The organism is Caldimonas tepidiphila (genome assembly GCF_003569765.1).
In the GTDB taxonomy this organism is placed as follows: Bacteria; Pseudomonadota; Gammaproteobacteria; order Burkholderiales; family Burkholderiaceae_C; genus Caldimonas; species Caldimonas tepidiphila.
The window spans coordinates 2,144-57,244 of record NZ_KZ983961.1; the positions used below are offsets into that span (position 1 = coordinate 2,144).

52 protein-coding genes, 1 tRNA gene and 3 pseudogenes (1 of these 56 running past the window's edge) are annotated in these 55,101 nt (G+C 67.7%); 37 read left to right on the forward strand and 19 right to left on the reverse strand.

Annotated features, from left to right (window positions below):
* Window positions 1-24 precede the first annotated feature (24 nt).
* Window positions 25-823 (forward strand): IS5 family transposase gene (locus D3A59_RS02030; protein WP_419187226.1). Its coding sequence is split into 2 segments (ribosomal slippage): window positions 25-348 and window positions 350-823, totalling 798 coding nucleotides; the frame shifts between segments, so codons are not numbered across the junction.
* Window positions 824-827: 4 nt separating this feature from the next.
* On the opposite strand, the gene cysQ is transcribed toward D3A59_RS02030, so the two are convergent.
* Window positions 828-1,589 (reverse strand): 3'(2'),5'-bisphosphate nucleotidase CysQ, encoded by a 762-nt coding sequence (gene cysQ, locus D3A59_RS02035; protein ID WP_240635892.1) that lies wholly within the window; start codon window positions 1,587-1,589, stop codon window positions 828-830.
* 947 nt (window positions 1,590-2,536) lie between these two features.
* Here cysQ and cysD point away from each other — a divergent pair.
* From cysD to D3A59_RS02075, 8 genes are all read left to right on the forward strand, one after another.
* A complete protein-coding gene (cysD, locus tag D3A59_RS26120) occupies window positions 2,537-3,436 on the forward strand; it encodes a sulfate adenylyltransferase subunit CysD (RefSeq protein ID WP_272868039.1) in 900 nt (299 codons plus the stop codon).
* Window positions 3,437-3,497: 61 nt separating this feature from the next.
* Window positions 3,498-5,411, forward strand: a complete 1,914-nt coding sequence (cysN, locus tag D3A59_RS02045) for a sulfate adenylyltransferase subunit CysN (RefSeq protein ID WP_119153272.1) — start codon at window positions 3,498-3,500, stop codon at window positions 5,409-5,411.
* A 67-nt stretch (window positions 5,412-5,478) separates the two neighbouring features.
* Window positions 5,479-6,477, forward strand: coding sequence for a glycosyltransferase family protein (locus D3A59_RS02050; protein WP_119153273.1), 999 nt, complete (start codon window positions 5,479-5,481; stop codon window positions 6,475-6,477).
* A 20-nt stretch (window positions 6,478-6,497) separates the two neighbouring features.
* Complete coding sequence (locus D3A59_RS02055; protein WP_119153274.1) at window positions 6,498-8,510, forward strand: capsular polysaccharide biosynthesis protein; 2,013 nt, start codon at window positions 6,498-6,500, stop codon at window positions 8,508-8,510.
* Between the two features lie 170 nt (window positions 8,511-8,680).
* Window positions 8,681-9,985, forward strand: a complete 1,305-nt coding sequence (locus tag D3A59_RS02060; RefSeq protein WP_119153275.1) for a capsule biosynthesis protein — start codon at window positions 8,681-8,683, stop codon at window positions 9,983-9,985.
* A gap of 49 nt (window positions 9,986-10,034) precedes the next feature.
* Entirely contained in the window at window positions 10,035-10,820 is a 786-nt protein-coding gene (locus tag D3A59_RS02065) for an exodeoxyribonuclease III (RefSeq protein WP_119153276.1), read from the forward strand.
* A gap of 129 nt (window positions 10,821-10,949) precedes the next feature.
* Entirely contained in the window at window positions 10,950-11,594 is a 645-nt protein-coding gene (locus tag D3A59_RS02070; RefSeq protein WP_119153277.1) for a CRISPR-associated endonuclease Cas1, read from the forward strand.
* A gap of 91 nt (window positions 11,595-11,685) precedes the next feature.
* Window positions 11,686-12,324: an MBL fold metallo-hydrolase gene (locus tag D3A59_RS02075; RefSeq protein ID WP_119153278.1), complete on the forward strand. Its 639-nt coding sequence runs from the start codon at window positions 11,686-11,688 to the stop codon at window positions 12,322-12,324.
* Window positions 12,325-12,357: 33 nt separating this feature from the next.
* Here D3A59_RS02075 and D3A59_RS02080 read toward each other — a convergent pair whose 3' ends face one another.
* Both D3A59_RS02080 and D3A59_RS02085 read right to left on the reverse strand, forming a co-directional pair.
* Window positions 12,358-13,179 carry a M48 family metallopeptidase gene (locus D3A59_RS02080; protein WP_119153279.1) on the reverse strand — a complete coding sequence of 274 codons (822 nt, stop codon included), beginning with the start codon at window positions 13,177-13,179 and terminating at the stop codon, window positions 12,358-12,360.
* A gap of 35 nt (window positions 13,180-13,214) precedes the next feature.
* On the reverse strand, window positions 13,215-14,780 hold the full coding sequence (locus D3A59_RS02085; RefSeq protein ID WP_119153280.1) for an MFS transporter: 1,566 nt from the start codon (window positions 14,778-14,780) through the stop codon (window positions 13,215-13,217).
* A 142-nt stretch (window positions 14,781-14,922) separates the two neighbouring features.
* Between D3A59_RS02085 and D3A59_RS02090 the strand changes: the two genes are divergently transcribed.
* Window positions 14,923-15,462, forward strand: coding sequence for a flavin reductase family protein (locus tag D3A59_RS02090; protein ID WP_119153281.1), 540 nt, complete (start codon window positions 14,923-14,925; stop codon window positions 15,460-15,462).
* A 78-nt stretch (window positions 15,463-15,540) separates the two neighbouring features.
* Here the strand turns inward: D3A59_RS02090 and D3A59_RS02095 are convergent, their stop codons facing one another.
* Both D3A59_RS02095 and D3A59_RS25775 read right to left on the reverse strand, forming a co-directional pair.
* Complete coding sequence (locus tag D3A59_RS02095; protein ID WP_205665078.1) at window positions 15,541-15,981, reverse strand: tautomerase family protein; 441 nt, start codon at window positions 15,979-15,981, stop codon at window positions 15,541-15,543.
* Window positions 15,982-16,046: 65 nt separating this feature from the next.
* Window positions 16,047-16,262, reverse strand: coding sequence for a hypothetical protein (locus D3A59_RS25775; RefSeq protein ID WP_170162274.1), 216 nt, complete (start codon window positions 16,260-16,262; stop codon window positions 16,047-16,049).
* A 101-nt stretch (window positions 16,263-16,363) separates the two neighbouring features.
* Between D3A59_RS25775 and D3A59_RS02100 the strand changes: the two genes are divergently transcribed.
* Both D3A59_RS02100 and trxC read left to right on the forward strand, forming a co-directional pair.
* Window positions 16,364-17,296: a LysR family transcriptional regulator gene (locus tag D3A59_RS02100; RefSeq protein ID WP_170162275.1), complete on the forward strand. Its 933-nt coding sequence runs from the start codon at window positions 16,364-16,366 to the stop codon at window positions 17,294-17,296.
* A 50-nt stretch (window positions 17,297-17,346) separates the two neighbouring features.
* Complete coding sequence (trxC, locus tag D3A59_RS02105) at window positions 17,347-17,766, forward strand: thioredoxin TrxC (protein ID WP_119153283.1); 420 nt, start codon at window positions 17,347-17,349, stop codon at window positions 17,764-17,766.
* Window positions 17,767-17,790: 24 nt separating this feature from the next.
* On the opposite strand, the gene rfbC is transcribed toward trxC, so the two are convergent.
* From rfbC to rfbB, 4 genes are read right to left on the reverse strand one after another with little or no spacing between them, the layout of a single operon-like run.
* Complete coding sequence (rfbC, locus tag D3A59_RS02110) at window positions 17,791-18,342, reverse strand: dTDP-4-dehydrorhamnose 3,5-epimerase (RefSeq protein ID WP_119153284.1); 552 nt, start codon at window positions 18,340-18,342, stop codon at window positions 17,791-17,793.
* Between the two features lies 1 nt (window position 18,343).
* Window positions 18,344-19,234, reverse strand: coding sequence for a glucose-1-phosphate thymidylyltransferase RfbA (rfbA, locus tag D3A59_RS02115; RefSeq protein WP_119153285.1), 891 nt, complete (start codon window positions 19,232-19,234; stop codon window positions 18,344-18,346).
* 19 nt (window positions 19,235-19,253) lie between these two features.
* A complete protein-coding gene (gene rfbD / locus D3A59_RS02120; protein WP_119153286.1) occupies window positions 19,254-20,153 on the reverse strand; it encodes a dTDP-4-dehydrorhamnose reductase in 900 nt (299 codons plus the stop codon).
* A complete protein-coding gene (gene rfbB, locus D3A59_RS02125) occupies window positions 20,150-21,223 on the reverse strand; it encodes a dTDP-glucose 4,6-dehydratase (RefSeq protein WP_119153287.1) in 1,074 nt (357 codons plus the stop codon). The genes rfbD and rfbB overlap by 4 nt, the downstream gene beginning before the upstream one ends.
* Window positions 21,224-21,495: 272 nt before the next feature.
* On the opposite strand from rfbB, the gene D3A59_RS02130 reads away from it, so the two are divergent.
* Complete coding sequence (locus D3A59_RS02130; protein WP_240635893.1) at window positions 21,496-22,428, forward strand: DMT family transporter; 933 nt, start codon at window positions 21,496-21,498, stop codon at window positions 22,426-22,428.
* 10 nt (window positions 22,429-22,438) lie between these two features.
* On the opposite strand, the gene D3A59_RS02135 is transcribed toward D3A59_RS02130, so the two are convergent.
* Entirely contained in the window at window positions 22,439-22,726 is a 288-nt protein-coding gene (locus D3A59_RS02135) for a putative quinol monooxygenase (RefSeq protein ID WP_119153288.1), read from the reverse strand.
* 23 nt (window positions 22,727-22,749) lie between these two features.
* The gene (locus D3A59_RS02140) at window positions 22,750-23,088 is read right to left on the reverse strand and encodes a YdhR family protein (protein ID WP_119153289.1); all 339 of its coding nucleotides are present in this window, start codon (window positions 23,086-23,088) and stop codon (window positions 22,750-22,752) included.
* Between the two features lie 173 nt (window positions 23,089-23,261).
* Between D3A59_RS02140 and D3A59_RS02145 the strand changes: the two genes are divergently transcribed.
* On the forward strand, window positions 23,262-24,179 hold the full coding sequence (locus D3A59_RS02145; protein ID WP_119153290.1) for a LysR family transcriptional regulator: 918 nt from the start codon (window positions 23,262-23,264) through the stop codon (window positions 24,177-24,179).
* 18 nt (window positions 24,180-24,197) lie between these two features.
* Here D3A59_RS02145 and D3A59_RS02150 read toward each other — a convergent pair whose 3' ends face one another.
* Both D3A59_RS02150 and D3A59_RS02155 read right to left on the reverse strand, forming a co-directional pair.
* Complete coding sequence (locus tag D3A59_RS02150; RefSeq protein WP_240635894.1) at window positions 24,198-26,027, reverse strand: ABC transporter substrate-binding protein; 1,830 nt, start codon at window positions 26,025-26,027, stop codon at window positions 24,198-24,200.
* The gene (locus D3A59_RS02155; RefSeq protein WP_119153291.1) at window positions 26,024-27,859 is read right to left on the reverse strand and encodes an ABC transporter substrate-binding protein; all 1,836 of its coding nucleotides are present in this window, start codon (window positions 27,857-27,859) and stop codon (window positions 26,024-26,026) included. Before D3A59_RS02155 ends, D3A59_RS02150 begins: the two co-directional genes overlap by 4 nt.
* Window positions 27,860-28,020: 161 nt before the next feature.
* Between D3A59_RS02155 and D3A59_RS02160 the strand changes: the two genes are divergently transcribed.
* Both D3A59_RS02160 and D3A59_RS02165 read left to right on the forward strand, forming a co-directional pair.
* On the forward strand, window positions 28,021-28,536 hold the full coding sequence (locus D3A59_RS02160; RefSeq protein ID WP_119153292.1) for a hypothetical protein: 516 nt from the start codon (window positions 28,021-28,023) through the stop codon (window positions 28,534-28,536).
* Between the two features lie 78 nt (window positions 28,537-28,614).
* Window positions 28,615-28,699: transfer RNA gene (locus tag D3A59_RS02165), tRNA-Leu, on the forward strand.
* Window positions 28,700-28,831: 132 nt separating this feature from the next.
* Here D3A59_RS02165 and acuI read toward each other — a convergent pair.
* On the reverse strand, window positions 28,832-29,824 hold the full coding sequence (acuI, locus tag D3A59_RS02170) for an acrylyl-CoA reductase (NADPH) (protein WP_119153293.1): 993 nt from the start codon (window positions 29,822-29,824) through the stop codon (window positions 28,832-28,834).
* 216 nt (window positions 29,825-30,040) lie between these two features.
* Here acuI and D3A59_RS02175 point away from each other — a divergent pair, with 216 nt between their 5' ends.
* The 3 genes from D3A59_RS02175 to D3A59_RS02185 are packed head-to-tail and all read left to right on the forward strand — an operon-like array spanning window position 30,041 to window position 33,788.
* Window positions 30,041-30,979, forward strand: a complete 939-nt coding sequence (locus tag D3A59_RS02175) for an ABC transporter permease (RefSeq protein WP_119153294.1) — start codon at window positions 30,041-30,043, stop codon at window positions 30,977-30,979.
* Window positions 30,976-32,028 carry an ABC transporter permease gene (locus D3A59_RS02180; protein WP_170162276.1) on the forward strand — a complete coding sequence of 351 codons (1,053 nt, stop codon included), beginning with the start codon at window positions 30,976-30,978 and terminating at the stop codon, window positions 32,026-32,028. The genes D3A59_RS02175 and D3A59_RS02180 overlap by 4 nt, the downstream gene beginning before the upstream one ends.
* Window positions 32,029-32,048: 20 nt before the next feature.
* The gene (locus D3A59_RS02185; protein WP_240635895.1) at window positions 32,049-33,788 is read left to right on the forward strand and encodes an ABC transporter ATP-binding protein; all 1,740 of its coding nucleotides are present in this window, start codon (window positions 32,049-32,051) and stop codon (window positions 33,786-33,788) included.
* Here the strand turns inward: D3A59_RS02185 and D3A59_RS02190 are convergent.
* The gene (locus tag D3A59_RS02190) at window positions 33,776-34,288 is read right to left on the reverse strand and encodes a DUF456 domain-containing protein (protein WP_119153296.1); all 513 of its coding nucleotides are present in this window, start codon (window positions 34,286-34,288) and stop codon (window positions 33,776-33,778) included. The two genes, D3A59_RS02185 and D3A59_RS02190, sit on opposite strands and share 13 nt — an antisense overlap.
* A gap of 159 nt (window positions 34,289-34,447) precedes the next feature.
* On the opposite strand from D3A59_RS02190, the gene D3A59_RS02195 reads away from it, so the two are divergent.
* From D3A59_RS02195 to D3A59_RS02205, 3 genes are all read left to right on the forward strand, one after another.
* Window positions 34,448-35,722, forward strand: a complete 1,275-nt coding sequence (locus tag D3A59_RS02195) for a solute carrier family 23 protein (protein WP_119153297.1) — start codon at window positions 34,448-34,450, stop codon at window positions 35,720-35,722.
* 124 nt (window positions 35,723-35,846) lie between these two features.
* On the forward strand, window positions 35,847-36,455 hold the full coding sequence (gstA, locus tag D3A59_RS02200; protein ID WP_119153298.1) for a glutathione transferase GstA: 609 nt from the start codon (window positions 35,847-35,849) through the stop codon (window positions 36,453-36,455).
* Window positions 36,456-36,585: 130 nt separating this feature from the next.
* Window positions 36,586-37,671, forward strand: a complete 1,086-nt coding sequence (locus D3A59_RS02205; RefSeq protein ID WP_119153299.1) for an alkene reductase — start codon at window positions 36,586-36,588, stop codon at window positions 37,669-37,671.
* 24 nt (window positions 37,672-37,695) lie between these two features.
* On the opposite strand, the gene D3A59_RS02210 is transcribed toward D3A59_RS02205, so the two are convergent.
* Window positions 37,696-37,881 carry a CsbD family protein gene (locus D3A59_RS02210; protein WP_119153300.1) on the reverse strand — a complete coding sequence of 62 codons (186 nt, stop codon included), beginning with the start codon at window positions 37,879-37,881 and terminating at the stop codon, window positions 37,696-37,698.
* 223 nt (window positions 37,882-38,104) lie between these two features.
* Here D3A59_RS02210 and D3A59_RS02215 point away from each other — a divergent pair, with 223 nt between their 5' ends.
* From D3A59_RS02215 to D3A59_RS02255, 9 genes and pseudogenes are all read left to right on the forward strand, one after another.
* Window positions 38,105-38,698, forward strand: a complete 594-nt coding sequence (locus D3A59_RS02215) for a DUF2889 domain-containing protein (RefSeq protein ID WP_119153301.1) — start codon at window positions 38,105-38,107, stop codon at window positions 38,696-38,698.
* A 25-nt stretch (window positions 38,699-38,723) separates the two neighbouring features.
* Entirely contained in the window at window positions 38,724-39,884 is a 1,161-nt protein-coding gene (sucC, locus tag D3A59_RS02220; RefSeq protein WP_119153302.1) for an ADP-forming succinate--CoA ligase subunit beta, read from the forward strand.
* A 23-nt stretch (window positions 39,885-39,907) separates the two neighbouring features.
* Entirely contained in the window at window positions 39,908-40,801 is an 894-nt protein-coding gene (gene sucD / locus D3A59_RS02225; RefSeq protein ID WP_119153303.1) for a succinate--CoA ligase subunit alpha, read from the forward strand.
* Window positions 40,802-41,158: 357 nt separating this feature from the next.
* Entirely contained in the window at window positions 41,159-41,866 is a 708-nt protein-coding gene (locus D3A59_RS02230) for a TerC family protein (RefSeq protein WP_119153304.1), read from the forward strand.
* A 139-nt stretch (window positions 41,867-42,005) separates the two neighbouring features.
* A complete protein-coding gene (locus D3A59_RS02235; protein WP_240635897.1) occupies window positions 42,006-42,788 on the forward strand; it encodes a Stp1/IreP family PP2C-type Ser/Thr phosphatase in 783 nt (260 codons plus the stop codon).
* A gap of 58 nt (window positions 42,789-42,846) precedes the next feature.
* Window positions 42,847-43,512, forward strand: coding sequence for an FHA domain-containing protein (locus D3A59_RS02240; protein WP_119153306.1), 666 nt, complete (start codon window positions 42,847-42,849; stop codon window positions 43,510-43,512).
* Window positions 43,513-43,679: 167 nt separating this feature from the next.
* Entirely contained in the window at window positions 43,680-44,450 is a 771-nt protein-coding gene (locus D3A59_RS02245) for an MBL fold metallo-hydrolase (RefSeq protein WP_119153307.1), read from the forward strand.
* 188 nt (window positions 44,451-44,638) lie between these two features.
* Window positions 44,639-45,154, forward strand: a complete 516-nt coding sequence (locus D3A59_RS02250; protein WP_119153308.1) for a pilin — start codon at window positions 44,639-44,641, stop codon at window positions 45,152-45,154.
* Between the two features lie 128 nt (window positions 45,155-45,282).
* A pseudogene (locus tag D3A59_RS02255) lies at window positions 45,283-45,982 on the forward strand (IS5 family transposase); the annotation flags it as partial.
* Here D3A59_RS02255 and D3A59_RS02260 read toward each other — a convergent pair.
* Window positions 45,874-46,338, reverse strand: a complete 465-nt coding sequence (locus tag D3A59_RS02260; protein ID WP_119153309.1) for a transposase — start codon at window positions 46,336-46,338, stop codon at window positions 45,874-45,876. The pseudogene D3A59_RS02255 and the gene D3A59_RS02260 sit on opposite strands and share 109 nt — an antisense overlap.
* Before the next feature lie 208 nt (window positions 46,339-46,546).
* Here D3A59_RS02260 and D3A59_RS25170 point away from each other — a divergent pair, with 208 nt between their 5' ends.
* On the forward strand, window positions 46,547-48,379 hold the full coding sequence (locus D3A59_RS25170) for a hypothetical protein (protein ID WP_157991364.1): 1,833 nt from the start codon (window positions 46,547-46,549) through the stop codon (window positions 48,377-48,379).
* A 489-nt stretch (window positions 48,380-48,868) separates the two neighbouring features.
* Window positions 48,869-50,479: an NAD(P)/FAD-dependent oxidoreductase gene (locus D3A59_RS02265; protein WP_240635899.1), complete on the forward strand. Its 1,611-nt coding sequence runs from the start codon at window positions 48,869-48,871 to the stop codon at window positions 50,477-50,479.
* 302 nt (window positions 50,480-50,781) lie between these two features.
* Here the strand turns inward: D3A59_RS02265 and D3A59_RS26130 are convergent.
* Window positions 50,782-50,964 (reverse strand): annotated as a pseudogene (locus D3A59_RS26130) (hypothetical protein); the annotation flags it as partial.
* A 485-nt stretch (window positions 50,965-51,449) separates the two neighbouring features.
* On the opposite strand from D3A59_RS26130, the gene D3A59_RS02270 reads away from it, so the two are divergent.
* Window positions 51,450-52,922, forward strand: a complete 1,473-nt coding sequence (locus D3A59_RS02270; protein WP_170162278.1) for a PglL family O-oligosaccharyltransferase — start codon at window positions 51,450-51,452, stop codon at window positions 52,920-52,922.
* On the opposite strand, the pseudogene D3A59_RS02275 reads toward D3A59_RS02270, so the two are convergent.
* Window positions 52,904-53,032 (reverse strand): annotated as a pseudogene (locus tag D3A59_RS02275) (cyclic pyranopterin monophosphate synthase MoaC); the annotation flags it as partial. The gene D3A59_RS02270 and the pseudogene D3A59_RS02275 sit on opposite strands and share 19 nt — an antisense overlap.
* A 107-nt stretch (window positions 53,033-53,139) precedes the next feature.
* Between D3A59_RS02275 and D3A59_RS02280 the strand changes: the two are divergent.
* The 3 genes from D3A59_RS02280 to D3A59_RS02290 form a co-directional block, all read left to right on the forward strand.
* Window positions 53,140-54,207 carry a tyrosine-type recombinase/integrase gene (locus D3A59_RS02280; RefSeq protein ID WP_119153311.1) on the forward strand — a complete coding sequence of 356 codons (1,068 nt, stop codon included), beginning with the start codon at window positions 53,140-53,142 and terminating at the stop codon, window positions 54,205-54,207.
* 83 nt (window positions 54,208-54,290) lie between these two features.
* Window positions 54,291-54,677 (forward strand): hypothetical protein, encoded by a 387-nt coding sequence (locus D3A59_RS02285; RefSeq protein WP_119153312.1) that lies wholly within the window; start codon window positions 54,291-54,293, stop codon window positions 54,675-54,677.
* A 368-nt stretch (window positions 54,678-55,045) separates the two neighbouring features.
* On the forward strand, window positions 55,046-55,101 hold the 5' portion of the coding sequence (locus tag D3A59_RS02290) for a helix-turn-helix transcriptional regulator (RefSeq protein WP_119153313.1). It continues 148 nt past the right edge of the window; only the first 56 of its 204 coding nucleotides appear in the window; its start codon is at window positions 55,046-55,048; its stop codon lies beyond the right edge, outside the window.

The following is a 55,101-nucleotide window of genomic DNA, read 5'->3' on the forward strand; positions in this document are numbered from 1 at the left end:
GTGAGCAAGGACGATGGCTGGCGCATCCCGGAAGAGCTGTGGGCCCAGATGGAGCCACTGCTGCTGCCCCGTCCCCAGCATCCACTGGGGTGCCACAACCCGCGCGTGTCGGATCGTGCAGCCATGAACGCCATCTTGCTGGTGCTGCGCACGGGCATGCAGTGGAACGCCTTGAAGGCCACCGGGGTGTGCTCGAGCAGCTCGGCCTACCGGCGCTTTCGCGAGTGGTGCGACGCCGGGGTGTTCCTGGAGTTCTGGCAGCAGGGCCTGTTGGCCTACGATGCGTTGAAGGGCATCGACTGGAGCTGGCTGGCAATGGACGGCGCAATGACGAAGGCGCCGCTGGGTGGGGGGGAAAACGGGCCCCAACCCTACGGATCGCGGCAAAGGGGGCACCAAGCGCAGCACGCTCACGGACGCAGCCGGCATCCCGCTGGCCATTGAGGTGGCGGGTGCCAACCGGCACGACATGAAGCTCACCGCTGCCACCTTGGCCGGCATCGTGGTCAAGCGGCCCGATCTGCGGCGCGAGGCCCCTCAGGGACTGTGCCTGGACAAGGGCTATGACTACGACGAGGTCCGAGCGCTTGTGGCCGCGTTCGGCTTCACCGCCCACATCCGGACCCGCGGCGAAGAGGCCGCGGCCATCAAGCGCGAGGCGGGCGACAAGGCGCGACGCTGGGTGGTAGAGCGCACGCACAGCTGGCTCAACCGCTGCCGTCGCATCCTCGTACGCTGGGAAAAGCGCGCTGATACCTATCTCGCCATGCTGCACCTGGCTTGTGGGCTCATCACTTGGCGCGCTACTGGCCTACTGGAATAGGCTCTTAGCTGCTGAACTGCCAGTCGAAGCCGGCGGCGACGAAGTGCGGGTTCTCGAAGCCCGCCTTGCCGTAGCGCAGCGCCTGCCCTTCGCGCGTCAGCACCCGACCGCCGGCGGCGAGCAGCACCGCGTGTCCGGCCGCAGTGTCCCACTCCATCGTGCGGCCGAGGCGCGGGTACAGGTCGGCCTCGGCGGCAGCCACGAGGCAGAACTTCAGCGATGAGCCCGCACCGCGCAGCGCCGCGACCCGGGTGCCCCCAAGGAAGGCGTCCATCGCCGCGGCGTCGCCGTGCGAGCGGCTGCCGACCACGACCAAGCCGTCGGCGCCTGGCTCGCGCACGCGAATCGAGCGGCACCCCGCGGCGTCTTCCAGGGTTGCACCCGCCCCGGCCATGCCGGCGAACAGCCGGCCGAGCGCCGGCGCGAGGACGACGCCGAGGACCGGCACGCCTTGCCGCACCAGCGCGATGTTCACGGTGAACTCCCCGTTGCGGTTGATGAACTCCTTGGTGCCGTCGAGCGGGTCCACGAGCCAGAAGCTGTCCCCCACCGCAGGGATGCGGCCCTGTGACACGCTTTCCTCGGCGACCACCGGCACGCCCGGCAACAGGGCGCCGAGCGCTTCCAGGATCAGCGCCTCGGCGCGCGCGTCGGCCTCAGTGACCGGGGAGGCGTCCTGCTTGTGCTGCACGACGATCTCCCGCCCGTAGATCTCCAGGATCGCGCGCCCGGCAATACGGGCGATGTCGCAGACGGGGGCCAGCAAGGCTTGCAACTCGGCGGCTGCCGTGGCATCGAGGCTTTCAGGATGCAAAGGAATTCTCCGAAACGGGAGTTGCTGGAGTGAGCGGTGGGTTCACCAGTGTATCGCCCCATTACACTTGCCAACCCCATATGTGGGTGTAAACAATTTTGTTGCCAAAGATTTCCACCCTTGCAGAAGCCGCTTCCGAGCGCCGCCGGCTCGCCGTACAGCTGCGCCTGCAGGGCCTGACCCTGGCACAGGTGCGCGAGCGCACAGGGCTGAGCTCGCCGACGATCGTCGCGGCGTTCCGGGCATTCCAGCAGGGGGGGTGGAACGCGGTGGCGGCCCGGCCCGCAGGTCGGCCTGCGGGCTTCGGACGGCGTCTGGACAGCGAGCAGGAAATGCAGCTCGCCGCCATCGTATGGCGGGAGTGGCCCGAGGACCACGGTCTGCCGGCCGAGGCCTGGACCCCGGCGCTGGTGCAGCGGCTGGCCGAGCAGCGCTTCGGCATGCAGATTTCCAGGCAGGCCTTGGCTCGCTATCTGAAGCGCTGGGGTTGCGTGGCGAACGCCGTGCCGCGGGCGTCGGCGGCTGCGCACCGCCTTGCCTGGTGCGGCGAGGTGGCCGGCGGCCCCTCGACGCAGTGCCGAGGCCGGGCGCTGTTTCTCGTCACCGCGCGCGGCCGGCTGCACTGGCTGCCGGTGCGCAGCGGCGAGAACGCCCGGGCGCTGCACGCGCTGCTGCGCCGCGGCTGGAGCCGCGGGACCACGCTGCTGCTGCACGGCATGCGGGTCGAGCAGGCTGTCGAAGCCGACAAGGGCCTCGCCGCGTGGCTGGCCGCATGTCCGGGGCTCGCCGTCGAGCCCACCGACATGCAATGGATTCACCCGGTCGGGCCGGCTGCCCCCCTCCGACACCGAGAGACTCGGGCGGCGACGCCCGTTCCGAAACCGCAGGAAGAGATTTCCATGAACCTGACCCATCTGCAGCGGCTCGAGGCCGAAAGCATCCACATCATGCGAGAAGTGGTGGCCGAGAGCGACAACCCGGTGATGCTGTATTCGATCGGCAAGGACAGCGCGGTGATGCTGCACCTGGCGCGCAAGGCCTTCTTCCCGGCGGTACCGCCCTTCCCGCTGCTGCACGTGGACACGACGTGGAAGTTCCGCGACATGTACGCGATGCGCGAGCGCATGGCCCGCGAGTCGGGGATGGAACTGCTGGTGCACGTCAACGAGGAGGGCGTCGCGCGCGGCATCAACCCGTTCACGCACGGCTCGCAGATCCACACCGACGTGATGAAGACCCAGGCGCTGAAGCAGGCGCTGGACAAGCACGGTTTCGATGTCGCCTTCGGCGGCGCGCGGCGCGACGAGGAGAAGTCGCGCGCGAAGGAGCGCATCTTCTCCTTCCGCACCGCGCAGCACCGCTGGGATCCGAAGAGCCAGCGGCCGGAGCTCTGGCGGCTCTACAACGCGCGCAAGCACAAGGGCGAGTCGATCCGCGTCTTCCCGCTGTCGAACTGGACCGAGCTCGACATCTGGCAGTACATCCTGCTGGAGAACATCCCGATCGTGCCGCTGTACTTCGCCAAGGAGCGCCCCGTGGTCGAGCGCGACGGCACGCTGATCATGGTGGACGACGAGCGCATGCCGCTGCGCCCCGGCGAAGTACCGGTGATGCGCAGGGTGCGCTTCCGCACCCTGGGCTGCTACCCGCTGTCGGGAGCGGTGGAGTCCGAAGCGCAGAGCCTCACCGCGGTGATCCAGGAGATGCTGCTGACGCGCACCTCGGAGCGCCAGGGCCGGATGATCGATCACGACTCGGCCGCGTCGATGGAGAAGAAGAAGCAGGAAGGCTATTTCTGAGCGCGCAGCCGCGCCTGCCTTCCCGACTTTCCGCCGCCTCCCACTGAAAAGACTGACTTCCATGGCCCACCAATCCGACCTGATCGCCAGCGACATCGAAGAGTACCTGCGCCGGCACGAGCGCAAGAGCCTGCTGCGCTTCATCACCTGCGGCAGCGTCGACGACGGCAAGAGCACGCTGATCGGCCGCCTGCTGTACGAGTCGAAGATGCTGTTCGAGGACCAGCTCGCCGCTGTTGCCGCGGACTCCCGCAAGTGGGGCACGCAAGGCGGCGAGATCGACTTCGCCCTGCTGGTTGACGGCCTGGCCGCCGAGCGCGAGCAGGGCATCACCATCGACGTCGCCTACCGCTTCTTCTCGACCGAGCGGCGCAAGTTCATCGTCGCCGACACGCCCGGTCACGAGCAGTACACCCGCAACATGATCACGGGCGCGTCCACCGCCGACGTCGCGGTGATCCTGATCGATGCGCGCAAGGGCGTGCTGACGCAGACCCGCCGCCACAGCTACCTCGCATCGCTGGTGGGCATCCGCCACGTCGTGCTCGCCGTCAACAAGATGGACGCCGTGGACTACGCGGAGCCGGTGTTCCGGCGCATCGTCGACGACTACCTGACCTTCGCCCGGCAGGTCGGCCTCGAGCAGGTGACCGCCATCCCGATGTCGGCGCTCAAGGGCGACAACATCCTGGAGCGCAGCACGCGCATGCCCTGGTACCGCGGCACGACGCTGATGGGCTACCTGGAGGCGGTGGAGATCGACGCCACGCACCTGCAGAAGCAGCCGCTGCGCATGCCGGTGCAGTGGGTGAACCGGCCGGACATGCATTTCCGCGGCTTCGCCGGCACGCTCGCCAGCGGCGTCGCGCGGCGCGGCGAGCGCATCCGGGTGCAGCCTTCCGGCAAGGAGGCCCGCATCGAGCGCATCGTCACTGCCGATGGCGACCTGGAGCAGGCCGTCGCAGGCCAGTCGGTGACGCTGACGCTGAGCGAGGAGATCGACATCTCGCGCGGCGACATGATCTCGACCGCCGAGGCGCCGGCCGAGGTGGCCGACCAGTTCGAGGTCACGCTGGTCTGGATGCACGACGAGCCGATGCTGCCGGGCCGGCCCTACCTGCTCAAACTCGGCGCCTGCACCGTCTCTGCCACAGTCACCGAGATCAAGTACCAGGTCAACGTGAACACGCTCGAGCACCTCGCGGCGAAGAAGCTGGAGCTCAACGCGATCGCGGTGTGCAACCTGAGCGTGGACCGGCCTCTGGCCTTCGACGCGTACCGCGACAACCGCGACACGGGCGGCTTCATCCTGATGGACCGCCTCGGCAACAACACCGTCGGTGCCGGGATGCTGCATTTCGCGCTGCGGCGCTCGCACAACATCCATCTGCAGCACCTCGACGTGGACAAGGCGTCGCGTTCGGCGATGAAGAACCAGCAGTCCTGCGTTCTCTGGTTCACCGGTCTGTCGGGGGCTGGCAAGTCCTCGATCGCCAACCTGGTCGAGAAGAAGCTCTGCGCGCTGGGCCGCCACACCTATCTGCTCGATGGCGACAACGTGCGGCACGGGCTGAACAAGGACCTCGGCTTCACCGACGAGGACCGGGTGGAGAACATCCGCCGCGTCGGCGAGGTCGCGCGCCTGATGGTGGACGCGGGGCTGATCGTGCTGACCGCCTTCATCTCGCCCTTCCGCGCCGAGCGCCAGATGGCGCGCGGGCTGGTCGACGAGGGCGAGTTCCTCGAGGTCTTCGTCGACACGCCGCTGGAGGTCGCGGAACACCGCGACCCGAAGGGCCTGTACCGCAAGGCGCGCCGCGGCGAGCTGCGCAACTTCACCGGCATCGACTCGCCGTACGAGCCGCCCGAGAACCCTGAGATCCGCGTCGACACGACCCGGCTTTCCGCCGAGGAGGCGGCCGCCCAGATCGTCGCCGTGCTGGCCGCGCGCGGGCTGCTCGGCCTGCTGCGATGAGTCGTCCGCATCGCGGCAGCGCACAGGCAGGACGGGGAGCGCGCGCCGCAACGCGCGTGGCGCGTCGATGACGGGCCGCGGGGACTGGCGTTCGCCGCCGCAGCGCATCGTCGTGCTGTCGCAGGGCGACAACGCGTCCTGGGCCTACCTGCTCCAGCAGCGCCTGGCGTGCCAGGGGCTGCCGGTCGTCCACGCCGACCCGCGGCTGCCGCCTCGCGGCGCGGCAGCGGTCCCGCGTCCCGGCGACGCAGTAGTGATCTGCCGCTACCTGTCGCTGCCGTGGCGGACGCTGCTCGGGCGGCTGCGGTCGCAACTCGCGGGCGTGGTCTATTTCATGGACGACGACCTGCTCGACGCGGGCGTTCTGCGGGAGCTGCCCTGGCGCTACGCGCTCAAGGTCTTTCGCGGCGCTACGATGCACCGGCGCTGGCTGGAGCGCCATTGCGACGCCTTCTGGGTCTCGACGCCTGCGCTGGCGCGGCGCTACGCGGCGCTGCGACCGGAGGTGCTGCCCCTGCGTCCCGCACAGGAACTGCTGCAGGCCGCGCCCGCACCAGTGCGCATCTGCTACCACGGCAGCCTGCCCACCCACCGGCGTGAGCTGGAGTGGCTGCGGCCGGTGATCGAGGCGGTGCAGCGACGCTGTGCCCACACTCATGTGGAACTCTTCGGCGACGTCTCCGTGCAGCGGCTCTACCGAGGCCTGCCCCGGGTTTCGGTGGTGCACCAGCTGTCCTGGCCCGGCTACCTCGACTACAGCGCCGCGTGCCCGCGCGACATCGGGCTTGCTCCGCTGCGCCCGAGCCGCTTCAACGCGGCCCGCGGCGCGGTGAAGTTCTTCGATTTCGCCCGCATGGGAGCCGTCGGCCTGTATGCCGACGGCGAGCCCTACGCGGGCTGGGTGCGGCACGAGGAGGACGGACTGCTGCTCGACCACGAGCCGCAGACCTGGGTGCGGCACATCGTCGCGCTGGTCGAGGACGCGCCGCGCCGCGAGCGCATGGCGGCCGCGGCACGCCGCCGGGCTCTCGAGGCGGCCCGGCCTGTGCCGGAGCCGGGCCTGTGAGTCCCGTGGAAGCGAGCGCGATGTCTGCCGAGAAGCGGCCGCGCTACGGCGTCTTCACGCTGGGCCTGAGCCGGCTGCAGACGCTGCCGCGCCTGCTCGACGACCTGCAGGTCGTGGACATGCCCGCCGCGCTGTGGGATCCGCTCGATGGCGTACTGGCCTGGGGGCGCAAGCCGGTCGCGCGCCGCGCCGAGCGGGCGGCGCGGCGGCGCGGACTGCCGCTGCTCCGCATCGAGGACGGCTTCCTGCGCTCCGTCGGACTGGGCGCTTGCGAGCCGCCCTGGTCGCTGGTGGTCGACGACCAGGGCATCTATTACGACGCGACCGGCCCGAGCCGCCTCGAATCCCGGATCGCCGCCGGGCTGGACGAGGCACAGCGGCAGCGGGCCGACCGGCTGCGCGCGATGTGGCAGGCCGCCCGCCTCTCCAAGTACAACCATGCGCGCGAGTCGGCTGCGCTGCCGGCGGGCGCGTTCGTGCTGGCGGTGGACCAGACCTTCGGTGACGCCTCGATCCGATGCGGGCTGGCCGACGCCCGCAGCTTCGCGCGCATGCTGGAGGCCGCCCTCGACGAGAACCCGGGCGTGCCGGTCGTGCTGAAGGTGCATCCGGACGTGATTGCCGGCCGCAAGCGCGGGCACTTCGAGTCCCTCACGGCCGGTCAGGCCGGGCGGGTCGTGCTGCTGGCCGATGACATGCACCCGCCCGCACTGCTCGCGTCGTCCCGGGCGGTGTACGCGGTGACCTCGCAGATGGGCTTCGAGGCCCTGCTGTGGGGCAAGCCGGTGCGCACCTTCGGCATGCCCTTCTACGCCGGCTGGGGCCTGACGCAGGACGAGCTGCCGGCACCCGAGCGCCGGCGCCCCGTGCCGTTCGAGAACCTGGTGCACGCGGCACTGGTCGACTACCCGCGCTACATCGACCCCGAAACGATGCAGCGCTGCGAGCCCGAACGCCTCATCGAGTGGATGGCGCTGCAGCGCCGCATGCGCGAGCGCTTTCCGCCCCGGGTGCACGCGCTCGGCTTCTCGCGCTGGAAGAAGCCGATCGTGCATGCCTTCTTCTCCGGCAGCGAAGTGGATTTCCTCAAGCGGGCGGAATCGGCGCCGCCCGGCGCCACGCTGGCCGTCTGGGGCCGCCGCGAACCCGGAGGCGGCACGCCTGCCGTCCGGGGCCCGGCCGCTGCCGCGTCCGTCGTCCGCCTCGAGGACGGCTTCCTGCGCTCGGTCGGCCTCGGCGCGGATCTGGTGCGGCCGCTGTCCTGGGTGATGGACCGCAGCGGCATCTACTACGACGCGACGCGGCCCTCCGACCTGGAGACGCTGCTGCAGACGGCCGAGTTCGACGCCGCGCTGCTCGCTCGCGCACGCGCGCTGCGCGAGCGCATCGTCGCCACCGGCCTCACGAAGTACAACGTCGGGCAGGGCGGCTGGTCGCGGCCGGCACAGGACGTGCGCGTGGTGCTGGTGCCCGGACAGGTCGAGAGCGACGCCTCGCTCGCCTACGGTGCCCCGGGGCTGCGCACCAACTTCGGGCTGCTGCGTGCGGCGCGCGAGGCGGCGCCGCAGGCACACCTGATCTACAAGCCCCACCCGGACGTGGTGGCCCGGCTGCGCCAGCCGGGACGCGGCGAGGGCGAGGCGCGGCGCTTCTGCGACGAGCTGGTGGTCGACGCGCCGATGCACGCGATGCTCGACGCCGCCGACGAGGTGCACGTGCTCACCTCGCTGGCCGGCTTCGAGGCGCTGCTGCGCGGCAAGCGCGTCGTCTGCCACGGCCAGCCCTTCTACGCCGGCTGGGGCCTGACGCAGGATGCGCAGCCGCATCCCCGGCGCACCCGGCGCCTGACGCTCGACGAGCTGGTGGCGGGGGTGCTGATCCTCTACCCGGCCTACGTCAGCCGCAGCAGCGGCGCCTTCACCACCCCGGAGCGAGCCCTCGACGAGTTGCTGGCCTGGCGAGCCCAGGGTGCGTCGAGGCTATCGTGGCGGCGGCGGTTGCTGCGATGGGTCCTGGGCTGGCGCAAGCGCTGAGCCTGGGCGCCGAGGTGTCGTGAATACGTCACATAAATGGGAAAAAAGAGCAGAAATTCCGCTCTTGTAGGCAAAAAGCGGCAGTAGGCCGCTGGCGACGATAGGTTGCAACGACAACAATCAGGGAACAGTTGTTCCTTTTTGTCGCCTCTCGTTCGCCACGCCTTCCCATGACCGGCTCGTTTCGCACCGACTCCCTGCCGGCCATCCCGCCGCCGCCGGAATCGTTTCGCGCGCTGCTCGGCCATCAGCGCCCGCTCCTGCTGCAGGGGCCGATGGGCCCCTTCTTCGACCAGCTCGCCCGCTTCCTGCTGGCGCAGGGCAAGCAGGTGCGCAAGGTGCATTTCAACGGCGGCGACGAGCTGTTCTATTCGGCCACACCCGCCGAGCCCTACACCGGCACGCTGAAGGACTGGCCGCACTGGCTGCGGCAGTACCTGCGCTCGCACGCCGTCGATGCGCTGGTGCTGTTCGGGCAGACGCGCTCGCTGCACCTGCGCGCGCGCGCGGTGGCGCGCGAGCTGGGCGTGCCGGTCTACGTGTTCGAGGAAGGCTACTTCCGGCCGCACTACGTGACGCTGGAGCGCGGCGGCGTGAACGCGGACTCGCCGCTGCCGCGCAACCCGCAGGCCTACCGGGGCCGGTCGTCGCAGGAACCCGCATCGCCGCGCGCCACGAACCAGCGCTTCGGCCGCATGGCCTGGCAGGCGGTGTCCTACTACATGGCCACGGTCGCCAGGAGCCGCCGCTACGCCCACTACAGCCACCACCGTCCGATCAGTCCTGTCGCCGAGGGCCTGCGCTGGGTGCGCGGGGGCTGGCGCAAGCTGTGGTTCCGCTTGAAGGAGCGCGGCCACGCGAGCCTGTGCGAGGCGCCGCTGAGCGGGCGCTGGTTCCTCGTGCCGCTGCAGGTGCACAACGACAGCCAGGTGACGCACCACTCGCCGTTCGGCAGGGTCGAGAATTTCATCGAGCAGGTGCTCGCGTCCTTCGCCGCGCATGCGCCGCAGGACACGCTGCTGGTGATCAAGCACCATCCGATGGACCGGGCCTACCGCGACTACGGCCGCCTGATCGCCCGCGCGGCCGACGCGCTCGGCATCGGTGCGCGGGTGCGCTACCTTCACGACGCGCACCTGCCGACGCTGCTGCAGCATGCGCGCGGCGTGGTGACGATCAACTCCACCGTGGGGCTGCAGGCGCTCTACCATCGCTGCCCGGTGGTCACGCTCGGCGAGGCCTTCTACGCGGTGCGCGGCCTCGTGCATCCAGGGCCGCTGCAGAGCTTCTGGACGCAGCCGGGCGAGGTCGATGCGGCGCTGTTCAGCCGCTTCAAGGCTCACGTGATCGCGCAGAGCCAGCTCAATGCCAGCTTCTACGGCGAGGTGCCGGCGCTCGAGCTCGATACGGAGGGCAGCCCGGCGCTCGAGGCGCTCGAGGCGCTGGAGGCCCCCGAGCCGCTGCAGCGCGCCTGAGGCGTCGGCGCCCTGCGGGCCGCGGGCGGCCCCGCTACCATCGCGCCCCATGCGCATCATCTCCCTCAACGCCAACGGCATCCGCTCGGCCGCCACCAAGGGCTGGCCGGCATGGCTCGAACAGCAGCGCGCCGATTTCTGCTGCCTCCAGGAACTGAAGTGCCAGGCGCCCGACGTGATCGGGCGCTTCGAGCAGGTGGCGGGACTGCGAGGCCATTTCCACCACGCCGAGAAGAAGGGCTACTCGGGCGTCGGCGTCTACTCGCGGCACGAGCCGAGCGACGTGCGGGTCGGCTTCGGCTGCGCCGAATTCGACGCCGAGGGCCGCTACGTGGAGGCCCGCTTCGACACGCCGTCGCGGCGCTTCAGCGTCATCAGCTGCTACTTCCCGAGCGGCTCGAGCTCCGAGGAGCGCCAGCAGGCCAAGTTCCGCTTCCTCGCGGAGTTCATGCCGCAGCTCGAGCACCTGAAGGCCGGGCGCGAGTTCGTGCTGTGCGGCGACATCAACATCGCGCACCAGGCGCTCGACCTGAAGAACTGGAAGGGCAACCTCAAGAACAGCGGCTTCCTGCCCGAGGAGCGCGACTGGTTCACGCGCATGCTCGGCCTCGGGCTCGTCGACGTGCACCGCACGCTGCGCCCCGCCGACGGCGGCGAGGCCTACACCTGGTGGAGCAACCGCGGCCAGGCCTGGGCGAAGAACGTCGGCTGGCGCATCGACTACCAGATCGCCACGCCCGCCGTCGCCGCCACCGCGCATGCCGTGGCGGTCTACAAGGACCAGCGCTTCAGTGACCATGCGCCGCTGACGATCGACTACGACTACCCGATGTGAGGCGGATGTCGCGTCGCTCCCACAAAGGTTGCCAACGCGGAACTTCTTCCTTGTTGCAATAAAACGTTACCCCTAGACTGCGCCGCGCAGCCGCCCCACGGGAGGCGCGGCGTTTTCCGGAGAACAGGCATGAAGAAATCCCTCGCGGCGCTCGGCGCGCTGTGCGTCCTCAGCGTCGGTGCACAGGCCGGCGAGATCTATGGCAACGTCGGCCTGCCCGGCGTGATGCTGGGCTATGCGCAGCCCCTGAGCAGCAGCCTCACGGTTCGCGCCGACGTCGCCACGCTCGGCAGCCACGAGAAGTCGGGCAAGGAGGAGGGCGTGGACTACACCGGCAAGATCAAGGTGCAGCGCACCGGCGTGTTCGCCGACTGGTTCCCGTTCCAGGGCGGTTTCCGTCTCACCGGCGGCATGACCTTCAACGACATCAAGGCCAGTCTGAGCGCCCGGGGCGACGGCAGCTTCCAGCGCATCGGCGACACCGACTACCGGCTGGATGCCGACGACCGCTTCGACGTCGAGATCAGCTTCCCGCGCACCACGCCGTATCTCGGCATTGGCTACGGGCACCAGCTCGCCAAGGGCCTGGGCTTCGTGTTCGACCTGGGCGCCTCGCTCGGCAAGGCCAAGGTGAGCGTCAGCACCAGCGGCGACTGGGACGACAGTGCCGAGGCCCAGCGCGACATCGAGCGCGAGCGCCAGGAGCTGAGCGACGGCGTGGGCAAGATCAGGGTCATTCCCCAGATCAGCATCGGCCTGAACTACCGCTTCTGAGAGGGCGGGGGCGCCCGGCGCCCCCGCAGCACGAAGGGCGCCGCCATGCACAATGGCAGGCGCCTTTTTTCATGGATTTCCGACGACAACGATGCTGCGCTACGAAACCGTCCCCGTCACGCCCTTCCAGCAGAACTGCTCCATCGTCTGGTGCGACGAGACGATGGAGGGCGCGGTGATCGACCCCGGCGGCGAGCTGCCGCGGCTGCTCGAGGCGGCCGACCGTCTCGGCGTGACGCTGCGCCAGATCCTGCTCACGCACGCGCACATCGACCATGCGGGCGGCGCCGGCCGGCTCGCGCGCGAGCGGGACCTGCCAATCGTCGGCCCGCACGAGGGCGACCGGTTCTGGATCGAGGGGCTGGCGCAGCAGAGCCGCATGTTCGGCTTTCCCGAGGCCGAGCCCTTCGAGCCGGCGCGCTGGCTGCGCGACGGCGACACGGTGGCGGTGGGGCGCAGCCAGCTCGAGGTGCGCCACACGCCCGGCCACACGCCGGGTCACGTGGTGTTCTTCGCGCCCGACGCGCGGCGCTGCTTCGTCGGCGACGTGCTGTTCGCCGGCAGCATCGGCCGCACCGACTTCCCCGGCGGCGACCACGCGACGCTGATCGATTCGATCGCGCAGCGGCTGTGGCCGATGGGCGACGACGTGGTGTTCATCCCCGGTCACGGTCCGGAGAGCCGCTTCGGCGAGGAACGGCGCAGCAATCCCTACGTGCGGGGAACCTGAGGCCTCCCGGGGGCGGTCGTCCCGGAGCGGGACTCAGCCGCGCCGCGCCCGCTCGTACAGGGGCATCACCTTCGGCAGGTTAGCCTCGATCTGCTGGATGCGCGCCGTGCCCGCCGGGTGCGTGGACAGCCACTGCGGCGGCGCGCCCTTGTTCGCCGCGCCCATCTTCTGCCACAGCGTGACGCCGGCACGCGGGTCGTAGCCGGCGCGCGCGGCGAGCTCCATGCCGACGAGGTCGGACTCGCTCTCGTCCTCGCGGCTGAAGCGCATCGTCAGCAGCTGACCGCCCATGTTCAACAGCGTGTCGCCGACCGCGCCGAGCCCGAACAGGCCGGAGACGAGGTTGGCGCCGAGCCGGGTCGCCGCCGTCTTGCCGATGCGCTCGCGCGCGTGCTCGCGCAGCGCATGCGCCATCTCGTGGCCCATGATCATCGCCACCTCGTCGTCGGTGAGCTGCAGCTGCTCGAGGATGCCGGTGTAGAAGGCGATCTTGCCGCCGGGCATGCAGAAGGCGTTGAGCTGCTTGGAGCCGATCAGGTTCACCTCCCAGCGCCACTGCTTCGCGCGCGGGTTCCAGTTCTCGGCGTGCGGGATGATGCGCTGCGCGATCGCGCGCAGGCGGCGCAGCTGCGGGTGGTTGTCCGGCGCGAGCGCGTTCTGCGCGCGCGCCTCCTGCAGCATCTGCGCGTACTGCTGCGCGGCGGCCTGCTCGATCTGCTCGGCGGGCACGAGCTTGGACCAGGAGGACTGCTTGCCGACATCGATGCCTTCGCGCGTCTGCTGCGCCAGCACCGCACCGGGCAGCGCGACGGCCAGTGCCAGGGCCAGGCCGCTGAGGCGGGATGCGAGTTTCATGCGCTCATCTCCAGATGGGGTTCCCGGGGTTCGAGTCACTCCGCGGCACTGCGTTCCAGCATGCGGCGCACCGGCGGCAGCAGCAGGTAGGCCGGGAAGGACAGCCAGAAGGTCAGGAAGAAGTAGGCCGCGAAGCCCATCTCCTGCGCGCCGATGCCGCCGGCCCAGCCCGCCACCGCGCGGCTGAAGGCGAAGATCGACGACAGGATCGCGTATTCGGTGGTGGCCTTGGCACGGCTCGTGATTGCCATCAGGAAGGCAAGAAACGCGCCGGTGCCCAGGCCCCCGGTGAAGCTCTCGAGGCCGCTGGCCGCGTAGACCGCGAGCTGGTGGTGCAGCGCGATGTCGGCGGCGGCGATCGTGCCGTCGGCGCCGGGCACGACGCGCGGCACGTACCAGGCCGCGGCCGCGTAGCCGAGGTTGGACAGCGCCTGCCACAGCCCCAGCACCCACAGGCCGCGGAAGATGCCGCGCCGGTCAACGTACCAGCCGCCGATCAGTCCGCCCGCGATCGACAGCGCCAGCCCCAGGTTGACGCTGACCAGGCCGATCTGCTGGTTCGAGAAGCCCGCGTCGACCCAGAAGGGCTTGACCATGAAGCCCATCGCCGCGTCGCCGAGCTTGAAGGTGAGGATGAAGACCAGGATCGCGATCATCCCCGGGCGCGACAGCAGCTCGACCCAGGCGCCGAACACCGGGCCCTCGCGCATCAGGTTCGCGCGCGGACCGCGCGCGGCGACCACCATCAGCGACGCGCCGGCGAACATCAGCGACACCGGCAGCAGTCCCTTGAACCACCACAGCTGGTTCCAGCGCCCCACCGCCTCCCAGCCGGCGGCCCGCGCCACCGGCGGCAGCGCCGGCCACAGCAGCCCGACGAGCACCAGCGCCAGCGCCGCGATCCACAGCGGCTGCTCGCGCAGCAGCGAGAGCTCGCGAGCGACGCTGCCCGGGGCCGCGCCCGGGCGCCGCGGCTCGCGCGGCGCCAGCAGCACCAGGCCCGCGTTGAGCAGGAACACCGCGGTGCCGAGCAGGTAGGCCAGCGCCCAGCCGAACCAGCCCGAGATCATCAGCACCGCGCCCGCGGTCAGCATGCCGACGCGGTAGAAGCCGATGCGGAAGCCGTTGGCCATGCCGTACTCGCGCTTGTCGAGCAGCTCGATCGTGTAGCCGTCGGTGGCGATGTCGTTGGTGGCCGACAGCATCGTGAACGCGCCGATCGCGATCCACACCCAGGGGCTGACGATGCCGGGCGTGCCCGGCACGCCGGCCTGCGAGGCGAACAGCGCCATCACCGCCGCCATGCCGAGGTTGGCGCCCGCGACCCACCAGCGGTGGCGCCGCGCCCAGTCCACCGCCGGCGCCCACAGGAACTTCACCGTCCACGCCAGCCCGAGCAGGCTCAGCAGCCCGATGTCGGCGAGGTTGACGCCCTGCTGGCGGAAGTAGACCGGGAAGATGTCGAAGAACACTCCGAGCGGCAGGCCCTCGCTGAAGTACAGCAGCGCGACCCAGAACAGCTTGCGGCGGTAGGCAGGAGGCGTGTGCGGCGGGGCGACGGCGGCGGAGGAGGCGGACTCGGCCGCGGGCGGGATGCTCATGCGGGTGATTCTAGGCAGCGCCCCCCGGGACGCATGCGGGCGGTCGAGGGCAAATTTGGCAGCGGGTGCAATTCCCCGGCAAGGGGCGCGACTGCCGCAACACCCTGTCCTCGCTGCGATTTCGGCGCGCAGGGAATAATGCATGGTCTTTCCCCTGCTGCCGGACCATCCCTTGACCCCGCCCCGCCACGCCGCCGCGCCGTCCTTTTCCTCGCTGGAGTTCCGCGCCGCGCTCGGCACCTTCGCCACCGGCGTGACGATCGTCACCGCGCGCGACGCGGACGGCACGCTGATCGGGCTGACCGCCAACTCCTTCAACTCGGTCTCGCTCGACCCGCCGCTGGTGCTGTGGAGCCTGTCGATGCGCGCCGGCTCGATGCCGGTGTTCCAGCGCGGCTCGCACTACGCGATCAACATCCTCGCGGCGGACCAGCGCGAGCTCGCCGAGCGCTTCGCGCGCAAGGGCGAGGACCGCTGGGCCGGCGTCGCCTGGAAGGAGGGCGTGGCCGGCGCGCCGGTGCTCGAGGGCGCGATGGCGGTGTTCGAGTGCTTCAACCGCAGCCGCTACGAGGAGGGCGACCACGTCATCTTCGTCGGCGAGGTCGAGCGCTGCACGCACACGCCCGGCGCCGCGCCGCTGATCTTCCACGGCGGGCGCTTCTACACCGAGATGCCGCTCTGAGCCGGCGGCGGGCCGGGCTCGGCTCGCGCGCCGCCGCCCGCGTCGCTGCCCTGAGGGGCATGCCGCAGCGGGACCTCATCACCGGCCGGCGGGCGCCGTCGCGCCCTGCTCGAGCCGCCGGCCGTGCTGCGTGCGGCCGCCCCAGCCCCAGGCCGTCGCCGGGAGCTCCTGCACCACGACGTAGCTCGCCGGATGCAGCGGCCCGAGGCGGCTCTCCAGCAGCGCGAAGGCCTCGGCGACGAAGGCCTCCATCTCGGCGGCCGTGTTGGTGCCGGCGCTGACCTGCACCTGCAGGTGTGCGCCGGCCTGCGCGGCGTCCTGCAGCGGGGTGCCGCCGATCGTCCACTGCGCTGCGGGGACCGGCTCGACGCGCAGCGCGACGAGGTCGGAGCGCTTGCGCAGCCGCGTCGCGATCAGCGCGCTCAGCGCACCCGCGATTCCGTTTCGCAGCGTGTCCGCAGCAGCCTCGCGAAGGGCGGGGGAGGGCGGGGTGGTGAACATCAGGTGGGCGAAGGGCATGGCGGCTCCTTTTTCGGGGGACATCGCAGGAAGGCTGCCGGTCCTTCCGCGTCAGTGCATCCGTGTCAGTAATAAGGGGTCGGGATCCGGGAGGCCTCCCGGACCCAGCGAGCCTCGGCGCGCCGCGCCCAGGCGTCGAACCAGCGGTCGAGCAGGCTCTCGGGCCACCCGGTGTCGGAGTGCGGGGTGTCCGGGCGGTCGGCGGGCGCCGGCACGAGGCGCGGTCGCGCCGGGGGGCACGATGGGGCGGGCGAGGGCCGGGCTTCGAGCGGGAGGTTCATCGCGGGCTCCTTCGTGGAGAGGGGATGACGCCACTCTAGGTTTGCGAAAAAGCTCCGCCAATCCCGCCCGATGCATCCGGACTTTGCAAAAATGCACGGTCATGCCACCCCGCTCCTCCGCACCCGCCGCCCCGTCCGCACGTCCCGGACTGAACTGGGACGATCTGCGCTACGCGCTGGCGATCGCCGACGCCGGCTCGCTCGCCGGCGCGGCGCGGGCGCTGGAGGTGCAGCATTCGACGGTGCTGAGGCGGCTGGGGGCGCTCGAGCGGCGGCTCGGCGCGCGGCTGTTCGAGCGGCAGCGCAGCGGCTACCTGCCGACCGAGGCCGGCGAGCTGCTCGTCGCGCAGGCGCGGCAGATGCAGCCGGGCATCGACGAGCTCGCGCGCCGCCTCCGCGGGCGCGACCTGGCGCTCGCCGGCAGCGTGCGGCTCAACACCTCCTACATCGCGATGCTCTACCTGCTGCCCGCGCCGCTGGCGGCCTTCTCGCGCGCGCACCCGGGCATCGAGGTCGAGGTGGTCGAGGCCTCGGGGCTGGCGGACCTGTCGCGGCGCGACGCCGACCTGGCGCTGCGCCTGAGCCGCGCGGTGCCCGAGCACCTGGTGGGGCGCCGTCTCGGCGACGTGCGCTTCCGCATCTACGCGTGCCGCGGCGCCTCCGGGCTGCCGCAGTCGCCGCGGCCGCTCGCGCAGCTGCTCGAGTTCCCATGGATCGGCTACGAGCGCGACCGCTCGACCACCTTCTTCGAGCGCTGGATGCGCGCGCAGGTGCCCGACGAGCGCATCCGGCTGCGCGTGGACCTGTTCCATTCGATGGTGGCGATGCTGCGCACGGGGCTCGGCATCGGGCTGCTGCCGAGCTTCGTCGAGGCCGACGAGCCCGATCTCGTCGCGGTGTCCGCGCCGATCGAGGAGATCGACACGCCGCTGTGGCTGCTGACGCATCCGGACCTGCGCTCGACCGCGCGCATCCGGCTCTTCATGCAGCAGGTCGGCGACGCGCTCGCGCAGCGGCTGCGCGCCGGCGCTTGAAGTCCGCCGCGGGAGCACCAATTGCAGTGGCAGGACCGGAGGTTTCCCCCATGCTGATCGCCTGCCCGCACTGCCAGACGCTCAACCGCGTGCCCGACGAGCGTCTCGCCGAGGACCCGAACTGCGGCCACTGCAAGGCCGCGCTGCTGCCGGGCGCGCCGGTCGAGCTCGGCGACGCGGACTTCGCCGCGGTGGCCGGGCGCACCGAGCTGCCGGTGCTGGTCGACTTCTGGGCGCCCTGGTGCGGCCCCTGCCGCGCGATGGCGCCGCAGTTCGAGACGGCGGCGCGCGAGCTCAAGGGCCGCGTGCTGTTCGCGAAGGTCAACAGCGATGACAACCCGAAGACCTCGGTGCGCTTTCGCATCCGCAGCATCCCGACGCTGCTGCTGCTGCACCGCGGCGAGGAGGTCAGGCGCGTCAGCGGCGCGATGCCGGCGCGCGAGCTGGTGCGCTGGGCGACGGGGGGCTGAGCCGCGGCGGTGGCGGCCGCGGGCTCACTCGAAGGGCTTGGCGTCCTGCAGCAGCGGCGCGGCGGCGTCCTTGGCCGACAGCGCCAGCGCCACGCCGGGGTCCGGCCACTCGATCGCGAGCGCGGGGTCGTCCCAGCGCACCGCCGCCTCGCACTCGGGCGCGTAGTAGCCGGTGGTCTTGTAGAGGAAGTCGGCGCTGTCGCTGAGCACGAGGAAGCCGTGCGCGAAGCCCGGCGGGATCCACAGCTGGCGGTGGTTGTCGCCGCTGAGCTCGGCGCCGGTCCATTTCCCGAAGGTCGCGCTGCCGCGGCGCACGTCGACCGCGACGTCGAACACGCGGCCCTGCGTGACGCGCACGAGCTTGCCCTGCGCGTGCGGCGGCAGCTGGTAGTGCAGCCCGCGCAGCACGCCGCGGGCCGAGCGGCTGTGGTTGTCCTGCACGAAGGTGTGGCGGGTGCCGGTGAGCTCGTCGAAGCGCCGCTGGCTGAAGCTCTCCATGAAGAAGCCGCGCGCGTCGCCGAAGACCTGCGGCTCGAGCACCAGCACGCCGGGCAGCGGGGTGGGGATTGCCTTCATCTCAGAACACCTGCTCGCGCAGCACCTTCAGCAGGTACTGGCCGTAGCCGTTCTTGAGCATCGGCGACGCGAGCCGCTCGAGCTGCGCGGCGTCGATCCAGCCGCTGCGCCACGCGATCTCCTCGGGGCAGGCCACCTTCAGGCCCTGGCGCTTCTCGAGCGTCGCGATGAACTGGCCGGCGTCGAGCAGGCTGTCGTGCGTGCCGGTGTCGAGCCAGGCGTAGCCGCGGCCCATGATCTCCACGCGCAGTTGTTGCCGCGCGAGGTACTGCGCGTTGACGTCGGTGATCTCGAGCTCGCCGCGCGCCGAGGGACGCAGCCCGGCGGCGATGTCGCAGACCTGCTCGTCGTAGAAGTACAGGCCGGTGACCGCGTAGCTGCTCTTGGGCGCCCTGGGCTTCTCCTCGATGCTCACCGCGCGGCGCTCGGCGTCGAACTCGACCACGCCGTAGCGCTCGGGGTCGTGCACGTGGTAGGCGAACACGGTGGCACCCGTTTCGCGCTGCGCCGCGTCCCTGAGCTGCGCCTGCAGGTCGTGGCCATGGAAGATGTTGTCGCCTAGCACCAGCGCGCTCGGGTGCCCGCCGACGAACTCGCGCCCGAGCACGAAGGCCTGCGCGAGGCCCTCGGGGCGGGGCTGCACGCAATAGCTCAGGTTCAGGCCCCACTGGCTGCCGTCGCCCAGCAGCGCCTCGAAGCGCGGCGTGTCCTGCGGCGTGCTGATGACGAGGATGTCGCGGATGCCGGCGAGCATCAGCGTGCTCAGCGGGTAGTAGACCATCGGCTTGTCGTACACCGGCAGCAGCTGCTTGCTGATGGCGAGCGTCGCCGGGTGCAGCCGCGTGCCGGAGCCGCCGGCGAGGATCAGGCCCTTGCGGGGTTTCGTGTTCATGTGCGATTCCTCCTCTGTCTCAGCCACCGGGCAGCTCGGCGAGCATGCGCTCGACCCCCGCCTGCCAATGCGGCAGCCTCACTCCGAAGGCCTGCTGCAGCCGGGTGGTGTCGAGCCGCGAATTCAGCGGGCGGCGCGCCGGCGTCGGGTAGGCGCTGGTGAGCACCGGCTCGATCGCCTCGGGCGCGACCCTCACCGGCCAGCCCTGGCGGCGCGCCCACTCGATGACGAAGCGCGCGTAGGCATGCCAGCTCGTCTCGCCGCTGGCTGCGGCGTGATAGGTGCCGCCGAGCTCCGGGCGCTGCTGCACGGCGCGCAGCGCGTGCGCCGTCACGTCGGCCAGCAGCTCTGCGCCAGTGGGTGCGCCCACCTGGTCGTCGATCACGGTGAGCCGCTCGCGCTCGGCGGCCAGGCGCAGCATCGTCCTGGCGAAGTTGTCGCCGCGCGCCGCGTAGACCCAGCTCGTGCGCAGGATCAGGTGGCGGCAGCCGCTCTCGCGGATCAGCGCCTCGCCCTCGAGCTTGGTCGCGCCGTAGACGTTGAGGGGGTGGGTGGGCGCGTCCTCGCTCCTCGGCGCGCTGCCCGAGCCGTCGAAGACGTAGTCGGTGCCGTAGTGCACCAGCCAGGCGCCGAGCGCCGCGGCCTCGCGCGCAATCACGCCGGGTGTGGTCGCGTTGAGCAGCCGCGCGAGCTCCGGCTCGCTCTCCGCCTTGTCCACCGCGGTGTGCGCGGCGGCATTGACGATCACCTGGGGGCGCAGCTCGCGCACGGTGGCGGCGACGCCCTCGGGGTTCGAGAGGTCGCCGCACAGCCCCGGCGCGCCCGCGCGGTCGAGCGCGACGAGCTCGCCCAGGACGCCGAGCGCGCGCTGCAGCTCCCAGCCCACCTGGCCGTTCTTGCCCAGCAGCAGGATCCTCACCGCGCCGCCTCGCGCCGCGCGTCGTAGTTCGTCGCCACCCAGTCGCGGTAGGCGCCGCTCTGCACCTCCGCGACCCAGGCGGCGTTTTCCAGATACCACTGCACCGTCTTGCGGATGCCGCTGTCGAAGGTCTCGGCCGGGCGCCAGCCCAGCTCGCGCTCGATCTTGCGCGCGTCGATCGCGTAACGGCGATCGTGCCCCGGGCGGTCGGTGACGAAGGTGATGAGCCGGGCGTGGGAGCCGGCGGGATCGGGCCTGAGCTCGTCGAGCAGCGCGCAGATCGTGCGCACGATCTCGATGTTCGTCTTCTCGTTCCAGCCGCCGATGTTGTAGGTCTCGCCCGGGCGCCCGCACCCGAGCACCGCGCGCACCGCGCTGCAGTGGTCGCGCACGTAGAGCCAGTCGCGCACGTTCAGACCGTCGCCGTAGATCGGCAGGGGCCGCCCGGCGAGCGCATTGACGATCACGAGCGGGATCAGCTTCTCCGGGAAGTGGTAGGGGCCGTAGTTGTTCGAGCAGTTGCTCGTCACCACCGGCAGCCCGTAGGTGTGGTGCCAGGCGCGCACGAGGTGGTCGCTCGCGGCCTTGCTCGCCGAGTAGGGGCTGTTGGGCTGGTAGGGATGCGTCTCGGAGAAGGGCGCGTCCGCGGGGCCGAGCGAGCCGTAGACCTCGTCGGTGGAGACATGGTGGAAGCGGAAGGCGGCCTTCGCCTCGCCCTCGAGCGTGTTCCAGTGCGCGCGCGCGGCCTCCAGCAGCGCGAAGGTGCCCTCGACGTTGGTGCGCACGAAGGCGCCGGGGCCGTGGATGCTGCGGTCGACGTGGCTCTCGGCGGCGAAGTGCACCACCGCGCGCGGGCGGTGCTCGGCGAAGAGGCGTGCTAGCAGCGCGCGGTCGCAAATGTCGCCGTGCACGAACACGTGCCGCGCATCGCCGCGCAGGCTCTCGAGGTTGCGCAGGTTGCCCGCATAGGTCAGCGCGTCGAGGTTGAGCACCGGCTCGTCGCCGCTCTCCAGCCAGTCCAGCACGAAGTTGCTGCCGATGAAGCCGGCGCCGCCGGTGACGAGAATCATGCTTGGGGCCTCTTGTCCAGGGCTGAGGGGGATCGATGGCCGGGCGGCGGGCCCCGGCGAGCCGGGGAGGCCGCGGGCGGGGGCCGCCGGGACCGGCGGGACTGCCGCGCAGTGTAGTTTCGGGCCGGCGGGCACGAAGGTGCCAGAAGGGACGCAAAAACTGCGCAAACGGCGAGATTGCGCGGAAAACGGGCGCAGCCGGGCTTCGCCCCCGCAGCCGGGCACCTGCGCCGCGTGCAGCGGCCGGCCACGGCGCATTGCAGAATGCCCCGATGTCGCGCACTCCTGCCCTGGCCGCCATGTCGCCGCCCCCCGCCCCTGAGCGCAAGCTCCGCCTCGACGCGACGGCCGCCGGGCTGCTGCTCGGTTGCTGCCTGCTGTGGGGCCTGCAGCAGATCGTCGCGAAGGCGACGCTGCCGCAGGTGCCGCCGCTGCTGCAGGCGGCGCTGCGCTCGGCCGTCGCCGCGCTGCTGGTCTGGGCCTGGGCGCGCTCGCGCGGCATCGCGCTCTTCAGGCGCGACGGCACGCTGCCGGCCGGCCTGCTCGCGGGCGCGCTGTTCGCCGTCGAGTTCGTCTGCATCTACATCGGGCTCGGCCACACCAGCGCGTCGCGGCTCGTCGTGCTGGTCTACCTCGCGCCCTTCGTCGTCGCGATCGGCATGCCCTTCATCTCGTCGAGCGAGAGCCTGCGCCCGCGCCAGTGGGCGGGGCTCGCGCTCGGCTTCCTCGCGGTGGCCTTCGCCTTCGGCGACGCGCTCGCGGGCGCCGCGCACGGCACGCGCTGGATCGGCGATGCGCTGGCGGTGGTCGCCGCGGTGCTGTGGGGCGCGACGACGCTGGCGGTGCGCGCGACGCGGCTCGCCACCGCCTCGGCCGAGAAGACGCTCTTCTACCAGCTCGCCGTCTCGGCGCTGGTGCTCGGGGCGGCGTCCGTGCTGCGCGGCGAGGCCTGGCCGGCCGCGTGGAGCGGCTTCGCGCTCGGCTCGATGTTCTTCCAGTCGGTGGTGGTGGCCTTCGCGAGCTACCTCGCCTGGTTCTGGCTGGTGCGCCACTACCCGGCGACGCTGCTGTCGAGCTTCACCTTCCTGACGCCGCTGTTCGGGTTGCTGTTCGGCTGGGCGCTGCTCGACGAGCCGGTCACGCCGCAGCTGCTGATGGCGCTCGCTGGCGTCGCGGGCGGCATCTGGCTCGTGAACCGGCGCTGAAGGTGCGACCTCAGCCGGGGAACTGCCCGGCGCGCTCGACGAACACGAATTCGGGCGGCCGCGTCGCGCCCCCCGAGCGCATCGTGGCCTTGACCTGCGGGTCGGCGACGAAGCGCTCGAAGCTGTCGCGATCGCGCCAGTCGATCAGCACCCAGGCGGTGTGCGGGTCGTCCGCGACGCGGAAGGCCTCGGCCGCGAGGCTGCCGTGCGAGCGGCGGGCCTCGAGCCCGGCGGCGGAGAAGACCGCGAGGAAGCGCTCGAAGTCCTCGATCGAGACCTTGGCAAGTGTCGTGAACATGGGGTTGGCTCCTCGGGTGGAATTCAGGCGGCGACGGCGGTTCCGGGCAGCGGCAGTCCGGTGATCCCGCTCAGCGGCAGGTTCACTTCCGAGATCACGACGCGCAGCCCGGTGATGCCCCACTGCGCCAGGCGCTCGCGGTGCATCGCGAGGTAGCGCTCGGCGGCCTCGCGCGAGTCGAACAGGTAGGCGCCGCCGGCGCGGCCGGCCGCCTCGTCCTCCAGCCAGGCTTTCCAGCGCAAGCCGGGTTCGGTGGCGATGCTGCGCGCCAGCCCGGCGCAGGCGTCCGCCAGTGCCGCGCCCCAGGGGCCGGCATGGGGGAAGTCGATGTGGACGAGGATCGGGCGGGTCGCAGTGCTCATGGCGTTCTCCGTGGCAGGGGTGGATGAGGGCGTGGGATTCGCGAACCACGGGATTTACTGTAGGCCGCACACTGCGAGTCGATAATCCACCGGATCGTTGATGCACCGTTCACCAGCGGTGTCGAATCAGGCGCTCCTGGGCGGAGAGCCGGCAGGGCGGGAGGATCGGTGCCGTGGACACCTTGAGCAGCATGCGCGCCTTCGTGCGCGTCATCGACCTGGCGGGCTTCGCCGCCGCGGCCCGCAGCCTGCGGCTGTCGCCGGCCATGGTCAGCAAGCACATCGCCCACCTGGAACGCCGGCTCGGCGTGTCGCTGCTGACGCGCACCACGCGCCGCGTTACGCCGACCGAGGCCGGCACGCGCTACCACGCGCACTGCGTCGAGCTGCTGCGGGCACTCGACGAGGCGGAGAGCCAGGTCGGCCGCCAGGCGCAGGCGCCGAGCGGCACGCTGCGCGTGACGGCGCCGGTGGAGTTCGGCCAGCAGCACATCGCGCCGCTGGTGGCGCCGCTGCTCGCGGCGCATCCCGAGCTGTCGATCGCGCTGGACTTCACCAACCGCGTGGTGGACCTGGCGGATGAGGGCGTCGACGTGGCGGTGCGCGTGTCGGCGCGGCTCGACACGGCGCTGGCCGGCCGGCGCCTGGCGAGCTCGCGGCTGCTGGTGGTCGCCTCGCCCGACTACCTGTCGCGCCACGGCATGCCCGACTCGCCCGACGCGCTTGCGCGGCACGAGGCGCTGTGCTTCGCGGTGGGGGGCTGGGACAGCTGGCCCTTCTCGCGCGAGGGCCGCCCGCAGCATGTCAAGGTGCGCGGGCGGGTCCGCTCGACCAGTTCGGAGGCGCTGCGCGTCGCCGCCTGCCAGGGGGCGGGCATCACGCTGCTGCCGACCTTCCAGATCGGTGCCGACCTGCGCCGCGGCGCGCTGGTGCCGGTGCTTACCGACTGGGAGTGCGGCACGCTCGGCGTGCACGTGCTGTATCCGCAGCGCCGCCACCACCCGGCGCGGCTGCGCGTGTTCGTCGAGGCGCTGTCGCAGCGCTTCGGGGACGATCCGCGTGCCGACCCCTTCTGGCAGCCGGGCCCCTGAGCGGGCCGCCGCGCGTGCTCAGGCCCGCGGGCGCCTGGCCGGGTCGACGTCCAGGTACTGCCAGAAGGTCAGCCAGAAGATCGGGCGGCGGAAGCCGTCGAGCCACGGGTGCGAGAGGTCGGTGGCGATGCGGTGCACGTGGTACTTGTAGGGCGCGTAGGCGGTGACGAGCTTGTTGGCCTCGCGGAACAGGGCCAGGCGCTCGGGGCCGTCGGGCAGCACCGACATGCGCCGGTACATCGCGTCGAACTCCGGCATCGAGAAGCGCGAGAGGTTGCCGCCGCCGGCGGCCGGCCCGAAGCAGCGCTCGAAGGCGCCCTGGCCGTCGGGCGAGCCGGAGCTCGAGCCCAGGCCCCACATCATCAGCTTGCCGGCGCGCGCCGCCTTGAGCTGCTCCGGCCACTTGCCCGGCTTGAACACCAGCCGAAGCCCCACCGCGTCCATGTTGCGCTTCCACAGCTCGTCGAACTGGCGCGAGATCTGGTCGGGCTGCGTCGCGTACTCGAGCACCAGCGGGCTGCCGTCGGGCCGCTCGCGCCAGCCGTCGCCGTTGCGGTCCACGTAGCCGTAGAGCTCGAGCAGCGCCTTCGCGCGCGCGACGCTGAACTCGCTGTTGGCGGTGACGAGCTCCGGGTCGTAGCCCCAGGTGTGCGGCGCGATCGCGCTCTGCGCCGGCACCGCCTGGCCGCGGCGCACGAGGCGGATCTCGCGCTCGACGTCGGTGGCGAGGCTGATCGCGCGGCGCAGCGCGACCTTCTCCGGCGTGTAGCCGCCGACGACCGGGTCCTCCATGTTGAAGTAGGTCATCGTCGAGTCCGAGCCGATCGTGCGCTGCATGCGGATGCCGCGCTTGGCCAGGTTCGGCGCGAGCTCGCCGTTGGGCACGGCCATGTGCACGAAGTCGAGCGGGATGCCGTTCATCAGGTCGAGCTGCTCGTTGAGGAAGGACAGCCAGCGCGGCTGGTTCTCCTCGATGATGCTGATCTCGACGCGGTCGAGCATCGGCAGGCGCCGCCCGCGGAAGCGCGCCGCCATCGCCTGCCCTTCCGCGTCGTCGGCGTTGGGCTCGGCGTCGTAGAACATCTCGCGGAAGTTCGGGTTGCGCTCGAGCACCAGCAGCGAGCTGCGCCGCCACTGCGCGAGGCGGAACGGCCCGGTGCCCACCGGGTACTCCATGATGCGCTCGCCGCGCGCCTGCACCACCTCGCGCGCCATCGCGCCGACACCGCCGGCGAGCGAGTAGAGGAAGCGCGGGCGCGGCTGCGCGAGCCGGAACTGCAGCGTGTAGCGGTCGAGCGCGCGCACGCCCGGCACCTCGCGCTCGTAGTCGAAGGGGCGGCGCTCCTTGAGCGCCTGCTGGCGCAGCTCGTCCAGTCCCTCGAAGCCCTCCTCCTTGAGGCTGCTGTAGGCCGGGCTCTTGGTGGCCGGGTCGAAGTAGCGCTTGAAGCTGAAGACGTAGTCGTGCGCGGTGAGCTCGCGCTTCTGGCCCTTGAAGGCCGGGTCGTCGGCGAAGAAGATGCCGGGGCGGATGCGCACCGTCCAGGTCCGGTACTCGTCCGCGACCTCAGGCATGCCCACCGCGGTCAGCGGCTTGATCTTGAACGGGCGCGCCAGGTGGTCGTAGGTGTAGAGCGACTCGAAGATGTGCGCGCAGACGGTGAGCGAGTAGATGTCGCTGACCTGCGCGGGGTCGAAGCCGGTCTCCGGCACCGGGAAGCAGTAGCGCATCACGCGCGCGCCGCCTGCGGCGCTGCCGCCGGCGTTCTGCGCCAGCACGGCGGAGTGGGGCAGGGCGGCGGCCAGCAGCGTGCCGGCGGTGCCGAGCAGGGCGTCGCGGCGCTTGATCAAGGCCGTTTCTCCTTCAGGGTCGGGTCGATGTCGATGTAGCGCCAGAAGTCGCCCATGAAGGGGTGGCGCCGGTAGCCCACCACCCACGGGTGCATCAGGTCGGTGGCGAGGCGGTGGCCGGTGGCCTTGTAGGGCATGTAGGCGACCGCGATTTTCTGCGCCTCGCGCATCACCGCGTCGCGCTCGGGGCCGTCGGGCATCACCGCCTGACGCTCGTAGAGCCGGTCGAAGGCCGGAAGTTCGAAGCGCGCGTGGTTCGCCTGGCCCTTGTTCGGCCCGTAGGCGAGGTCGAGGAAGTAGCTGCCGTCGGGCGTCGCCGCGCCCCAGGCCACGCCCCACATCATCAGCCGGCCCGCGCGCGAGGCCTTCAGGTTCTCGGGCCACTGCGCGACCTGGAACTCGATGCGGATGCCCACCGCGTCCATGGCCTTCTTCCACAGCTCGCTGAGCTGGCGCGAGGACTGGTCGCTCTGCGTCGCATAGCGCAGCACGAGCGGGCTGCCGTCGGGCTGCTCGCGCCAGCCGTCGCCGTCGCGGTCGCGCCAGCCGTAGAGCTCGAGCAGGGCCTTGGCCTTGGCGCGGTTGAACTCGCTCATCTCGCTGCGGAAGTCGGGGTCGTAGCCCGAGAGCATCGGCGCGATCAGGCCCTGCGCCGGAATCGCCTGGCTCTTGCGCACCAGCAGGATCTCGGCGTTCACGTCGTAGGCGAGGCCGATCGCGCGGCGCAGCGCGACCTTCTCCGGCGCGTAGCCGCCGACCACCGGGTCCTCCATGTTGAAGTAGCTCTTCGTGACGTCGACCTGCGGCGCGCGGTCCATCCCGATGCCGCGGCGCGCGAGGTGCGGCGCGAGCTCGTTGTTCGGGATCGCGAGGGTCGTGAAGTCCGCCGGCAGCCGCTCGAGCAGGTCGTGCTCCTCGTTGAGGAAGCCGAGCCAGCGCGGCTGCGCCTCCTCGACGACGTAGACCTCGACGCGGTCGATCATCGGCAGCCGCCGACCCTTGAGCCGGCGCGCGATCTCCTGCGAACGCGGGTCGTCCGCGGGCGGCTGCTCGTCGTAGTGATGCTCGCGGTAGTTCGGGTTGCGCTCGAGCACGATGCGCGACGAGCGCTTCCACTGCGCGAGGCGGAAGGGGCCGGTGCCGACCGGGCGCTCCATCGTGCGCCCGGGCGCGGCCTCGACCACCTCGCGCGCCACCGCGCCGGTGATGCCGCCGTCGGCGAAGACGTAGTGGAAGCGCGGCGAGGACCTCGCGAGTCGCACCTGGAAGGTGTAGCGGTCGAGCGCGCGCAGGCCCTCGACCTCGGTGTCGTAGGGGAAGGGCGCTCGCTCGGCCATCGCCTTCTTCCTCAGCTCCGACAGGCCGAGCACGCCGGCGTTCTCGAGCAGGAAGAGGCTGGCGCTGTTGTAGCGCGGGTCGTAGTGGCGCTTGACCGAGTAGACGTAGTCCTGCGCGGTCAGCTCGCGCTTGCTGCCGCCGAAGGCCGGGTCGTCGGCGAAGTGGATGCCGGGGCGGATGCGGAAGGTGAAGGTGCGGAAGTCGTCCGAGACCTCGGGCAGCGCCGCGGCCGTCTGCGGCTTCACGCGCGCCGGGCGCGACAGGTAGTCGTAGGTCAGCGGCGCCTCGAGGATGTTGGCGGTGATGACGCGCGAGTACAGGTCCGAGATCTGCGCCGGGTCGAACCCGGTCTCGGCGACCGGGAAGGCGTAGCGCAGCACTTTCGGCGCGGGCGCGGCGCCCTGCGCGCCGGCGGCCAGCGGCAGCGCGAGCGCCAGCACGGCGGCGCAGAGGCGGTGGCGCAGCACAGCGGCGGCGGGCAGGTGAACGGTCATCGCGGGCCCTCTCCTCCGGCCCGGCCCGGCCGGGGCGGGGAAGCCCCGGGGGTGACAGGCCGGTTTCTCTGGACTAATTTACAAGCTCCCACCTTAACCCCAGGGAACCGGAGGCGGCGCGGAAACCCGCGGCCGCCCCGGGTGCGGACGGAGGAGACACCATGACCACGATCTATGCAAAGACCGCGAAGGGGCAGCAGGAAGTCGAGCAGCGCAGCGCCGGGCTGTCGCTGCGCGCGCGGCGCCTGCTGATCCTGCTCGACGGCAAGCGCGCGCGGCGGGAGGTCGCCGCGCTGGTGAGCGACTCGGACTTCGAGCAGACGCTCGCGCAACTCGTCGAGCAGGGTTTCGCGCAGCCGCTGGCGCCGCCGCCGGCCACGCTTCCGGCGCCGCCGCAAGCCGCGGAGCCGATCGCCCCGGCCTCCGGGCCCGTGGCGAGCGACGCGCCGCACGAGGACCCGAAGCGCGTCGAGATGGCTCGCAACTTCATGCTCAACTCGCTGATGGCGCTCTACGGCCCGCACGAGAAACTCAGCCTGAAGACCAGCATCCAGCAGTGCCGCCGCCAGCAGGAGCTGCGCGAGCTGTACGAGGACTGGTTCCGCGCGGTCAGCGCTACGCGCGCCGGCAAGCTGCGCGCCGAGGAGCTGCGCGACAAGCTGCTCGCGGTGCTCTGAGAATCGCAGCAGAAAAAATGGCGCGGACAGCTTGCGCCTTTTTCAAAAGCTGTGCTAAAGTCATGGACTCGACACCTAGCCCAGGTGGCGGAATTGGTAGACGCACTAGTTTCAGGTACTAGCGGGTAACTCCGTGGAGGTTCGAGTCCTCTCCTGGGCACCAGACACGAAGGCCCTGCATCGAAAGATGCAGGGCCTTTTCGTTTTCCGCGCGCCATCTCCTTCTGCTGCGGGCCCGCGGCGGGGCAGCTGAAGGCCAGGACCCGCCTTGGCGGCAGGTCCGGGCAGGGCGTGCTCACCGGCTCACGTCGACCACCGTGCGGCCGCGCACCTGGCCGTCGAGGAAGCGCGGCGCGAAGCCGATCACCTCGGACAGGCCGATCTCGCTCGTCATCTGCGCCAGCTTCTCGGGCGCCACGTGATCCGCGAGCAGCCGCCAGGCCTCGCGGCGCTGCTCGTTGGGCGTGAGGACGCTGTTGATGCCGTAGAGCGTGACGCCGCGCAGGATGAAGGGCATCACGGTGCCAGGGAAGTCCGCGCCCTGCGCCAGCCCGCAGGCGGCCACCGCGCCGTCGGCGCGCGTGGCGGCGCAGGCGTTCACGAGCGTGTGGCTGCCGACCGAGTCCACGACGCCGGCCCAGCGCTCGCTCGCGAGCGGCTTGCCCGGCTGCGCGAGCGTCGCGCGATCGAGCGTGTCGGCCGCGCCGAGGAACCGCAGGTAGTCGGCCTCCTGCGGCCGCCCGGTCGAGGCCACCACCCGGTAGCCGAGGCCCGCGAGCAGCGCCACCGCGATCGAGCCGACGCCGCCGGCCGCGCCGGTGACGAGGATCTCGCCGTCCCCGGGCCGCACGCCGTGCCGGCGCAGCCGCATCACGCTCAGCGCCGCGGTGAAGCCAGCGGTGGCGATCGCCATCGCGTCGCGCGTCGTGTAGGGCGCGGGCAGCGCCAGCAGCATCGAGGCCGGCAGGCGCTGGCGCTCGGTCAGGCCCCCCCAGCGCGTCTCGCCCAGGCCCCAGCCGGTGACGACGACGCGGTCGCCCGGCTTCCAGTCCGGGTGGCGGCTGTCCTCCACGACGCCGGCGAGATCGATCCCCGGCACCATCGGCCACTGCCGCACGATCGCGCCGCGCCCGGTGATCGCGAGCGCGTCCTTGTAGTTCAGCGTCGAGTACTCGACGCGCACGTCCACGTCGCCGTCGGGCAGCCGGCTCTCGTCGAGCCCGGTCAGCTCCGCGCGCGTCGCCTTGGTCTGCTCGTCTCGGTTCAGCAGGATGGCTCGAAAGGTCATGTCTCCTCCTTCTCGGGTTTCGGTCCGCTTGCTCGGGATCCGACCGGCACCTTGCCGCAAGCTCGCCCCCTTGGCAACCCGGGCGGGGGGCGGGCGCGCGGCGCGGCGGGTCCGGCACGAGCGGCAGGCCGCGGCTGGCACTAGACTGCGCCGTAGCGCCCGCGCGCGACGCGGAAGCGGGCAGGATTCTTCGCAGCAGGGGAGGGAGGGGACTTCATGGCGGCCTATCTGATACGACGCCTCTGGCAGATGGTGCCGACACTCGTCGGCGTCGTGCTGCTGGTGTTCTTCCTGTTCAAGTACTTCGGAGGCGATCCGGCGGAGATCCTGGGCGGCCTGAACGCCAACCCGGAGCAGATCGCCGCGATCCGCCAGCAGCTCGGCCTCGACCGGCCGGTGTGGGAGCAGCTCGGCATCTTCGTCTGGCAGATCCTGACCTTCGACTGGGGCACGAGCTGGGCCACGCAGGAGCCGGTGGCGCAGATGTTCGCCTCGCGGCTGCCCGCGACGCTCACCGTGATGGTGCCGATCCTGGTGCTCGAGGTGCTGCTGGCGATCCCGCTCGCGCTCGCGGTCGCCTACGTGCGCGGCTCGCTGGTGGACCGCACGATCATGGTGGTGACGACGGTGGCGCTCTCCATCTCCTTCCTCGTCTACGTGATCGTCGGCCAGTGGCTGTTCGGCTTCCGGCTCGGCTGGTTCCCGGTGCAGGGCTGGAGCGACTCGTTCGCCACCAACCTGCTGACCTACGCGCCGCTGCCGGTGCTGCTGGCGGTGCTGGTGAGCCTGGCGCCGCAGACGCGGCTCTACCGCACCTTCTTCCTCGACGAGATCGGCCAGGACTACGTGCGCACCGCGCGCGCCAAGGGCCTGTCCGAGCGCACCGTGCTGCTCAAGCACGTGCTGCGCAACGCGATGATCCCGATCCTCACCAACGTCGCCACCGGCCTGCCCGGCATCTTCGTCGGCTCCTTCCTGATCGAGGTCTTCTTCTCGATCCCGGGCCTCGGGCGCGAGGTGCTGCTGGCGGTCAACCGCAGCGACTATCCCGTCATCCAGGCGGTGACGATCTACCTGGCGGTCATCACGATGCTGATCAACCTGCTCACCGACCTGCTCTACAAGGTCGTCGACCCGCGGGTGGTGCTGAAATGAGCACGGTCATCGCGAACCCGGCGGCGGCGCAGCCCGCCGCCCGCTCCGAAGGCGTCTGGGGCCTGGCCTGGCGGCGCTTCCGCGCCGACCGCGTCGGCATGGTCTCGATGGCGATCGTCGGCGCCTTCCTGGTGCTGATCGCGCTGGCCGCGCTCGGCCTCGTCGCGAAGGACTGGCAGCGCGAGGTCGGCCTGCCCTACGCGAACCCGACCTTCCTCGGCGCCGCGCCGCCCTCGCAGCAGGAAGCGATCCCGGTGCCGGACGGCCCGCCGGTGGACCTGTCGGACGTCGACCCGCTCGCGCCCCGCTACGGGGAGTGGGAGCAGCGCGCGAAGCAGTACGAGGCGAGCGAGCCCGAGCGGCGCGAGACGCTGCCCTTCGGCGGCGACCGGCTCGGCCGCGATGTCCTCTCGAAGGCGATCAAGGGCGCGCAGATCTCGGTCTTCGTCGGCGTGCTGGCCGCCCTGCTCGCCACCGCGATCGGCACCGTGCTCGGCGCGCTCGGCGGCTTCTTCGGCGGGCGGCTCGGCGACTTCCTCGAGTGGGTCTACAACGTCTTCACGTCCATCCCCGGGATCCTGCTGATCTTCGCCTTCGCGGCGGTGCTCGGGCGCGGCATCGACACCGTGGTCTACATCCTCGGGCTCACCGGCTGGACCGGCATCTACCGGCAGGTGCGCGCCGAGTTCATGAAGCACGCGGTGCGCGAGTACGTGAGATCGGCCGAGGCGATCGGCGCGAGCGCCGCATCGCGCATGTTCCGCCACATCCTGCCCAACGTCAGCCACGTGGTGCTGGTGCAGCTGTCGATCCTCACGGTCGGCTTCATCAAGGCCGAGGTGATCCTGTCCTACCTGGGCCTGGGCGTGCCGATCGACCAGGTCTCCTGGGGCACGATGCTCGCCGAGGCGCAGAGCGAGCTGATCCTCGGCCGCTGGTGGCAGCTCGCCGCCGCCACGCTCTTCATGGCGGTGTTCGTCACCGCCTTCTCGCTGATGACCGACGCGCTGCGCGACGCGCTCGACCCGAAGCTGCGCGGCCTCGAATGACGGCGAAGAAAGGGAACCCCATGCTGCTGAGCCTCCAGGACCTGCGCGTCGCCTTCCGCACCGGCAAGGTCGGCGGCGCGATGCAGCGCGTCGACGCGGTGCGCGGCGTGAGCTTCGACGTGCCCGAGAACACCACCGTCGCGCTGGTGGGCGAATCGGGCTCGGGCAAGAGCGTCACCGCGATGTCGATCCTGAACCTGCTGCCCGAGAACGCCGAGCGCAGCGGCTCGATCCGCTTCGAGGGGCGGGAGCTGCTGCAGGCCTCGCTGCCCGAGCTGCAGCGCCTGCGCGGGCGCGAGATCGCCTGCGTGTTCCAGGACCCGATGAGCTCGCTCAACCCGGTGTTCACGATCGGCGAGCAGATCGTCGAGCCGCTCGCGCAGCACCTGGGCCTGTCGGGGCGCCAGGCGCTGGCGCGCGCCGAGGAGCTGCTCGCCGAGGTCGGCCTGCCCGAGCCGAAGCGGCGGCTGCACAGCTATCCGCACCAGCTCTCGGGCGGGCAGCAGCAGCGCGTGATGATCGCGATGGCGCTCGCCTGCGAGCCCAAGCTGCTGATCGCCGACGAGCCGACCACGGCGCTGGACGTGACGATCCAGCGCCAGATCCTCGAGCTGCTCGCCCGGCTCAAGGAGCGGCACCGCATGAGCATGCTCTTCATCAGCCACGACCTCGGCGTCGTCGGCGAGATCGCCGACCAGGTGGTGGTGATGCGCGCCGGCCAGGTGCGCGAGCAGGGGCCGGTGGCGCGCATCTTCGCCGCGCCGCAGGACGCCTACACGAAGGCGCTGCTCGCCTGCCGCCCGACGCTCGACGGCAGCGCGCGGCGCCTGATGGTGATCGACGAGCACATGGCCGGGGGCACCACCGCGGGCGGGCCGGCCGCCGCCGCGAAGGACCCCGACGCGCCGGTGCTGCTCGAGGTGCGCTCGCTCTCGAAAAGCTTCCTGCTGCGCGACGGCGTGTTCCGCAAGCGCGAGTTCAGGGCGGTGGAGGACGTGAGCTTCCGGCTGCGCCGCGGCCACACGCTCGGCGTCGTCGGCGAGTCGGGCTCGGGCAAGACGACGATGGGGCTGAGCCTGCTGCGGCTGCACGAGCCGCACAGCGGCCCGCTGCGCGGCGAGGTGCTGTTCGAGGGCCGCGACCTGCTTAAGCTGGGAAAAAGCGAGTGGCAGGGCCTGCGCCGGCGCATCCAGATCGTGTTCCAGAATCCCTATGCCTCGCTGAACCCGCGCTTCACGATCGGGCAGACGCTGCGCGAGCCGATGGAGATCCACCGCATCGGCGCCGACGGCGCCGAGCGCGAGCGACGCGCGCGCGCGCTGCTCGAGCGCGTCGGGCTCGACGCCGCGGCGATGCACAAGTACCCGCACGAGTTCTCGGGCGGGCAGCGCCAGCGCATCGCGATCGCGCGCTGTCTGACGCTCGACCCGGAGGTGCTGGTGCTCGACGAGGCGGTGTCGGCGCTCGACGTGTCGGTGCAGGCGCAGGTGCTCAACCTGCTCAAGGACCTGCAGGACGAACTCGGCCTCGCCTACGTCTTCATCAGCCACGACCTCGCGGTGGTGCGCTTCATGGCCGACGAGGTGCTGGTGATGAAGGACGGGCGCGTGGTCGAGCGCAACGACGTGCGCTCGCTGCTGGCCGCGCCGCAGCAGGACTACACGCGGCGCCTGCTCGGCGCGGTGCCGCGCGGCCATGCCGGGCGGCCCGGGCCGGCGGCAGCGCCGCCGCGCGAGGCGCTCGGGGCTCAGCGCCAGTAGGCGAGCGCGAAGATCCCGACCATCGTCAGCCCGATCGCGAGCTTGACGACGGCGGCCACCAGCAGGCCGACCCAGGTCGCGAGGCCGACGCGCGACGCCGGGCCCATCACCTGCGACTCGCGCCGCCGCGCCCAGGCCTCGCCGGCCATCGCGCCGGCCAGCGGCAGGAAGATCAGCGCCCACAGCCCGGCGAAGATGCCGAGCACGGTGCCGATCGCCGCACCGATCATCGCCGGGCGGCTCGCGCCGGCGCGCTTGGCGCCGAGCAGCACCGCGGCCTCGTCGGCGAGGGTGCCGATCACGGCCAGCACCGCCAGCACCGCGATCGTCCAGCCCGAGACGCGCGCGAAGTCGTCGGCCCAGGCCGCCGCGAGCGCGCCGAAGAACACCAGCACGGTGCCGGGCAGCACCGGCAGCACGGTGCCGAGCACGCCCAGCCCCATCATCGCCAGGCCGAGCACCCACCACAGTTGCGAGCTTCCTGAATCCACCTCGGGCATCTAGGCCTCCTCGATGGGCGGCACGTCGCCGCCGCCTGCGGCAGTGCAGCAAGCCCGATGCCCGGGGCGATACGCACTGCCCGGGTGCACGACTTGCCCGCGCGCTCCTACACTTGCGCCCGGCCGCAAGGGGCGGCACGAACAAGAACAGGAGTTTCGATGAGCGGGATGTTCCAGTGGCGCGAGAAGCGCGAGGGCGTGATCGCCCCCGACGAGCGGCTGCCGTGGCCGCAGACCGTGGCGATGGGCGTGCAGCACGTCGTGGCGATGTTCGGCGCGACGGTGCTCGCGCCGCTGCTGATGGGGTTCGACCCGAACGTCGCGATCCTGATGAGCGGCATCGGCACGCTGATCTTCTTCTTCATCGTCGGCGGCCGCGTGCCGAGCTACCTCGGCTCGAGCTTCGCCTTCATCGGCGTCGTCATCGCCGCGACCGGCTATGCCGGCAAGGGCGTCAACCCCAACCTCGGCGCCGCGCTCGGCGGCATCATCGCCTGCGGCGCGCTCTACGTGGCGATCGGCGCGGTGGTGATGGCGGTGGGCACCGGCTGGATCGAGCGGCTGATGCCGCCGGTGGTCACCGGCGCGATCGTCGCGGTGATCGGGCTGAACCTCGCGCAGGTGCCGATCAAGAACATGGCGCCCACCGCCTTCGACGCGTGGATGCAGGCGGTGACCTTCCTCTCGGTCGGCGCGGTCGCGGTGTTCACGCGCGGCATGGTGCAGCGCCTGCTGATCCTCGTCGGCCTGATCGTCGCGACGCTGATCTACGCGCTGCTCACCAACGGGCTCGGCCTGGGCACGCCGATCGACGCCAGCCGCATCGCCGAGGCGGCCTGGTTCGGCATGCCCAACTTCGCCGCGCCGGTGTTCGATCCGGGCGCGATGCTGCTGATCGCGCCGGTGGCGGTGATCCTCGTCGCCGAGAACCTCGGCCACATCAAGGCGGTCAGCGCGATGACCGGCCGCAACCTCGACCCCTACATGGGCCGCGCCTTCATCGGCGACGGCATCGCGACGATGGTCTCGGGCGCGAGCGGCGGCACCGGCGTCACCACCTACGCCGAGAACATCGGCGTGATGGCCGCCACCCGCATCTACTCGACCGCGATGTTCGTCGTCGCGGCGCTGATCGCGGTGCTGCTCGGCTTCAGCCCGAAGTTCGGCGCGCTGATCCAGACCGTGCCGCTGGCGGTGATGGGCGGCGTGTCGATCGTCGTGTTCGGCCTGATCACGGTCGCGGGCGCGAAGATCTGGGTCGACAACCGGGTGGACTTCTCCGACAACACCAACCTGATCGTCGCGGCGATCACGCTGATCCTCGGCACCGGCGACTACACGCTGAAGATCGGCGACTTCGCGCTCGGCGGCATCGGCACCGCGACCTTCGGCGCGATCCTGCTGCACCTGCTGCTGCGCCAACGCAAGGCGTGAGCGCCGGGGGCGCCTGCCCGGCGCTCGGCCGTCCCGATGCGAGGGGCGGGGTGCGGCGGCGCCGTCCTGCAAGCCCGGCGCGGCTGCGCTAGCATGGCCCGTCCCTATCGCAAGGAGGAGTCTGATGAAGCTGTACTACAAGCCGGGTGCCTGCTCGCTGTCGCCGCACATCGCGCTGCGCGAGGCTGGGCTGCCGGTGGAGCTGGTCAAGGTGGACCTGCGCAGCAAGGTCACCGAGGACGGCCGCGACTACCGCACGATCAACCCGATGGGCTCGGTGCCGCTGCTCGAGCTCGACGGCGGCGACCGCCTCACCGAGGGCCCGGCGATCGTGCAGTACATCGCCGACCGCGTGCCCGACCGGCAGCTCGCGCCCGCGCCGGGCACGATGGCGCGCTACCGGCTCGCCGAGTGGCTGAACTTCATCGGCACCGAGATCCACAAGTCCTTCTCGCCGCTGTTCAACCCGGCGATGCCCGAGGAGGCCAAGCAGCTCGCGCGCGAGCGGCTCGCGAAGTGCTTCGACCACGTCGAGGCGCGCCTCGGCGAGGGCCCCTGGCTGATGGGCGAGACCTTCACCGTCGCCGACGGCTACCTGTTCACGGTGCTGAACTGGTGCAACTTCGTCGGCATCGAGCTGCCGCGCTGGCCCGGCCTCTCGGCCTTCGTCAAGCGCGCCGCCGCGCGTCCCGCGGTGCTCGAGGCGCTGCGCGCCGAGGGCCTGGCGGGCTGAGCGTCCCCGTGGGGGCCGCAGCGCCCCCGCGCCTTCTTCGCTTTCCTTCGAGGCAGGCGGCCGGCCCGCTCGGGCCGGGCCGCCGCATTCCCGCTCCCGTCCCTCCACGCCCCACGGAGAAACCACCCGCATGACGACCTTGTTCGATCCGATCCGCCTGGGCGACCTGCTGCTGCCCAACCGCATCGTGATGGCGCCGCTCACCCGCAACCGCGCCGGGGCCGGCCAGACGCCGACGCCGCTGATGGTCGAGTACTACCGCCAGCGCGCCAACCCGGCCACCGGCGCCGGCCTGATCATCACCGAGGCGAGCCAGATCAGCCCGATGGGCCAGGGCTACCTCGACACCCCCGGCATCCACACGGCCGCGCAGATCGCCGGCTGGCGTGCCGTCACCGACGCGGTGCACGCGCAGGGCGGCCGCATCGTGATCCAGCTCTGGCACGTCGGCCGCATCAGCCACGTCTCGCTGCTGCCGGGCGGCGCGGCGCCGCTCGCGCCCTCGGCGATCCGCGCCCGGGCCAAGACCTTCGTGAAGGACGGTTTCGTCGACGTGTCCGAACCGCGCGCGCTGGCCGCCGACGAACTGCCCGGCATCGTCGAGGACTACCGCATCGCGGCGCGCAACGCGATCGCCGCCGGCTTCGACGGCGTCGAGGTGCACGCGGCCAACGGCTACCTGCTCGACCAGTTCCTGCGCGACGGCAGCAATCGCCGCACCGACGCCTACGGCGGCCCGGTGGAGAACCGCGCGCGGCTGCTGATGGAGGTGATGCGCGCCGTCACCGCCGAGATCGGCGCGGTGCGCACCGGCATCCGCCTGTCGCCGGTGACGCCCGCCAACGACGCCTCCGACAGCGATCCGCAGACGCTCTTCAACCACGTGGTCGAGCAGCTCTCGCCGCTGGGACTGATGTACTGCCACGTGATCGAGGGCGCCACGGGCGCTGCGCGCGACTTCGCGCCCTTCGACTGGGAGGCGCTGCGCCGCCGCTTCGAGGGGCCGTGGATGGTCAACAACGGCTACGACCGCGCGCTCGCCGACGAGGTGATCGCCCGCGGCCGGGGCGACCTGGTCGCCTTCGGCAAGCCCTTCATCTCCAACCCGGACCTCGGCCGCCGGCTGCGCGAGGGGGCGCCGCTGAACCCGCTGCGCCAGCAACTGCTCTACGGCGGCGGGGCCGAGGGCTACACCGACTATCCGGCGCTCGGCTGAAGCGCGCGGGCGCCGCCCCGGCGCTCACAGCCGGTCGAGGTTGTCCTTGGCCCGCTCCTTGGCGTCGCCGTACTCGGGCGGCGCCTTGCCCGAGACCTGGTCGATGCGGCCCTCGGTGTGCAGGTCGTCGTCGCTCATCGCCTTGCCGGTGGCTTCCCTGACCTTGCCCTTGGCCTGCTCGATGCTGGCGTCGAGAGGGTCCCTGTTCATGGTCCGTCCTTTCCTGGCGAGATGGGGAAGAGGGCGTCCGCGCGCGGCGCGGCACCCCCTCCCTCGAGGGGCAAGCGATGTTCCCTGCGCGCCAGCGCCGCCCGCCTCCCCGGTTCCGGCGCTTGACATCCGGGCTGCCACGACAGCCGGGTGAAAGCTTTGATGCAAGGCAGCATGCTAAAGTCCGGCGTTTTCGCTGACCTGCCTGCCCGCAACCGGCACCATGTCCCTTCCTCCGGCCGCCCCCCAGCGCCAGCTCATGCATCGCCGCAGCATCGACGTCGCCGTCTATGCGCGGGAGGACGGGCTTTGGGAGGTCGACGCCCGGCTCGCGGACGTCAAGTCGCACGACGTGCCGCTCGGCGGCGGCGTGCGCCGTGCCGGCGAGCCGGTGCACGACATGACGCTGCGGCTCGTGATCGACGAGCAATTCCGGATCCTGCAGGCGGGCGCCCGCACCGAATGGATGCCCTACCCGGGCCAGTGCGACGCCTACGGCGACGTCTATGCGCGCCTGGTGGGACTCAACCTGATGCAGAACTTCCGCCGCGACGTGAAGAGCCGCCTCGGCGGCACCGCGGCCTGCACCCACATCACCGAGCTGACGCAGGTGCTGCCCACCGCGGTGCTGCAGGCCTTCGCCGGCACCGTGATCAAGCCCGAGGCGGGCGACCCGGACGGCGAGCGCCCGTTCCAGCTCGACCGCTGCCATGCACTGCGCGCCGACGGCGAGGTGGCGCGCCTGTTTTACCCGCACTGGTATCGACCCGCACCACCCGGCGACGAGGACGCTACCGTTTCCCGCAACCCTCTGTAGAACAGCCCCAGAGAGAGAGCCCCCCATGAAGATCCACGAGTACCAAGGCAAGGAAATCTTGCGCAACTTCGGTGTGCCGGTGCCGCGCGGCTATCCCGCCTTCACCGTGCAGGAAGCGGTCGAGGCCGCGCAGAAGCTCGGCGGCCCGGTGTGGGTCGTCAAGGCGCAGATCCATGCCGGCGGCCGTGGCAAGGGCGGCGGCGTCAAGGTGGCCAAGAGCCTCGACGACGTCAAGCGCCTGGCCGGCGAGATCCTGGGCATGCAGCTCAAGACCCACCAGACCGGCCCCGAGGGCCAGAAGGTGCGCCGCCTCTACATCGAGGACGGTGCGGACATCCAGAAGGAGTACTACGTCTCCGTCGTGACAGACCGCGCCACGCAGAAGGTCGCGTTCATCGCCTCCAGCGAAGGCGGCATGGACATCGAGGAAGTGGCGCACGCCACGCCCGAGAAGATCATCAAGATCTTCGTCGACCCGCTCACCGGCCTGACCGAAGGCCAGGCCAAGGAGCTCGCCTCCGGCATCGGCCTGCCCGCCGAGTCGACCGAGCAGGCAGTCGACCTGTTCCAGAAGCTCTACAAGTGCTACATGGACACCGACGCGTCGCTGGTCGAGATCAACCCGCTCAACCGCGACAGCAAGAACAACCTGATCGCGCTGGACGCCAAGTTCAACTTCGACTCCAACGCGCTGTTCCGCCATCCCGAGATCGTCGCCTACCGCGACCTGGATGAAGAGGACCCCAACGAGATCGAGGCGTCCAAGTTCGACCTCGCCTACATCCAGCTCGACGGCAACATCGGCTGCCTGGTCAACGGCGCAGGCCTGGCGATGGCGACGATGGACACCATCAAGCTCTTCGGCGGCGAGCCGGCCAACTTCCTGGACGTTGGCGGCGGCGCCACGGCCGAGAAGGTCACCGAGGCCTTCAAGATCATGCTGAAGAACCCGGACGTCAAGGGCATCCTGGTCAACATCTTCGGCGGCATCATGAAGTGCGACACCATCGCCGACGGCGTCATCACCGCCTGCAAGGCCGTGAACCTGTCCGTGCCGCTGGTGGTGCGCATGAAGGGCACCAACGAGGACCTGGGCAAGAAGATGCTGGCCGAGTCCGGCCTGCCGATCATCGCCGCCGACACCATGGCCGAGGCCGCGACCGCCATCGTCGCCGCCGTCAAGTAAGCCCTGAAGGAAAGAGCAAGCAAATGAGCATCCTGATCAACAAGGACACCCGCGTCATCACGCAGGGCATCACCGGCAAGACCGGCCAGTTCCACACGCTGGGCTGCCAGGCCTACGCCAACGGCAAGGAATGCTTCGTCGCGGGCGTGAACCCGAAGAAGGCCGGCGAGAAGTTCTCCGACATCCCCATCTACGCCTCGGTCAAGGAAGCCAAGGCCGAGACGGGTGCCACCGTCTCCGTGATCTACGTGCCGCCCGCGGGCGCCGCCGCGGCGATCTGGGAAGCGGTCGAGGCCGACCTGGACCTCGCGATCTGCATCACCGAAGGCATCCCCGTCAAGGACATGCTCGAAGTGCGCAACCGGATGAAGGCCAAGGAGGCCGCCGGCGGCAAGAAGACGCTGCTGCTGGGCCCCAACTGCCCCGGCCTGATCACGCCCGACGAGATCAAGATCGGCATCATGCCCGGCCACATCCACCGCAAGGGCCGCATCGGCGTCGTGTCGCGCTCGGGCACGCTGACCTATGAGGCGGTCGCCCAGCTCACCGAGATCGGCCTGGGCCAGTCCTCGGCGGTCGGCATCGGCGGCGACCCGATCAACGGCCTCAAGCACATCGACGTGATGCGCATGTTCAACGACGATCCGGACACCGACGCCGTGATCATGATCGGCGAGATCGGCGGCCCGGACGAGGCCGAGGCCGCGCAGTGGTGCAAGGCGAACATGAAGAAGCCGGTGGTCGGCTTCATCGCCGGCGTCACCGCCCCTCCGGGCAAGCGCATGGGCCACGCCGGTGCGCTGATCTCGGGCGGCGCCGACACCGCCGATGCCAAGCTCGCCATCATGGAGGAGTGCGGCTTCACCGTGACGCGCAACCCGTCCGAGATGGGCAAGCTGCTCAAGGGCCTGCTGTAAGGCGGCGCCGGTCCGCGCCCGCGTGGCGCGGACTGCGCAATCCTACGTAGAGCCGAGCACCGGGCCGTCGCCTACACTGTGAGGTGGCGGCCTGATTTTTTGATCAGAATCAAGGCCCTTTGAAGGGGAGTAGCCTGTCCGGCGCGTCCACGACCCGTGGCGAGTCCGGATCTCAACGGTCGTCAGGACGGAGCAGCATGCTCCCGGCCGTCGAGGAGCCTGCGATGCAGTGAGCGCGCGGGTTCGGGCAAGACCTTCGATGCATGCCAGCATGGATGGCAGCGCTCGAAGGCGCAGTGTGCACTGCGAGCCCTGCCATTCCGACCTGGCCCGCACTCGTCAGTCATCGGAGCATTTATGGACTTCTTCACCGCCGAGACCCTCTCGGCCATCGTGTCGATCATCATGATCGACATCCTGCTGGGCGGCGACAACGCCGTCGTCATCGCGCTCGCCTGCCGCAAGCTGCCGCCGAACCAGCGCCGGCTCGGCATCCTGTGGGGAACGGCCGGCGCCATCGTGCTGCGCGTTATCCTGATCTTCTTCGCGCTGACCCTGCTGAAGATTTCCTTCCTGAAGATCGTCGGCGCGCTGCTGCTGATCTGGATCGGCGTGAAGCTACTCGCGCCGCACGACGAGGACGAGCACGCCAACATCCAGGCGAGCGACAAGCTGTGGGCGGCGGTCAAGACCGTCATCGTCGCCGACTTCGTGATGAGCCTGGACAACGTCATCGCGATCGCCGGCGCCGCCGAGGGCGCGAGCCCCGGCCACCAGCTGCCGCTGGTGATCTTCGGCCTGCTCGTGAGCATCCCGATCATCATCTGGGGCAGCCAGCTCGTCATCAAGCTGATGGACCGCTTCCCGCTGATCATCACGCTCGGCGGCATGCTGCTGGGCTGGATCGCCGGCACGATGGCGGTGAGCGACCCGGCGGTGACGGGCTTCCTGCCGCAGACCGACACGGTGAAGTACGCGATGGGCGTCGGCGGCGCGCTGCTGGTGCTGGCGCTCGGCAAGTGGATGGCCAGCCGCCAGCAGCCCACCCCCTCCGAAGCGGGCTGAACGCGACTCCCGCATGAGGCCGGCGAGCCGGTCGTTCCCCCGTTCGAGGGGGAACCCCGGCCCGCCCTTCTCCCGGGCAGGGCACAATCGGTCGACTTCGCTGCCGCCCCAGGTCCTGCCCTTGTTCTCCGCCGCGCCCCTGTCGCTCGAGTTCTTCTGCCTCACCGACACCGGGCGCCTGCGTGAGAACAACGAGGACGCGGTCGCCGTCGACGAATCGGCCCGCCTCGCGGTACTGGCCGACGGCATGGGCGGCTACAACGCCGGCGAGGTCGCCAGCGGCATGGTCACCGCCTTCCTGAAGGCCGAACTGGGCCGCTGGCTCGGCGAGTCCGCCGGCATCGCGAGCGACACCGACGTGCGCCGCGCGATGGACATCTGCGTCGAGAACGCCAACCAGGCGCTGCACGCCGCGGCGCAGGCCAACCCGCACTACGCCGGCATGGGCACCACGCTCGTGGTGGCCGTCTTCCGCCACAACCGCCTGCTGCTCGGCCACATCGGCGACTCGCGTGCCTACCGCATGCGCGGCGGAAGGCTGCTGCGCATGACCCGCGACCACTCGCTGCTGCAGGAGCAGATCGACGCCGGCCTCATCAGCCCCGACCAGGCCGTCTTCGCCGCCCACCGCAACCTCGTCACGCGCGCGATGGGCGTGCAGGACACGGTGCTGCTCGAGACGCACCAGCACGACTTGCGTGCCGGCGACACGGTGCTGCTGTGCTCGGACGGACTCACCGACATGCTCGACGACGAGCAGATCGCGTCGCTGCTGCAGGAGCCGGTCGGCCTCGGCGAGGCGGGAACGGCGCTGGTCGCCGCAGCCAACGCTGCCGGAGGCAGGGATAATATCGCCGTGGTGCTGGTGCGCGCCACGGGCCGCGATGCCGGTGGCCGTTCATGGTGGCCTTTCAGGCGCTGAGCGGCGGAGCCGCCGGCGCTGCCACAAGACACCCAGATTCAGGACAAGAGGGACCAGCATGGGAAAGCTCGTTGTCTCGCTCGACGGCGTGGTCATCAAGGAAGTCCAGCTCACGAAGGACAAGACCACGCTCGGCCGCCGCCCCTACAACGACATCGTGATCGACAACCTCGCCGTGAGCGGGGAGCACGCGGTGCTGCAGGTCGTCGGGCGGGATGTCTTCATCGAGGACATCAACAGCACCAACGGCACCTACGTCAACGGCAAGCCCATCCGCAAGCAGCTGCTCACGCCGAGCGACACCGTCGAGATCGGCAAGTACAAGCTCTGCTACGTCAGCGACGACCCGCCGGACCTGCACGAATCGCTGCGCGACAGCAGCACGGCGCCCGCGGGCTTCGCCCACACCGCGCCGTACATGGGCGGGCCCTCGGGCTTCGGCGGCCTCGGCTCATCCCAGCCGCCGTCGGCCTCGATCAAGGTCCTCAACGGCGCGGCCGCCGGCCGCCAGGTCCTGCTCACCAAGGTCGTCACCACCATCGGCAAGCCGGGCGTGCAGGTCGGCTCGATCAGCCGCCGCCCCGGCGGCTACGTGCTGGCGCATGTCGAGGGGCCGACGCGCCCCACCGTCAACGGCGTGCCGGTCGAGGCCGACCCGGTGCCGCTGAGCAACGGCGACATCATCGAGCTCGCCGGCACCCGCATGCAGTTCGTCCTCGGCTGAAGGCGCGGCAGCTCGGGAAACCGGGCCCGGCGTGCACTGCTGCGCGATGCCGGCCGGGTCTTGCCGCATCGCGCCGCCTGCTGCGCGTACAGTGTCGGCGCGGCATGCACCCCGGTGCGGTCGAGACAGCAAGCAAGCCCCTATCCTGATCTGAAAGCCGCGCCGACATGAACGTCCGCGTCCTCGGCTGTTCGGGCGCGATCGCCGCCGGCAGCAAGACCACATCCTTTCTCGTCGACGAGGACCTGCTCGTCGACGCCGGCACCGGCGTGGGCGACCTCACGCTCGAGGAACTCGAGCGCATCGACCACATCCTGCTGAGCCACTCGCACCTCGACCACGTCCTGTCGATCCCGCTGATGGCCGACAGCGTGATCAGCCGGCGCAAGCAGCCGATCGTCGTGCACGGGCTGCCGGAGACGCTCGCGGCGCTGCGCGCGCATGTCTTCAACAACGTGATCTGGCCCGACTTCACCCGGCTGCCGAGCTCCGAGCGGCCGGTGCTGCGCTTCGAGCCGCTGCGGGTCGGCCAGCGCCTGCGGCTGGGAAACCATGAGATCGAGGTGCTGCCGGCCGAGCACACGGTGCCGGCGGTCGGCTATGCGGTGCGGCAGGCGCGGGAGGACGCGCCCTGGTGGGTCTACACCGGCGACACCGGGCCCAACCCGGCGCTGTGGCCGCTGCTGGCCGGGCGGCGGATCGGCGCGCTCGTGATCGAGACCGCCTTCAGCGACCGCGAGCAGGAACTCGCGCGCCTCAGCCGCCACCTCTCGCCATGCACGCTGGCGCAGGGCCTTGGAGAACTGCCCCCCGGCGTGCCCGTGTTCATCACCCATACCAAGCCGGACGAGATGGCAAGCGTGGCGGCGGAGGTCCGGGCCCTGCGCCTGGATCACGCCATCGGCCATCTCCAAGCAGGGCAGGTGCTGCCCCTGTAAGGACTTCAAGTTCTGTCATGACTGACGCAATTTGTCACCTGCTGGTTGAGGGGGAGACAGAACTTGTCTCTGCAGGTGGGGCTGGACAGGCTGGAATGCCAACTATCTCACGATAGTTGGCACAAGCGCCGTGTGGCACGGCTTCTGCGTTTCTTTCTGCGCTTCCACCAACCACTCAGGAGAGATCCATGAAGCGCATCCAGCAAGGTTTTACCCTCATTGAACTGATGATCGTCGTGGCGATCATTGGCATTCTCGCAGCTGTCGCGCTGCCGGCTTATCAGGACTACACTGTCCGTGCACGCGTGACCGAAGGCCTGTCGCTGGCTTCGGGTCTGAAGACGGCCATCTCTGAGACGTTCACGACGTCCGGTCCGCGCTCGATGATCTGCGGCACGACCACCGACACGGACTGCGACGCGATCAACGCTACGCCGCCGGCCGCCACCAAGAATGTGGCCAGCGTACAGTCCGCAGCTGATGGCGTCATCACCATCACCTACGACAGCACGGTTGCCAACGGCGCAACGCTGCGTTATATCCCCGCTACCCAAGCCACGGCTCGTCTGGAGGCGCCGACTGCTCTGGCACTGAACCTCGCCGCAAACGGGGGTGCTCCGTTCGTCTACGTGTGCCGTACCGGTTCCACCACCCCCATGCCCGCCAAGTATGTTCCGACCGCTTGCAAGGGCGCTGCCAGCTAATCTGGCCTGAGTCTCGTTACCCCTGCCCGTACCAAGCGGGATCGCCAAAAAGCGAGCGCAGCCTGTGCTGCGCTCGCTTTTTTTAGGTAGAGCCTGCGGTGATTGGCGTCTAGAAGATTGATAGAAACTTCAACGCGCTGCGCTGGCAAGGGCGCGGAGCGCCGTGGCGCATGCTGCCCAACGACTTCCCGCCCTGGCCCGCGGTATATCAGAAGTTTCGCCGCGGGAGCGAGGGGGGCTGCTTTGAGGCGCTGGTCAGCGACATGGGCTCGATCATCCGTGAGGCCGCAGGTCGCAAGGGCCAGCTCAGGGCCGTGGCGCTCGACGGGCGCACGCTACAAAGCAGTTGCGAGAGCGGCCCGCGAGCGAGCTATGACGGCTACAAGAACGTGCACATGGCCGTGGACACGCTGGGGCAGTTGGCCGCGCTGACGATCACTGATGCCAGCGAGCAGGAGCGTGCGCAAGTCAGGTAGTTGTGCGAGGCGGTGCATAAGGCCACGGGCGAAACGGTGAAGCTGGCCTGGGCCGACCAAGGCTATACAGGCGAGCAAGCCCGCGAGGACGCCCAGGCGCCGGGGATCGAGTTGGAGGTTGTCAGGCTGGCTGTCCGAGGCAAAGAAGGGGTTCGCGCTGCTGCCCCGGCGCTGGGTGGTGGAGCGCAGCTCTGCCTGGCTGGCGTGATTCCGGCGTCTATCGCGCGACTTCGAGCGCATGCCTCAGGTGCTCGCAGCGCTGCATTTCGTCGTCTTCGCCATGCTCATGCTGCCTAACGCGGTGACATTCTGGGCCTTGGGAGAAAGTGCACAACACGCTCTAGTGGTGTGAGTTAGAAATTCATTCGAAGAAAGAGGCAACCGAAGAAAATATTTTGTTGGCTGTACTGTACTGATCCAAGCAAACGACTTGAGAGGGGCGTTGTTTTCGACGATGTAGGCATGGACAGAAGATTCGAGTGCAGGTGTCAAGCGGGATCGGCCTCGCTTGAGTTGGCGGGCCATGAGGACGGAGAACCTGTACTCCCCCAGATTCAGCTCGGAGGCCGAGTTTGGTGTGAAGTGCGGAGGTGCGAGTGGATGGCGTACCAACCAACGGTGAATGCGCGGCGTCTTGTGGATGCTGGCGTTGTCGAGCACCAGATTCTTCTTGAACTCGGCGGACGTAGTCGCGCTCCACGGTGTCAATGACGTGCTGGAAGTGGACGCTGAGCGGCGTTGATAAGTTGTTGATTTACAAAGGCCCTACGTGGGGCGCGCAGGACCGTTGAAAAAATGTGGGTAATGGGATGAAGTGCATAACACATTTCTAATGTGATGTGACTCTCTATTAAATCTCTCACTTTTAATTGGTGTGAGATTTTGCTGTTTGGATTTGTCTATGCATAAATGTTCCGTGAAAAATTTTTATTCATCCTGCATTTTAAAAGACTTTGGCTTGTTTTGGGCATGCATGTCTGTCGCCATTTGGTTTTTGGCCCGTCCCTATGAGGGAATGGTGCATGATGCGATTTTTTACGCAGCAGATGCTCTAAATCATTTGAGCCGAGAAAATTTTAAGCAAGATCTATTTTTTTCCTATGGAACACAGGGAGATTACTCGATATTTGGATGGGCGTATTCTTATCTGATTGAGGTGTGCGGATTAGATGGGGCGACTCTCTTATTGGCAATCCTTGGAAAACTTGTTTGGCTTGGGTCTTTGCTGTATTTATGCTTAGCATTGTTTTCCTGGGAGCGGGCGGTAATAGCGTTTTCTTCTATTTTAATTATCCATCCTTACTATGGCGCATATAAAATATTTTCTTATGGAGAGCCGTTTGTAACGCCTCGTATATGGGCGGAAGCGGCTTCTTTGCTTTCCTTGTCCTTCTTTGTTGGTGGTAACGCAATTAAAGGATGGGGGGCGTCTTTAGTCGCTTTTTCCTTGCATCCCCTTATGGCACTGCCAGGACCGATGGTGGGGGTTTTTCTTTTATCCCCGTCTCGACGCAACAAGGCGATAGTCGGGGGAGTATTTATATTCTTGGGGCTGTGGATTGCACGTCTAGACCCCTTTTTTCGAATTTCCTCGTTTTTTGATAAGGAGTGGCTTTCCGTTGTTGAGGCGCGAAATGCATATGTTCTCTTTAGAGCTTGGCCTATAGAAGATGTGGCGCAGGCATTCTTTTGGTTGGTATTACTCCTAGGTGCTCAGGTTTGGGGGGGCGGGCATGATCGTTTAAAGAAACTCTGCTGGGCTTTAGCTTGCGTCGGTGCTTTATTGCTAGTGGCTTGGGTAATAGGGGATGGTTTGAACAATGTGCTGCTAACTCAATTGCAGCTTTGGCGCGTTCTTTGGATTGTAAAGATAGCAGCCATATTGTCTGTCGTTGGTGGCATTACTTCCGACTCTACTTCTGCTGAAAATAGAAAGAATTTTTTTATTCTAGCTGCAGCAATGTTTCTATTTGGGGGTGAGACAACTTCCCTTGTTTTGGCTTTGGTGGCGGTTGCAATGTCTTTGGTGTGGAAAGGTACGAGTCCGCAGCAATTTTTTAAGGCGGAAAATTTGCTTATTAAAGGCATTTTTTTCGTTGCCATAGTTCATGCTCTCTCGGAGACGCAATATAATTTTCAGAGCCTTAGGCTGTTGGCGTCTGAGGCCGGATTCATATCTTTCTTTGCCTCATCCCTGATTATTATATTTGGCGGAGGCTTTATTGTGGCGGTTGCGTTGCGTAGAGTTTATTTCCCTGCAAGAGCTAGGTGCGTATTAAATGCGATAGGTGTATTTTTCGCGGCAGCAGGAATTTTTTCCTTTTGCAATAAAAAGAATGAGTTTCCTCAAGATTTGGGGGTTGGCGCACTTAAGTCGTTCATTCCAGTCGGCTCAGTTGTCCACTGGGACGGCGAGGCGGTTGATTCTTGGCTTTATCTTGGGCGTGCAATTTATGCCTCGCCCTTGCAGGGGGCAAGCGCTCTATTTGACAGAGATATGTCGCTGGAGCTCAAAAGAAGACTGACTCGCCTTCAAGTTGCAAGGGGTTCAAAAAATCCTTTATTTTTGGCAAAGGAATATTTTCCAAACAAATCTTTGATGTTATCTGGAGTTGAATTTCTTTGCGAGGATGAGATTTTGGATTTTGTTATTTTGAGAGGCAAGTCTGATTATTCAGATACTCAATTTATATTGAGCAAGGGGGGGGTGGTTTCTGTTTTTGACTGCGGAAAACGGCGAAATTCATAAATTTTATCCATGGAGTTGTTTTGAATAAAAAAGAATTTGCTTTTCGCTATTTTTTTGCGAGCTTAGCAGCTATGGGCGTCGATTATATTATGTTTTTTATTCTTTTATCTTGGGGTTGGTGGTTTGCTGGGGGGGGGCGTTTTTTGCCGGGATTGTTGTAAATTTTATTTGTACTCTTGGCTTTGATTTTTATAAACAAAATTTTGTGACTCCTATTTTCATCTCTGTTTATTTAATGATAGGTATTCTTGGTCTGTTTGCCACGCAAATTGTCATGTTTTTCTTAATTCAGAGCTTTGATAGGAGCATTTTTGAGGCAAAATTCGTGGCAACAATTATTGTTTTCTTCTTAAGCTATATTTTTCGCCAAAGTATTTTAAAGAAAAATGGCTTTATTTTGAAAGACGTCAAATAGATTTAAGAAATTTAGTTTTAATTTTAGTAAATAAATTTTTGAAAATATAATTGAAGGATTTTAAATTGAATAAAGTGGTGATAATTGGCGCGGGGCCTGCAGGGCTTACGGCAGGACTGGAGCTTGTTAGGGCAGGTTGTCAAGAGGTAGTGATCTTAGAGTCAACACAGGAAATCGGAGGGATTTCTAGGACTGTAAATTACAAGGGAAATAGGATTGATATTGGAGGGCATCGCTTTTTTTCAAAATCTGACTGGGTGATGGACTGGTGGCGGGAAATTATGCCGGTTGCTATGCCAAGCGAGGGGATGGATGGAAAAGACTTCCGTTTGGCATATAAAGGTTCGGAGCGACTGATGGGGGCTGGGGTATTAAGTGGTCGCGAAAGTGGCAATCTAGTTATGCTTCTGCGGAATAGATTGTCTAGAATATATTATGGGGGGGAGTTTTTTGACTACCCATTAAAGCCTAGCGTGGGAATGCTGAGGAAGTTGGGTTTGGGTAGGTCCGCTCAGTTTGGTTTGAGTTATGCTGCAGCAATGGCGCGCCCTATTTCGCCGGAAAAAAGTCTGGAAGACTTTTTTATCAACAGATTTGGTTCTAGGCTTTATCGTCAGTTTTTTAAGGAGTATACAGAAAAGGTGTGGGGTGTCCCTTGCAATCAAATCAGTGCTGATTGGGGGGCGCAGCGCATTAAAAGCCTCTCGGTAGGGAAGGCCTTGATCCACGGTCTTAAACAGGGGGTGTGGCGGCATCAAGCTGTGGAGCAAACATCTCTCATTGAGCGGTTTCTGTACCCCAAGTATGGTCCGGGGCAGATGTGGGAAGAGGTTGCGAGGAAATTTCAGGCGATGGGGGGGCGTCTTATCCTGGGTGCTAAGGTCCACATAATTGAGCGCAACGAAAATATAATTTCAACCGTGAAGGCATTTAAGGAAGGTGGCGGGCAGATGGAGTTCGATGCGCGCCATGTGGTTTCTACTATGCCTATTAAAGATTTAATGGAGGCGCTAAGACCTGCTCCCGCTGCAGAAGTGAGGGGTGTAGCTGGTGGACTGCAGTATCGTGATTTCATCACGGTCGGATTGCTTTACAAAAGGATTAAAAATAATGCGGGGACTAAGAATTATATTTCTCTGCCTGACAACTGGATTTATATTCAGGAGCCTGGAGTAAAGGTTGGTCGCTTGCAAATATTTAATAATTGGAGCCCATATATGGTGGCTGATCCAGAAACGGTGTGGGTGGGATTGGAGTTTTTTGCCCGTGAGGATGATGAATTGTGGGGCATGGGGGATGAGGATTTAAAGTCGCTTGCCGTAAGAGAAATGAGTTTTTTGGGGTTGGCAAGCGAGCGTGATGTACTCGACGCTACAGTAATTCGTGTTCCTAAAGCTTACCCTGGATATTTCGGGGGGGCATATAAAAGATTTAACGTGGTTAAAGATTTCCTCGATAGCATACAGAATATTTACTTAATTGGGCGCAATGGAATGCATAGGTACAATAACCAAGATCACTCGATGTTGTCAGCGAAATATGCCGTCGAATCTATTTTGCGCGGTGATTTTGAAAAGTCAAAAATATGGAGTGTCAATATTGGGGATGATTATCATGAGGAGGTTTATAAAGGGCGCGAATCCTCTTCAAGTTCCGATGAAGGGCTGTCTCCTGCCAAAAATTAAAATTCTTGGCTCGATGTTTTGATGTCTGGGTTTTCACGAGGATTTTATTCTTTTTGAAGGGACTCTGTTGGCATTAGCGCACAAATGACGGAGGGCAGGTTTGCAACGCAGCGTTTGCGAGTCTCGTTAGCCAGAAGGCGTGACAAAGCAAGACGGCAAGGTGGGGCGACGCGACAAGACAACGAACAGGGCGCAGTACAACACGGTTTTGAAGGCGCGGGACTCGGGTAGGCCGAGTTGCACTAGCAGGCGCCCCTGGTGTTCAGAGCGTTCCACCGCAGGGCGATGCGCAGCACTAACTAGATCGCGTTCATGGCTGCCCGGTCCGAGACACGATGGTTCTGGTATACCAGCGGATGAGCGGGCCGGGCCGGGCCGGGCCGGGGCGGTAGCAGTAGCGCCATCTGTGCCTGCAACTCCTTTGGGATGCGCCGGCCATCGTCCTTCTTTACCAACCATATGGTCGTCTCCTGTCGTACCAACATGACATTGAAGTTGACCTACTGGAATAGGTTCTGAGCGTTCGGGATCTCGCTGGGTCGGAGCTCACCACCTGCTTGGCATACCTACCCCAAAAGTCGAGTCCCCACTTCTCATCGAGCTTGTAATGCCCACGCTTGATGGCTTTCTCGATGATCCCGATGATCCAAAACATATACTCAGCCAACCACGACCGATCTGCTTAGCCTGCAGTTTTGTTGCGATAGAGCCCTTCATGAATCTTCTTGCCGTCCATGCAGTGCAGTTTGGGATCGGATTCTCGGCCGCGCTCCTTCCCGTATCCTTTGCACTTACGACTTCGCCTGAGCCTGCGCTCTACAATGAAGCGGCAGCTTGGCTTGCATGGAGCACGATGCTACTTGTGGGCGGGAGAGCGGCAAGTAGGGGTATCTATGTGGGGTTGTGGCTCACTTTCCTGGTCCCGGTATGGTTTAGTGCGATTTGGGTAGGGGGGGGGGTGTTGCACGGGATGATGGGCAGCGCTGCGTGTTTCCTGTTGGGCCTCTCGCTTGTTGCTAAGTTAGATTCCCCACAAGGGGTGCTTGCTGGTCTGTTCGCCGGCTACGCCTGGGCTGTAGGGATTGCACTGGCAGTTTGCGTTGTGCAATTCTTCGTGCCCGAGTGGGCAGGCAACACGTGGATTACTTCCTCACAGACGCCGGGTCGCGCAGTCGGCAATCTTCGACAACCCAATCTTCAGGCGACGTTGCTGGTGTGGGGTGCCATCGCTGCTGCATGGCTGGGTTCCCGGCATGCCGGCTGGCGCCGCTCCTTCCCCTTGCTGTTAACAGGGGCGATGTTCACCGTGGCGCTGACTGGCTCGCGCACTGGAATGCTCCTAAGCGGATTGCTGATGCTGTGGGGCATCTGCGACCGACTGCTGCCGACTGCTGTCCGGGTGATGCTAGCCCTCTCGCCCCTGCTGCTGGCAGCAAGCATGAAGGTCTTGTCTTGGTGGACCTGGTACAGCGGTGGCAGCTACTTCGCCGAGGCACGAGCGCAATCCGGCAGTGACATCAGCAGTTCGCGCTTCGCGATCTGGTCCAACACCTTGGATTTGATCCGTGCCCAGCCCTGGACTGGCGTCGGATGGGGCAACTTCAACTTCGCTTGGACGCTGACGGCGTTCGAGAACAGGCCGGTCGCGTTCTTCGACCACACGCACAACCTGCCGCTGCAGCTCGCGGTGGAACTAGGCGTGCCGGCAGCCATGGCGATCTGCACCGTATTCCTGTGGCTGAACTGGCGCGCGCGTGGCGCGCTGGTGCTGTCCGATCCTAGCCAAGCCGGCCTGGCTCGTACCACGCTAGTGATGCTCGCCGCAGTACTGTTCCACAGCCTGCTCGAATATCCACTATGGTATGCCTATTTTCTGCTGCCGTCCGCTTTCCTTTGGGGTATTTACCTGGGGTTAGGCTGCAAGAGGAAGCCCTCCAGGGCAATGCCGGCAATTTGTAGCCCAGCCCCGGGGGTGCTACTTATTGGGGCGGGCGCCACGACGCTACTTGTTACTCTCTATGCAGTATGGGACTACCAGCGCATTACGCAAATCTTCACCCCGCGCGGTGAGGCCGGTGCACGACCGCTCGCCGAGCGAATCGACGAGGGGCGCCGTAGTATGCTGTTCGGTGCTTCCGCCGATTATGCTGCAGTGACCATGGCGGCGCGGCCTTCGGAGGTGTTCGAGGCCTTCGAGCGACCGCTACACCGCCTGATCGACGCCCGGTTGATGATCGCTTACGCCCGCGCGCTTGACGAGCGCGGCGAACGCGACAAGGCGGTGTATGTCGCGCAGCGCCTGCGCGAATTCCGTCACCCCCTGGGAGAGAAGTTTTTCTCGGCTTGCGAGGCGCCACAAGCGCCCGGTACGGCCGCCCCGTTCCAGTGCGAGAGGACGCCGGTCCGACTCTCCTTCCGGGACTTTCAAGCTTCTGCTCGCTGAGCCCCGGCAACCCACGACCCCGACTTGCCGCCGTGTTTTTCCAGCACCTGCACGTCGGTAATGACCATGCCGCGATCGACCGCCTTGCACATGTCGTAGATCGTCAGCAGGCACGACGCGCTAAGTGCTTGATACATAAGGCGATAAGGCACAGCGAAGGGTGCGACGGACAGGGCGCTGTTCCACGTGTGTTCCAACAAGCTCAAAAGGAATACTCATGGCTTCGATCACAGAGCGTGGCGGACGCTACTTGGCCCGCGTGCGGCGCGACGGCTTCAAGCTGGTTGCCAAGACCTTTACCCGCAAGTCGGATGCGATGGCGTGGGCACGACGCGTAGAGGCTGACATGGAGGCTGGGCGCTGGGTAGAAGCCGTCCCAGCAGTGCCAGCAGTCCCGACACTGCGCGAGGCGCTGGCGGAGTACCGCGCCACGGTGGCAGTGAAGATGAAGGGCGCCAAAGATTACGTCTACCGCTTTGACTTCATCGCAGCGACCAACTTCGCGGCCAAGCCGATCAACGACATCACACCTTTCGATCTGTCGCAGTGGCGTGACGACTTGGCGCAGACCCGCAAGCCGGCAACCGTGGTGCGGGTGCTGGCGCTGCTGTCTGGCGTGTTCACTTGGGCCATGAAGGAGCGCGGACTTATCACGTCCAATCCTTTGGCGCTGGTGCGCAAGCCCCGGGTGGCCGATGGTCGATCTCGTACGCTGACACAGGAGGAGTGGGGCTGGCTGCTGAAGGAGGCCAGCACCAGCAAGGCCCGATGGTTGGCGCCTACGTTGACCGTGCTGGGCCGTTCGGCGATGCGCCGGGGTGAGCTTTTCGGGCTCAAGCGTTTGGATGTCGATTACAGCCGTGCCGTGGCGCACTTGGCCGACAGCAAGAACGGGAGCGCCCGGGACGTTCCACTTTGCCCTGAAGCCTTAGTGGCGCTGCGCGAGCTTGACCGCATGGCGGAACAGGAGGGACGCAGTGCGCTGCTGCCCTTGGGCCACGTAGAAAGTATCAGCATGACATTCATGCGGACAGTGCGCCGGGCTCGTGCGACGTATGAACAAGAGTGCGCCCGGGAGGGGCGCAAGCCGTCGCCTACGCTGCTCTTCGATGTGAGGTTACATGACCTGCGCCACCAAGCCGTGTCGCATTGGGCCAGCAAGGGGGCGCTGTCGCTGCCGGAACTGATGGCAATCAGTGGGCATAAGACGCCCCGAATGCTGACGCGGTACGCACACATGAGCGCCACGGCGCTGGCGGGCAAGCTCGCGAAGCTCGCAGCCTGAGCAACGACAATGGGCGCGACCATAGCGGAGCCCACGCTTTCATCAACTGGCGGTTGGAGGGGCCGCCGCATCAAGACGACAACATGAACAACGACAAGACCCCCAGCGGCGCATGGCGCCAGCGGTTCACTCTTGCTAAGTGCCTGACGTGGCCGATGGACGAATGGGACGACGTGCCGCTGGTAAGTGGCATTGCCCTTGAACGGGAGGCGCGCGAGTCCACGGCGCAGCGCTGGCTGGCGCTGCGGGGCGTGACCAACAGTTCGCCCGATGCGGTGGAGGTGCGCAGCGAAGCCCTCACAGGCTCCGGTCTGTTGATCGCCCTGAATGCGCCCACCACGAAATTCTTGGAGTGGTTCCGGCGTTCGGAGTGGTCCCTGAGAGGCACGACGGACGACACAGACCGCGATGCCTGGGCGTGGGCCGTGGTGGACAGGGCACGGACCGCCGTGGCGCGCATGGGCGAGTAGGCAGACGAGTGCCCATTGATGGTGGAGTGATAGGTAACGACGCGCCTTGCCGCCGAACGGCGCGTTATGCCTTTCTAAAACAATACGCACGAGGGTAAAATCTCGTTACCTCCTGATGGCAACGTATCGGAGGGGACGCTCGTGCAGCAAGTCTAGCGGTTACGCCACTTTGGCTAGACGACCTGTGCGGCTGTCGCCGGGACGTATTTAGCCGCCCGGACATGACTCAGAGGGCGGAAGCGCCCGCAGGGCAATCCTGCAATAGCTGTTTCAGCGGTATCGAGCGACCGCACTTGGTGGCGCCCCTCAACCCCGAGGGGCGCGCGCCTGTCCGCAAGGATGCCCGCCCCTCAAACCGGACGGGCACCATGCCTCAACTCCTGACGCAGGCCGAAACCTGCGAGATCACCCGGAAGTCATCCTC

Bases quoted from the DNA above. Each gene is read 5' to 3' on its own strand.
- cysD (WP_272868039.1), top strand. From the start codon at position 2,537: ATGAACCTGACCCATCTGCAGCGGCTCGAGGCCGAAAGCATCCACATC.
- cysN (WP_119153272.1), top strand. From the start codon at position 3,498: ATGGCCCACCAATCCGACCTGATCGCCAGCGACATCGAAGAGTACCTG.
- D3A59_RS02050 (WP_119153273.1), top strand. From the start codon at position 5,479: ATGACGGGCCGCGGGGACTGGCGTTCGCCGCCGCAGCGCATCGTCGTG.
- D3A59_RS02055 (WP_119153274.1), top strand. From the start codon at position 6,498: ATGTCTGCCGAGAAGCGGCCGCGCTACGGCGTCTTCACGCTGGGCCTG.
- D3A59_RS02060 (WP_119153275.1), top strand. From the start codon at position 8,681: ATGACCGGCTCGTTTCGCACCGACTCCCTGCCGGCCATCCCGCCGCCG.
- D3A59_RS02065 (WP_119153276.1), top strand. From the start codon at position 10,035: ATGCGCATCATCTCCCTCAACGCCAACGGCATCCGCTCGGCCGCCACC.
- D3A59_RS02070 (WP_119153277.1), top strand. From the start codon at position 10,950: ATGAAGAAATCCCTCGCGGCGCTCGGCGCGCTGTGCGTCCTCAGCGTC.
- D3A59_RS02075 (WP_119153278.1), top strand. From the start codon at position 11,686: ATGCTGCGCTACGAAACCGTCCCCGTCACGCCCTTCCAGCAGAACTGC.
- D3A59_RS02080 (WP_119153279.1), bottom strand. From the start codon at position 13,179: ATGAAACTCGCATCCCGCCTCAGCGGCCTGGCCCTGGCACTGGCCGTC.
- D3A59_RS02085 (WP_119153280.1), bottom strand. From the start codon at position 14,780: ATGAGCATCCCGCCCGCGGCCGAGTCCGCCTCCTCCGCCGCCGTCGCC.
- D3A59_RS02090 (WP_119153281.1), top strand. From the start codon at position 14,923: ATGGTCTTTCCCCTGCTGCCGGACCATCCCTTGACCCCGCCCCGCCAC.
- D3A59_RS02095 (WP_205665078.1), bottom strand. From the start codon at position 15,981: ATGCCCTTCGCCCACCTGATGTTCACCACCCCGCCCTCCCCCGCCCTT.
- D3A59_RS25775 (WP_170162274.1), bottom strand. From the start codon at position 16,262: ATGAACCTCCCGCTCGAAGCCCGGCCCTCGCCCGCCCCATCGTGCCCC.
- D3A59_RS02100 (WP_170162275.1), top strand. From the start codon at position 16,364: ATGCCACCCCGCTCCTCCGCACCCGCCGCCCCGTCCGCACGTCCCGGA.
- trxC (WP_119153283.1), top strand. From the start codon at position 17,347: ATGCTGATCGCCTGCCCGCACTGCCAGACGCTCAACCGCGTGCCCGAC.
- rfbC (WP_119153284.1), bottom strand. From the start codon at position 18,342: ATGAAGGCAATCCCCACCCCGCTGCCCGGCGTGCTGGTGCTCGAGCCG.
- rfbA (WP_119153285.1), bottom strand. From the start codon at position 19,234: ATGAACACGAAACCCCGCAAGGGCCTGATCCTCGCCGGCGGCTCCGGC.
- rfbB (WP_119153287.1), bottom strand. From the start codon at position 21,223: ATGATTCTCGTCACCGGCGGCGCCGGCTTCATCGGCAGCAACTTCGTG.
- D3A59_RS02130 (WP_240635893.1), top strand. From the start codon at position 21,496: ATGTCGCGCACTCCTGCCCTGGCCGCCATGTCGCCGCCCCCCGCCCCT.
- D3A59_RS02135 (WP_119153288.1), bottom strand. From the start codon at position 22,726: ATGTTCACGACACTTGCCAAGGTCTCGATCGAGGACTTCGAGCGCTTC.
- D3A59_RS02140 (WP_119153289.1), bottom strand. From the start codon at position 23,088: ATGAGCACTGCGACCCGCCCGATCCTCGTCCACATCGACTTCCCCCAT.
- D3A59_RS02155 (WP_119153291.1), bottom strand. From the start codon at position 27,859: ATGACCGTTCACCTGCCCGCCGCCGCTGTGCTGCGCCACCGCCTCTGC.
- D3A59_RS02160 (WP_119153292.1), top strand. From the start codon at position 28,021: ATGACCACGATCTATGCAAAGACCGCGAAGGGGCAGCAGGAAGTCGAG.
- acuI (WP_119153293.1), bottom strand. From the start codon at position 29,824: ATGACCTTTCGAGCCATCCTGCTGAACCGAGACGAGCAGACCAAGGCG.
- D3A59_RS02175 (WP_119153294.1), top strand. From the start codon at position 30,041: ATGGCGGCCTATCTGATACGACGCCTCTGGCAGATGGTGCCGACACTC.
- D3A59_RS02180 (WP_170162276.1), top strand. From the start codon at position 30,976: ATGAGCACGGTCATCGCGAACCCGGCGGCGGCGCAGCCCGCCGCCCGC.
- D3A59_RS02185 (WP_240635895.1), top strand. From the start codon at position 32,049: ATGCTGCTGAGCCTCCAGGACCTGCGCGTCGCCTTCCGCACCGGCAAG.
- D3A59_RS02190 (WP_119153296.1), bottom strand. From the start codon at position 34,288: ATGCCCGAGGTGGATTCAGGAAGCTCGCAACTGTGGTGGGTGCTCGGC.
- D3A59_RS02195 (WP_119153297.1), top strand. From the start codon at position 34,448: ATGAGCGGGATGTTCCAGTGGCGCGAGAAGCGCGAGGGCGTGATCGCC.
- gstA (WP_119153298.1), top strand. From the start codon at position 35,847: ATGAAGCTGTACTACAAGCCGGGTGCCTGCTCGCTGTCGCCGCACATC.
- D3A59_RS02205 (WP_119153299.1), top strand. From the start codon at position 36,586: ATGACGACCTTGTTCGATCCGATCCGCCTGGGCGACCTGCTGCTGCCC.
- D3A59_RS02210 (WP_119153300.1), bottom strand. From the start codon at position 37,881: ATGAACAGGGACCCTCTCGACGCCAGCATCGAGCAGGCCAAGGGCAAG.
- D3A59_RS02215 (WP_119153301.1), top strand. From the start codon at position 38,105: ATGTCCCTTCCTCCGGCCGCCCCCCAGCGCCAGCTCATGCATCGCCGC.
- sucC (WP_119153302.1), top strand. From the start codon at position 38,724: ATGAAGATCCACGAGTACCAAGGCAAGGAAATCTTGCGCAACTTCGGT.
- sucD (WP_119153303.1), top strand. From the start codon at position 39,908: ATGAGCATCCTGATCAACAAGGACACCCGCGTCATCACGCAGGGCATC.
- D3A59_RS02230 (WP_119153304.1), top strand. From the start codon at position 41,159: ATGGACTTCTTCACCGCCGAGACCCTCTCGGCCATCGTGTCGATCATC.
- D3A59_RS02240 (WP_119153306.1), top strand. From the start codon at position 42,847: ATGGGAAAGCTCGTTGTCTCGCTCGACGGCGTGGTCATCAAGGAAGTC.
- D3A59_RS02245 (WP_119153307.1), top strand. From the start codon at position 43,680: ATGAACGTCCGCGTCCTCGGCTGTTCGGGCGCGATCGCCGCCGGCAGC.
- D3A59_RS02250 (WP_119153308.1), top strand. From the start codon at position 44,639: ATGAAGCGCATCCAGCAAGGTTTTACCCTCATTGAACTGATGATCGTC.
- D3A59_RS02270 (WP_170162278.1), top strand. From the start codon at position 51,450: ATGATGGGCAGCGCTGCGTGTTTCCTGTTGGGCCTCTCGCTTGTTGCT.
- D3A59_RS02280 (WP_119153311.1), top strand. From the start codon at position 53,140: ATGGCTTCGATCACAGAGCGTGGCGGACGCTACTTGGCCCGCGTGCGG.
- D3A59_RS02285 (WP_119153312.1), top strand. From the start codon at position 54,291: ATGAACAACGACAAGACCCCCAGCGGCGCATGGCGCCAGCGGTTCACT.